Raw genomic sequence first — 43,939 nt, 5'->3', positions numbered from 1 at the left:
TCAGTAGTGAAACGAAACAGCGCCGATGATAGTGTAGCATTTGCTATGTGAAAGTAGGACATTACCAGGCTCCAAATTGAGAAAGCCCGACTAGCAATAGTCGGGCTTTTTTACGTCTGGAATAAAGTGAAAATATGGGTTCGAGGTATAAGGGTAAATGTGAGTCTAAGGCTTAACGATGATCCTTAGCACTTTCTTATTTCACGTGCTGGATTGCCGGCAACCACGGTATTTGATGCAATGCTCTTAGTTACCACTGAACCCGCGCCCACAACAGTGTTATCACCAATGGTAACACCAGCTAACACAATAACTCCCGCGCCAATCCATACGTTATTACCTATGGAGATTGGTGCCGCAAAATTTTCTTTATTGAGGCGCTCTATGGGGTTCACAGCATGCGAAACTGCTAATAGTTGAACGTTCGGGCCAATTAAGCAGTCACTACCAATCTTAATCACTCCTTCATTAATTGGTGCATCTAATACAGTGCAGTTAATGTTTATAAAAGTACGATCACCTATATGTATTTGCGAGCCATAGTCACAATGAAAGCCCGCTTCAATAATTACTCCATCACCACAGTGTGAGCATAATTCTTTTATTCGCTTTAAATTACCTTTACTGGGGCTTTTATTAAATAAGCGGCAAATTTCGTGCACAGCTTTTCGCTGCGCTAGATTCTCTTTACTAATACTATTAAATGACTGCATATCAATTTTGTTTAACTTAAATAATGGTGCCTAGCTTAACCTACTTTAAGCATGATGATAATTTGAATAAAACTGTGCTTTTTTTACGCATTCACTTGCCATTTATAATGTTTCGTTTAAAATCCAATAACTTTCGAAACGAAACTTAATAGCAGTTACTTAATGACCAAACGAAACACCCAGCAACGCCGTCACCTGATCCTCAGCCAAGTAAATGAGCTTGGTGAAGTGGCCGTTGAGACTCTTGCTGAACAGTTTCAAACATCAGAAGTAACCATTCGAAAAGACTTAACCGCGCTTGAAAAAAGTGGCTTGTTGCTGCGCCGTTATGGTGGAGCTATTGCGCTACCAAAAGAGATTGTAAGCGATGAGATTGATTCTAAGCGCAAAGTAGCCATTGCTAAGGCTGCAGCGGCGCTTATAAAAGATCATAACCGCATTATTATTGACAGCGGGCGTACAACAGCAGCGATGATCCCTGAGTTGGCTACCAAGCAGGGGTTAGTTGTTATGACGAACGCGATTAAAGTAGCAACGCGTTTATTAGCACTTGAAAACGAGCCAACCCTTTTGATGACAGGTGGCACGTGGGATCCGCATTCAGAATCGTTTCAAGGGCAAGTAGCCGAAAATGTACTATGCTCATATGATTTTGATCAGCTGTTCATTGGTGCCGATGGCATTGATGTAGCACGAGGAACAACCACGTTTAATGAACTTGTTGGGCTAAGCCAAGTGATGGCTAAAGCGGCGCGTGAAGTTATTGTGCTGGTTGAGTCAGAAAAAATCGGCCGAAAAATACCAAATTTAGAATTACCGTGGCAAACAGTAACCACATTAATAACCGACAGTGGCTTAGCGTATGATAAACGCGCAGCGATTGAGGCATGTGGTGTAAAACTAATTTGCGCAGAGATTATGGATTAGTAACTACGCCGTGAGTTGCTAGAATTAAAAAATTAATGGAGACACTATGTGTGGAATCGTTGGGGCTGTTGCAGAACGTCCAGTAAATAAAATCTTAGTTGAAGGCCTTAAGCGTCTTGAGTACCGTGGTTATGACTCAGCAGGTGTAGCTTTACTTGAGGGTAATACTCTTAATACAGTTAAAGCAGTTGGTAAGGTTGTAAACTTAGAATCAGCACTTGAACAAGCTGGTGTTAGCGGTCACACAGGTATTGCACACACTCGTTGGGCAACTCATGGCGGTGTAACTGAAGCCAATGCTCACCCACATGTTTCAAGCAATCAATTAGCGCTTGTACATAACGGTATCATTGAAAACCACGCAAGTTTGCGTGCAGCACTTAAAGGCGACGGTTACGAGTTTTTATCAGATACCGACACCGAAGTAATGGTGCATTTAATTCATCAGTTACGTCAGCAGCACACCACTTTATTAGCGTCAGTTCAAGCAGCTGTTAAACAGTTTGAAGGTGCATTTGGTACAGTTGTGTTCGATAAAGCGAATGATAACGAAATTATTGTAGCGCGCTCAGGCAGCCCGTTAGTTATTGGTTTAGGCCTTGGTGAAAACTTTATTGCTTCTGATCAACTTGCATTATTACCGGTGACTCGCAGCTTTATCTTCTTAGAAGAAGGTGATGTAGCGCGCATTACTCGCGACACAGTAGAAATTTTTGATGCCGATGGCAACGCGGTTGAGCGTGAAGTTGTTGAATCAAACATTACACAAGATGCATCAGGTAAAGGTGATTACCGTCACTACATGTTAAAAGAAATTTATGAGCAACCTCTTGCAGTACGTAACACCCTTGAAGGACGTTTAAACGATGACCGCGTAGCGATTGATGCTTTTGGCGACAGCGCACAGCAAATATTTAAAGATGTAAAACACGTACAAATTATTGCCTGTGGTACGTCATACCACTCAGGTATGGTTGCTCGTTACTGGCTTGAGCAATTTGCAGGTGTTAGTTGTAACGTAGAAATTGCCTCTGAGTTTCGTTACCGCCAATCGTATGTACACGAAAACAGCCTACTTGTGACTATTTCACAATCGGGTGAAACAGCCGATACGCTAGCAGCACTGCGCTTAGCCAAAGAGCAAGGCTATATGGGGTCAATGACTATTTGTAACGTACCAGGCTCATCGCTTGTACGCGAATCCGACCTTGCCTTTATGACCAAAGCAGGCGCTGAAATTGGTGTAGCCTCTACTAAAGCATTTACTACGCAGCTTGTTGGTTTGTTAATGCTTACTGCGTCTATTGCGCAAGAGAAAGGCTTAGATCAAAGCACGATTGTTAACGCTATTAAATTACTTCCTGCTAAATTAGAAGAAACGCTACTATTGGCTGATGGCATTGCTGACCTTGCAGAAGAGTTTGCTGATAAGCATCACTCACTGTTTTTAGGTCGCGGTTCACAATACCCAATTGCAATGGAAGGCGCGCTTAAGCTTAAAGAGATTTCATACATTCACGCAGAAGCCTATGCAGCAGGTGAGCTTAAACACGGGCCATTAGCACTGATTGATGCCGACATGCCAATTATTGTTGTAGCACCAAACAACGAGCTGCTTGAAAAGCTTAAATCAAACGTAGAAGAAGTACGTGCACGTGGCGGCATCATCTATGTATTCGCTGATAAAGATTCACACTTTGAGTCAGACGACACAATGCGTGTAATCAACGTAAACCACGTAGACGACGTAATTGCTCCTGTTGTATATACAATTCCACTACAGTTGCTGTCGTACTATGTAGCGGTCATTAAAGGCACTGACGTTGACCAACCACGTAACTTAGCAAAATCGGTTACAGTTGAGTAAAATCAACAGGTTATATTTTTTTATTAATGTTAAAAAAGCGCTTAAGGCGCTTTTTTTGTGCCTGAAACTCTGTTAGCTTAAGTAACTTATTATTCTCTAAGGGATTAGTCATGCGTTTATTAACCGTTATTTGTTTTGTTAGCTTTAGTATTTTTAGTTCACAAAGTGCCTTTGCACAAGCTAGCATTAAACAGCAAAGTGCTGATTATTCTCAGTACACACATACATTTAAATCTACTGTTTTAAATGAAGAACGCACTGTTGTTGTACAGTTACCAAAGAGCTATCAAGCTGAGCCAAAGAAGGTATACCCTGTTATATATCGCTTAGATGGAGCGGGTAATATATCGCTTGCTAGTGCTGTTATTGAGCGTTTACAAAATGATAATCGTGCGCCTGAGGTTATTATTGTCGCTATTGAAAACACTAATCGACTTAGAGATATGTATCCTACAGTGAACAAGGAACCACAAGGGCCTGTCGGTGAAGGGGGTGGCGCGGCAAAGTTTTTAGCGTTCTTTGAACAAGAGCTCATTCCTTTAGTAAATAAGAACTATCGCACGCATGACTATAAGGTTATTGCTGGCGCATCTGCTGGTGGTGTATTTGCGCTGTATGCGTTGCAGGCCAAATCTGAGTTATTTCAAGCGCATATTGCGTATAGCCCTGCTGTTTGGTGGAATTATGGCGCAATGGTAAAAAGCACAAAATCATTTATAACTAAAACGAAAGACCTGAATAACTACGTTTACATCAATATCGGCGAAGAAGCCGGCATAATGCGCGAAAGGTATGATGAATTGCTGCAAGGTATGCAATCGCCTAAAGTGCGGGGGTTACGCTTTTTTAATGATGCGTTTGATGGTATCTCACATGGCTTAACCTCTGTTGCTGGCGTATTTAATGCCTATTACAACTTATTTTTACCTAAGCAAATGCCAATCAGTGCTTTAACTGATGATGTAGCTTCTATTGATGCTTATTATCAAACATTATCTCAGCAATGGGGCGAGCAAATATCACCACCGGATCGCGCTGTTAGATCGCTCGGTTATAACTTAACGGGCAGCAAGCAGTTTACCCGCGCTATAGAGGTGTTTAAGTACAATATAAAAAACTACCCAAAATCAGTTGATGCGCTTTCTGCCCTATCTTATGGCTATGAAATGCAAGGTGATACTCGTCAAGCACTTGAACAGATGGAGTCTGCTTTAGCCATTGCAGATGACTCATATCCTTATATAAATTATTTAAGAGAAACAAAAGCTAGGTTGCAGGCAGAGTTTGATAAGCGTAACTAGGGTTTTTAGTTACTGTTAAATATTATTTAAATCACTAATCTCTACTTAATAGCTGCTAAATACGCTAAAATTACAGGCTACTTTTTTAGCAATAAGCCCGTAATAAATATGACCTTAGCCGCAAGCCCTAGTACTTTTAACGATCTTGGCCTTATTCCAGAGCTAATTGCTCGTTTAACTGATTTACAATATAGCCAGCCTACGCCAATTCAAGCTAAGGCGATCCCAAGTGTACTTGCTGGTAGCGATTTAATTGCGGGGGCAAATACCGGCTCAGGTAAAACAGCAACGTTTGCCTTGCCTATGCTACAAACGCTATTTTTAGCGCAAGGTGCTAAAAAAACTGCTAGCAAAGATAACTTTGTTTCAGGGCTTATTTTGGTACCTACCCGTGAGCTTGCAACGCAAGTAGCTGATAATGTTAAATCGTATTCTGCACACTTTAATGGCGCCATTAAAACGGTGGCGGTATTTGGTGGTGTGTCGGTTAATACCCAGATGCAGGCACTACGTGGTGGTGCCGATATTATCGTGGCAACCCCAGGGCGTTTACTCGATTTAATCTCAAGCAACGCCATTAAGCTTGATAAAGTAAATACCTTAGTGCTTGATGAAGCCGACCGTTTATTAAGCTTAGGCTTTACCGAAGAGTTGGCTAACTTATTAGCGCTTATGCCTGCTAAAAAGCAAACCATGTTGTTTTCAGCTACTTTCCCAGAGCAAGTAACGCTTTTAATGCAAGAGCTGTTAAATAATCCGGTTGAAATACAAGTTCAGAGTAAAGACGAAAGCACCTTAGTACAGCGCGTATTTACAGTTAATAAAGGCGAAAAAACCACGGTTTTAGCGCATTTAATTAAGCAGCACAAATGGCGCCAAGCGCTGATATTTGTCAACGCTAAAAAAGATTGTGAGCACTTAGCCAGCAAGCTTGAAAAGCGCGGCGTGAATGCACAAGTATTCCATGGTGATAAAGGCCAAAGTGAGCGTACTCGCGTAATCGAAAAATTTAAAGCGGGCGAAATAGAAGTACTTATTGCCACCGATATAGCAGCCCGTGGTTTAGATATTGCCAAACTGCCTGTTGTTATTAACTTTAACTTACCGCGCAGCCCCGCTGATTACATGCACCGTATTGGCCGCAGCGGCCGTGCCGGTGAAGTTGGTCTAGCGTTATCGTTAATTGATTATGAAGACTTCCATCACTTTAGAATTATCGAAAAGAAAAATAAACTACGCTTAGAGCGCGAAGAGGTAGCAGGCTTTGCAGTAAACCAAGCGAATCTTGATGCAGCTGATGCGCTTAAAAACGATAAACCCATGGCCAAGCCCGAAGGCACCGGCAAGAAAAAGAAAAAAAATAAAGCTAACCCAGAAAATGATGTGTGGAGTGGCTGGCGAGGCCGTTCTAAGTAATACAAGGGCTCGATTGGGTATTGGGAACCAGTCAATAAGCTCGAAAGGGATTCTCGATACTTTTGTAATTAAATAAATGATATTAAAGCGCTTCAATATCGCTTTTCCACTTTACCAGTGCTGCTATGAATTCAGGGCCAATACCACAACAGCCACCAATAATTGTTGCGCCAAGGTTGTGCCATTGTTTAGCAAAGTCTACATACTCAGCGGGTGATAAGTCGCGGTAACCTTGCGAGCCTTCATTGGCTTTATAGTCGCTGGCGATTGGTGTAAAGCCATTAGCAAACGCGCCTAAAATAACGCTTTTATTTTGCTGTTTTAGTACAGTATTTGTGTCGCGCAGCGCTTGTTCAATAACCTCGGGAATTCTTTTGCAATTACAGCAGCTTGCTGTGCAAGGGCTGCACCTTGTGCTTGGTAAAGCGTTTCACCTAAATGAAAGGGGACACACGCATAGCTATTTACTGTAATAATTTCAGCGCCTGCATCTATAAAACCTGGTGAGCCTGCGTTACAAAATGCGGAGCTTCTATTAGAGCTTGTGCACTCCACCGTGGCTATGTAAACGGCGCGCCCATGCGTTTAAGTTCACGACCCATGCCGCCATCTAATATTATTAATTTGCTTATAATAGACTTCTATGCATCTAAATGATTAAAGCTATTCAAACATACTTTTTTAAAATTCATAATGAAACTTCATCAGGTTGAGTATGAAAAAAGTTCAATATGTTAAAGCTGTTTTTAAAAGGCACAAAAAAAGCGACTACCCAGTAAGGTGTCGCTTTTCTTTTTACAAGTAAGCTATTACTTGTAAAACGCTTCTACAGTGCCTTTTACTTTCATAAGTAAAGGTTGGCCGCGGCGGTCTAGCGCTTTAGGTGCGGCAATTTTAATCCAGCCTTCGCTAATGCAGTATTCTTCTACATCAAAGCGCTCTTTACCGTTTAACTTTACGCCAATTTCGTGTTCAAACACTTCTTCTACGTAATGCTTGCTGCGTGGATTAATAGAAAGCTGATCAGGTAATGCTGGTTTTGTTGAATCGGTCATGATTTTAATCTTTATTAAAAAGTGATGCGCTATTGTAGGCAATCCACTCAATACGCTCAAGGTTTAACTACACAATACAAAGCCAAGTATTAACAGTGCTATCCAAATTGTTTCAGCAACAATCATTATTTATTGGTTTTAAGCCCACCTCGGTGAGTTTGCCTAAGTTTGTTTTCATACCAATAGCGGCTATGGCGGCAATTAAAAAGAATCGAGAAAGCTCGTTAGCGGTTTCGAGCACGATAGCTGGTAGGTTAAAGGTGCTGTTAATAAGCATTAAAATAACAAAGCCAATTAAAAATCCGGGTACTTTTGGCAACTCGCCATGGTTACCTTTATTTGAGCGGTTAACCGCTGCGCTTTTTTTGTGTCTTAATTTTGTAATGATTTAGTCATTTTTTTTTAATTAAAAATACGCTTAGAGGTCACATCTGTTTTTTATAGTGCTGCGGTTACTAATTTGAGGCTAAGGCTTCAAGCAAAAATAACCACTACATAATGGGAATTACGGATGAAAATTAAAAAAGTTGCTGCGGCAATCGCACTAACCTGTGCGTTTAGTGCCGTTAGTCATGCCAATGTTTTACCGCAAAGTCAAAAAGACAGCAGCTGGTACAGTGCTGCACAAACAAAACTAACAACTAAAACAACGCAAGCACAAGCGGTTAAAAGCACCAAAGCTAAAAATGTAATATTATTTGTTGGTGATGGCATGGGTATTTCTACCTTAACAGCAGCGCGCATTTTACAAGGTCAACGAAACAACCAGCTGGGCGAAGAAGGCTATTTAAGCTTTGAAAAATTCCCGTACTCAGCACAAGTTAAAACCTACAACGTTGACGCACAAACACCAGATTCAGCAGGCACCATGACTGCGATGATCTCAGGGGTTAAAACCGATGTAGGTGTTATTGGTGTTGATGAAGAAATTGAGCGCGGTGAGTGCTCAACGGTGGCTGGTAATGAGTTACTTACAGCCACTGAGCTTGCTGAAATTAAAGGTCTAGCAACAGGAATTATCTCTACTGCCCGCATTACCCATGCAACGCCTGCGGCAACCTATGCTAAATCGGCTGATCGCAACTGGGAAGATATCTCAGACATGCCTGAGGCAGCAGTGAATGCTGGCTGTGAAGATATTGCCTCACAGCTGGTTAATTTTGAAAAAAACCTAGAAGCACGCTTTGTCGGAACCGATGTTGATGGCTTAGATTTTGTTATGGGTGGCGGCCGTCGTCACTTTTTACCAAAAGAGGCCGCGGCAAATTCTACTGATGCTATGAGCGCCGTAGAAGGCGATCGTACCGATGAGCGTAACCTAGTTACTGAGTGGCAAACACAATATCCAAATGGCACTTATGTAATGGATCAAGCTGGGTTTGATGCTATTGCCGATGACGCCACTAAAGTATTTGGCTTATTTAACGAATCGCACATGCAATACGAAGCTGACCGTGCAAACGATATAGCTGGTGAGCCGTCGCTTACCGATATGACCACCAAAGCGATTGATGTACTGGGTAAAAACGAAAAAGGCTTTTTCTTAACCGTAGAGTCGGGCCGTATTGACCATGCTCACCATGCGGGTAACGCATACAATGCACTTAATGACACCATTGAATTTGCAAAAGCAGTACAAGCTGCCGTTGATAACACCAATCCAGAAGAAACCCTTATTTTAGTTACAGCTGACCACAGCCATGTATTTACTATTGCAGGGTACCCTAAACGTGGTAACCCAATTTTAGGTAAAGTGGTTGCTGTAGGGCAAACTACACCAACGCTAGCTGCTGATAACATGCCATACACCACAGTAGGTTATGCAAACGGCCTCGGTTTTAGAAACTTAATCGATGAAACGGATGCGGACGCAAGCTATGAAACAGCTGCGGTTGCAGGACGTGTTGAGCTAAATGGTGTTGATACAACAACGCCAGGTTTTCACCAAGAAACCACGGTACCACTGAGCTCTGAAACACACGCAGGTGAAGATATTTCACTGCATGCAACCGGACCGGGTGCTCACCTAGCTCAAGGTGTTATTGAGCAAAACGTTGTATTTCATTTAATAAATCAAGCTCTTGAACTAACTCAGCAATAATGGCGGCTCACATGAATAAATTAACAGTACTTTCTTTAGCAGTAATGGTCGCATTAACGGGGTGTTCGAGTGATGACGACAAAAACAGCAATAATATTTTAGCGGTCGATCTCCCAATTGCAGTGGGATCTGCGCAATGTATCAATGGCGGCGTAGAAACACAAAGCGGTGTTGATACCAATACAAACGGGCAATTAGAGAGCAACGAAGTAACGCAGACTAACTTAGTCTGTAACGACCCAGCCACCTCATTAACGAGTGAGCAGCTGGCGTCTCTTAGCAATAACGTATGGTTTAGTGATGCACAAACTGAGCTCGCCGGCGCGCAAGATGCTGCAAGTAAAGTGGTAACTGAATCGGGTAAAGCTAAAAATGTGATCTTGTTTGTTGGCGATGGAATGGGTATTTCTACTGTGACAGCTGCTCGTATTTTAGCGGGGCAATTACAGGGTGAAATGGGTGAAGATCACCAATTAAGCTTTGAAACCATGCCGTACTCTGGGTTTGTAAAAACCTATAATGTGGATGCACAAACGCCAGATTCTGCCGGTACAATGACGGCAATGGCCTCAGGTGTAAAAACCGATGTGGGTGTAATTGGTATAGACGAAGCGGTTAAACGTGGTAGTTGTACATCAGGCAAAGGACATGAGCTTGTTACGTCATTAGAGCTGGCTGAGATTGCCGGTAAGTCTACGGGTATTGTTTCTACTGCGCGTATTACCCATGCAACACCTGCGGCAACCTACGCTAAATCGGCAGACCGTAACTGGGAAGATATTTCAGATATGCCTGCTTCTGAGTCAGCTAATTGTGAAGATATTGCCTCACAGCTGGTTAACTTTGAAAAGAACCTAGAAGCACGTTTTAGTGGTGTTGATGTAGACGGAATTGAAGTGGTTATGGGTGGCGGGCGTCGTCACTTTTTACCAAAAGATGCCGCGTTTAACTCAGCTGATGCTGTTAGTGCTGTAGAGGGCGATCGTACAGATAATCGCGACTTAACCGCCGAGTGGAAAACGCAATATCCAAATGGTGCTTATGTGATGGATCAAGCGGGTTTTGCTGCTATTGATGCAACCACAACTGAGCGTGTATTTGGTTTATTTAATGAATCTCACATGCAGTACGAAGCCGACCGTGGCAATGATATTGCAGGCGAGCCTTCATTATCACAAATGACCGAAAAAGCGATTGATGTGCTTGATAATAACGAGCAAGGGTTTTTCTTAACGGTTGAGTCGGGACGTATTGACCACGCGCATCATGCGGGTAATGCATACAACGCACTTAACGATACTGTAGAGCTGGCTAAAGCAGTAAAAGTAGCGATGGAAAACACCAACCCAGAAGAGACGCTAATTGTAGTAACAGCCGATCACAGTCACGTATTTACCATTGCGGGTTACCCTAAACGCGGTAACCCAATTTTAGGTAAAGTGGTTGGTGTAGGGCAAACAGAGCCCAGCCTTGCTGCCGACGATATGCCTTATACTACAGTTGGTTACACTAATGGTTTGGGTTACAGAGACCTAGGTGCAGAAACCGATGCTGATGCATCTTACTTAGCAGCACCCGTTACAGGGCGTGTTGATTTAAGTAATGTTGATACTACAACGCCAGGTTTTCACCAAGAGGCACTTGTGCCACTATCATCAGAAACTCACGCAGGCGAAGATGTAGGTGTGTATGCAATGGGCCCTGGGGCGCATTTAGTAACAGGTACTAATGAGCAAAGCTTTTTATTCCATGTTATGGACTTTGCCGCTGACTTTGTAAAAGCCGCGGATGAAAAAGTAGCGCAATAAACCTTGCGATATAAAACAACCCGCACACTGTGTGGGTTTTTTTATGTCATTAAACTGCCATTATTTTTGGTTATGATAAAGGCAATTAAGCTAAAAGCGATTAACTAAAGAGATAGCCCAATGAAAAAAGTATTTTTAATAATGAGCGCATTATTTAGCGCAAGCAGCTTTGCTGAGCAGTGCGATATAAATCCACAGGTATTAAAAGCCACTTACACTATTATTAATAAGGCTCCACAAACGCTTAAAAATAATAAGGCAAACAGCCAAACTCTCATCCTTTGGCGAAATGAGCAACAAGTGGCGCACCAAAGCCAAGTTATTACAGAGCTTTGGCAGTATACTAGCAACAATCAAATACGACCTATTCGTTATTTTAATGCGCAGCAGCGCGGTATTGAATATCAGCCATCAGAGGTGCAAGGAGTGCAAAACTGGAGTGCAAAAGTACAGCTGGTAGATAATCATCTCATTAAAAAAATGACATTAGTAAGCACCGAAGGCGAAGGCTGCAACGAAATAAAAAATTACAGCTTAGAAGAAAATAACTCTCAGTATAACTTGGCATTTTTTACCCATTCAAAACTGGTAAAAACATTTAGTATTAGTAACCTAGCGAATAAAGCAAGCACGTCGCTTAGCTTAGACGCGGTGCAAAATGACACACCAGCTATTAAGGCTCAGTTTGCAAAATGGGATAACTTTCAAACCACCGACTATGCCGACATTGGCGATAACGAAAGCGACCCATTTTTAGCAAAAATGATTAACCTAGGTTTTATAGAGCACGGCGCCACCGGTTTTTATAATCCTCAAGGTGAGGCTATTCAAGGTGGGCATCACCATTAGGTCGTTTTTTAGGCTTAGCAGAGTCTTCTGTTAAGCCATTTTCATAATCGTTGGCATCACAGGTATTTAAATTTTGCTGTGCTTGCTTATCTTGCTGTAATACCTGTTTTAAATCTTCCATACGTTGGCGTACTGCAACGCCGTAGCTGGCATCATCTCCCCAAAGCTCAGAAAGTTGTAACACAGATGCACGGTCATGATCCCTAAATAATTTACCAGCACGCTCAGCGTCTTCTTTGCTATTGCCAAGTAGCTGCAGTGATTCTATGGCTAAGTTAATGGCTGAGTCGACGGTTTCGCGGTTAAATGCATCCACTTTTAGATTCAGTAATTGATACGCATGGCGACGATCGATTGCGCGCGCCACTATTTTTAATTGGGGGTAGTTTTTATGTGCCAGCTTAATAATTTCAATGGTTTTATCTGGGTTATCAATCGCAACAACCAGCATTTGTGCTGTATGCGCGCCCGCGGCTTCAAGCAGTTCTTGGCGAGCAGCATCACCGTAAAATACAGTGTTACCAAAGCGGCGCAGCAGTTCTATTTGGCTTGGGCTGTGATCAAGTACGGTAATTTCGTAGCCTTGTGCATGTAATAAACGTCCCATAATTTGCCCAAAGCGGCCATAGCCCGCAATAATTACGTGTTTAGCGGTATTTATTTGTTCTGGTTTATCAAACTCAGGCTTAGTGCTACTACTGCGTTTTTGTATTTGTTCATACAGCATCAGTAATAAAGGGGCTATCAACATAGATACCGCAACCACTAAGGTCACTAGACTGGTTTGTTCTGGGGTTAAAATACTTAATGTGGTGCTCACGCTTAAAAGTACAAAAGCAAATTCACCACCTTGTGCTAGTGCCAATGTAAACAATAGTTTTTGCTTTGAGCTAATTTTAAATGTGACAGCAAGGGCAAACAAAATGAAGGCTTTAATGACAATTAATAAGGCAACTAAAGCAACCACGGTACTAAATTGATTAAATAATAGCTCAAAATTAATTGAAGCCCCCACAGTGATAAAAAATAGTCCCAGTAATAATCCTTTAAAGGGCTCTATGTCGGCTTCTAATTCGTGTCTAAATTCACTTTCGGCCAATACTACACCGGCTAAAAAAGTACCTAAAGCAGGTGATAGGCCAATACTGTGCATTACAAGCGAAATAGCCACGACTAAAAACAATGCAAAAATAGTGAATATTTCACGCATGTGAGTTTGGGCTATGTATCTAAACAGTGGTGCCGACACATATTTACCACCAGCAATGATAGCGGCAATAACGCCAACAGAGACGCCTACTTGTTGCCAAACAGGCCAGCCTGCAATGATTGAATCGCTAATTTGTTTTGAACTACTTGGTGCAGCAAAGGCCAGTAAGGGGAGTAGCGCTAAAATAGGAATAATGGCGATATCTTGAAATAATAAGACCGAAAATGCGTTTTGTCCGGCCTCTTGTTTTAACCAGCCTTTTTCTTCGAGGCTCTGCAATACAATTGCGGTAGAGGAAAGTGCCAGCATTAAACCAATGGCCAATGCGGTTTGCCAATGCATGCTAAAAAACCAATAACAAAAGGCAAAAATAACCGCCGCAGTTAGCACCACTTGTAAGCCACCAAGCCCTAAAATAGAGTGCCGAAGCTTCCATAGTCGTGAGGGTTGTAGTTCAAGTCCGACTAAAAATAGCATCATCACTACGCCAAATTCGGCAAAGTGCATTATATCGGTTTGATCCCCTACGACTCCCAATGCATAGGGACCAATTAGTATGCCAGCAATTAAATAACCTAGTACTGATCCTAAGCCAAGTCGTTTGGCAATAGGAACAGCTACAATGGCGGCGGCTAAATAAATTAAAGCAATTTCTAACACGCATTTATCCTAATAATTTCAAGACATTTATCATGGCTTAGGTGTTAGTAAAATACAATAACGGATGTAATGAACTGCCATTTATTTCGCTTTATTAGTGTATTAGCGGTCTAATTTTACAGTGCCTGAAATATTATCAATACTGACATCACCCGAGCCTGCTTCTGTAATAGTTAGCGCTTTAGCGTAATTAACGCGAATATCGCCAGAGCCATCATCAATCGTCACGCTTGAGCCAATATGTTCAATCAACATATCTTCTGAGTTATCGTCTACGGTGACTGCGCCATTAATATGTTTAATAGTTATGCCGCCCGAGCCATCTTCAACATTTAATACGCCTGTTACGTTAGTAACTTGCATTTCGCCCGAGCCATCTTCAATAGCGACATTACCACTGACATTATCAATATCAATGCTGCCTGAGCCGTCATTTAATACTAAGTCGCCGACCACATTTTTTACGTAAATACTGCCCGAGCCATCATCAATATTTAGGTTTTTAGCACTATTGATAGATAAGCTGCCAGAACCATCTTTTACATCAATATTGCTTTGCATCTCGTTAATAACAATATCGCCTGAGCCGTCGTTAATATCTAAATTTAGGGTGTTAGGTACGGTAACAACTAAATTGATACTTGGTGATTGCCCGCTGTAAAAGCTAATCCCATTATTACTTTTATTTTGTGCAACAAGTTTTGCTTGTGTACCGCTTTTCTCAAGGGTGAGTTCGTATTCATCGTCAATGTCGGCGGTGTAAATGATGGCATCAACGCTAATATTGGTTGCAGTATTAGAGCCCTGAATATCGAGCGAACCGGCACCACTTAATATCGTTAAGTACTCAAGGTTATTGCTTGGTAGTGAAAGCTGCTGGGTTTGTTTAACTGATGCGACACTGGGCGATATGTGAAATACACAACCGCTGAGTAATAAAATGCCACTAATTAATGAAACGGGCTTAGTGAAGTTCAATAGAGTTGATGCGCTCATGTTTAGTCCTTTGATATTGATTATTTTAGTTAATATACAAAGTATAAGGCAAAATTGAGGCCGAAATGTAAGTTGTTGTTTTATATGAGGTGGCAGCAGTAATTAAAAAGTTAAAATGCCAAAATATGGTTAAAAATACTAAATGTTAATAAAAAGGATGCACACTGCATCCTTTTGTAATTACTCTATTATTAATGGGCGTTTTACTTAAAAATTGTAAGTAATGTTACCGTATAAAAAGCGCCCATCTAAACTGTAGGGTGTGTAAGGCGTGTACGGAAATATTTGGCCAAAGTTAGAGTAGCCAATATTATCTACCGTTGCTTGAGGGTACTGATCGAACAAGTTATTTGCACCCACTGCAAATTTCCACGCTTCGTTAGGACGATAAGCGACTTCTAAATCGGCAATCCATTTAGCATCTAAATATTCATCACCCTCGCTGGTGGTTGAAATATCTGCCACTTCCCCATAGCGAGTTGCACGCAAGGTTGTTTGCCATTGGTTAAAGCTCCAAACAGCCGATAGGTTTAGTTTGTTATCGGGTGTGCCTTGCTCAAAACGGCCTACTTCACGACGGGCAAATACCACGTAGTCATCGCCTAAAGAATTTAGCTCGCTCGGGTTTGCATCTACATGAGTCACTTCGGTATCGTTAATGTTTGCCGCCGCATTTAAGCGCACATCACCCAATGTATTTAAATCAAGTGTGTACGTTGCCACAATATCAACACCTTGCGTGCGCGAATTGATGGCGTTGGTAAAGTAACGAACACTTTCGGTATTTAGCTCGCCAGCATTCGCTAGAATTTGCTGTACAGCGTTACCGCTTAAGTTTTCAGAGAGTACAATCCGGTCATCAATATCAATGCGGTACGCATCAACTGTTAAGCTAAAGCCACCTTGAGTGTAAACAAATCCAGCGGTAACGTTAACTGAGTCTTCTGCATCGAGCTGTTTTGCACCTAACGCTTGAGCTGCAGGAGCAGAGCTTGGGAATAGACCAACTTCAAAAGGCTGGTTATTTTCGAGAATAGTCGATATTTGACGGTACGAGCTTTGTGCAAGTGACGGCGCACGAAAGCCAGTACTTGCCGCACCACGTAACGATAGGTTGTCGTTAATACTGTAACGCGTGGCTAATTTTGAAGTAAATGTGTTACCAAAATCGCTGTAATCTTCATAACGACTGGCTAAAACAACATTCCATTTATCAGTTAAGTAAGTATCAAATTCAGCAAATACAGCAACATTATGACGACTTTCATTGGTTGTGCTTTGCGGCCCAAACCCAGGAAGCACTTGCGCACCGCCAGCAGCAATTGGGTTGCCGTTGTTATCAAGCGCAGTAATATAAGAGGCTTCCTCGCCTTGCTCTATTTTATAGCTTTCACGGCGGTATTCAGCACCAATAGTGAAAAATACATCATCGGGTAGACCAAAATCAACGCTGGTATTGGCATCAAAATTAACTAAAAATTGATCGTAAACCATGGCGCCGTTATCAAACTCAGTTTGGCTATTAGTACCTAAAGAAGTATTTAGGCTATTTACAACGCCTAAACCAAAGTCATTTCGGCCGTAGTTGGTGCTTACATCCCAAGTCCAGTCGCCACTATCGCCTTGTAAACCAAGTGCCAGCGAGTAATCTTTTACGTCGGTAGCAATTTGTGGCAAAAAGCCATTAGGGTATAGCTCTAAAACATTGCGGCTGTCTTTTGCACGACGGTAAAATCCGCCCGAGTTACCTTCACGCTCTGAATAGCTACCAAATGAGTAAACATTAAAGCCATTCTCTAAATCGTATCCCATATTGTAAAACAAAGCGTAGTCTTCCAGCGCTGCTTTACCAAAACGGTGATTGTAGCGATCAATTGTAAATTCGCGTGGGTCTAGGCTGCCATCATCTAGGCGGCTGTATTGTTCGCGCGGATCAAAACCAGAGCGTTGAGTTGAGTCGTTATCACGGTATTCAACTGATACATTTACAAAACCATTGTCTGTTAATGAAAAACCTGAGTTTGCGCTAATTGTGCGGGTACTACCGTCGTTAACATGACGATCGTCGCCTAAATTAAATGCAAGGTTGCCGTTATCATCCGCATAAGTGCTATTTAGTTGCGGTACACCGGCCATTTGGCTGTCGTATTGGCCATAAGTTACGCTAACACTGCCGCCTTCGGTGGCATCTTTTAAAACAATATTGATTACTCCCGCAATGGCGTCAGAACCATATTGTGCTGCAGCCCCATCGCGCAGAACTTCAACACGCTTAATTGCAGAGGTTGGGATCATGTTTAAATCAACCGCGGTAGAGCCGCGACCAACCGTGCCCCCTAAGTTTAATAACGCACCAGAGTGGCGACGCTTACCGTTAATAAGGACTAAAGTGTGATCGGGTGCAAGGCCTCTTAAAACCGCTGGGCGAGCATGATCGGTGCCATCAGAGAGTGTGGCACTTGGGTAGTTAAAGCTTGGTACTTGGTTAGCGAGCACTTGGCTAATTTCAAGTTGCCCCGTACTTGCCATATCATCACTGCTAATAATATCTACAGGCACAGTACTTTGCGCAATACTACGCAAACTGCGGCGCGTGCCTGTTACTGAAATTACTTCGATATTTTCTTCGACTTGGTTAGTTTGCTCAGCCGCATTCGCAGCTGAAAAAGAGGCGCCAAGTGCGGTGGTAATAGCCAAGCTAAGTGCTAATTTTTTATTAGCTGATAAATGCTGAAAAGTCATTGAGCGTGCCTTGAAGATTTTGAAAAGGACGCATCATATATAAGCGGCTAGTGCATCGCAAAGATCTAAATTGACTAAGCTATTCAACTATTTTCATAAAAATAAGTGATCGGAATAATAGATTGAAACAGGAACAGACAAGGAGGCTAAAATATAGGATTATGCTTATTTAGGCAGCGAAAATGACTAACTTGGTTTAAAGCTTTGTTAAAGGGGTTTAATTATAAAGAAGCTACAGGCCAAACGATTAATGTGGCCTGTAGGGAATTAAAATTTATTCAGGTGCTACTTCAAGGGTGGTAAATAATACATAGCGGCTGGCGTCTACATCTTTTTCGTTTACTGTCACTTTTTGAGAGGTTTCGATTAGGTATAGGCCTGGCTCTTTCCACGTTGTGCTAAACATGCCGTTTTTGTCGGTCGTTACTTTTATTTCGCCACGTTCGTTACGATAGCGTGTATCACCTTTTAAAATGCTGACTTCAATGCCTTCGCCAACCGGCTTTCCATCGCTTATTAGCTGAAAGCGCGCTTGCTCGCCAACAAATAAATCGTTTGGATGCGTTGGGCCGCTAAGCTCTAAGCCTTGACCTAATTGTGCTGGTTTAGAGGTACCATTATGACTAACAAAGGTATCAACAGTAGAGATGGTTTTAATTGTAGTGATGTCGCTGGCGTCTTTAGGTAGATTGGCATCTGCTTTTTTGGCGAATACACGGCTTCGCTCACCTGCTGCATTTTTGTAGAATGTCATGTACATAGGTTTTTGCGTCATCGCAATATGATAGGTGCCTTGTTGCTGAAGTTTTACTGCAGCAGAGCTTTTGCGTTGTAGGTAATAGGCACGAATGGTATCGGTAACTTGCTCGCCATTTGGGGCAAGTGCCATAAGCAGAGTATCGTCGTATTCAGCGCCTTTTGTGCTTGGACGAAATGCTTTATCAGGTGCAAAAATTTCGTTAGAAATACTCGCATCAATCATTACATAATGGGCTTTATCCCCTGATAGCGAGGTATGCGAAGGTAGTAACCAGCGGCCATGTGCACTTGCAGCTGTTGATACCAGCGTCGATAAACTCAGTACGCCAATGAGTGCTGTTTTTAATAAATTAACGTTCATTATTTTTCCTTTAAATTTGAATGATAAGTAGGGACTACCTAGCGGATACAGTGACAAAGCTGGTTGAAAATTCGTTTTTGCCATCAATGGTTATTTTTCCTGATTGGGTTAAATCAAGCTCAATACGGCTGTAATCACGCCCGCCTTCTTCACGAACAACTTCAATATTTAACAGGTATTTTCCTGCGATAACTGATTTGCCATTAAGATCGTTTCCGTCCCAATTAATGGTATAAGTGCCTGCGCGTTTGGTTGCGCTACTAACCCCATCGAAGTTTGCATCACTTTTACCGGCTTTGCGCCACCATTGGCGTAGGTCTTTAAACCATTCCGCTTTTTGTACCCAAAGCGCTAAAGTTGTGACATGTTTACGCTCTGGTGTTTCGAGCCAAACAGCAACATAAGGTCGATGATAGGGCTGCACATCTAACTCAGGTAAAGTTAATTCGATTTCTAATTGGGGGGATTGCGCTGCCACCGAAGTGTGAAAACACACGGCAATTAACAGCAATACGGTGCTAATTAAAGATTTAAACTTGAACATTAAAACACTCCTTTAATTTGTGGAACCCAGCATAAATAAATAACCAATGGTGTTGCGATTCCTAATACGGTTATCCATATTCCTGCTAAGCGTTTTTTTCTGTTTTGAAATAAAATAATCATGCCGGTGATGGCAAATAGAATCATCAGTACTGCAGATATATCAATAACCCAGCTCCATACTTCTCCTGAATGACGACCTTTGTGTAAATCGCCAATAACACTTAAAAACCCCCCGGTTTGATAATCGAGTAACAATTCGCCACTAATAAAATCAAACTCTGCATAGGCATAGCCTGCTGGTAATGGGTAGTCGAGCATAACCAGTGAATCTTGCTTTTCCCATTCAATGCTTTTCACTTTATTCAGCCCATAGTGTTTGGCTAAGTAAGCTTCTATTTGTGGATAAATAGCAGGCAGGCTATTCAATTGTGTATTTGCTTGAGTAAGCAGAACTTGGGGGATTTGGACCGTAATTTGGCCATTGTTTTTATCGTTTTTTAACCAGTCAACATGGTTTAGCACTATACCGCTTACACAAAATAGAATAAGTAAAAAAAACAAAGCGGTGGAAATATAGATATGTAGAGTGCGACTTGTACTATATAAAGTGCGTTTATTAACAAAGGGCATAAAAGGTACAAACTTATTTAACTTACACGGATGATAATGATTTTCATTAGCTGTTACAAATTTATTTACCAAACTTTACACTTTATTTTTTAGGAGGAGTTGAGTGCTTAGAGATTAAGTAAGTTAAAATCAGCACTTCAACAACAGCCACTAGAGCAATAATCCAAGCTGGAGGGCTGTTGTATAATAAAAATATAAAGCCTATTAGCATACCTATACCCGCAGCATACTTTGCCTTTACAGGAACCACTTGATGGGCGCGCCAATGTTGTAATGTTGTGCCAAAGCGAGGGTGGTTTAATAGCCAAGATTCAAGCGCCGCGGATGAGCGAGCAAAACAGGCTAAGGCTAAAATTAAAAACGGCGTAGTTGGCATAACCGGTAGGGCAACACCAACAATGCCGAGTAATACACACAGTAGTCCCAGCAATTTAAAGCCGAAATTTTTATAATAAATAAAAGCGTTTTTTATACTCACTTTAGCTCTTTTTTAATTAATTAAACGGTAAAAGTGTAAGCTAATTAAAAGGTAAAATGAAGAGAAAATGGCTTAGTTGCATGTTATCAACTAAGCCATTTAGGGTTAGCAAAGGAAAAGAATTTCCTGATTGCACTACCTATTAAAAGTAATAACCTAAATTAATATTAAAACGGCGCCCGGTATCGCCATCACCAATAACGGTACCGCCAAAAAAGGGTTGATTACGGGCTTGTACGAAATCAACATAACTAAAGAATCCGCCAGCAGTAATGCTCATACCGGTTACATTCATCCAAGTATTGGCGCTATTATCTGACTTGTTGTCGATGATCCCATAGTCGTTATAAAACTGCAGATTGGGAACTGGGCCCCATTCTAGTGCGTAGTCATAGGCAATATTAAAGTTGGTCATTGTGGCTTGGCTCGATACACTGTCATAATAGTCAAAAGCACCCACCGCAAAGCGGTTATTACCATCGTCTAAGTCATATTCACCGTGTTGCAATTGAATATTCCAGTTATTAATGTTGCTGTTTAAGTGAACAGCCCACGCACTGTAATTACCCGCGCGGTCTTCACCGTCGTGAAGTCCGCCATTGAGTAACGATACCCCGATGTCAGTGGTGATATTTTTACTATGCTCAAGCTGATAAGTAGCGCGACCAGCAAAGGTGTTGTATTCACCAAGTTGCTTTTCAGGCTCGGCATAGGTGCCTTCATCGGCAGGGCGACTACCAACAATATCATAAGAGTAACAATGATTTTTGTCTGATGCTGAGCCATCAACTCCACCCAGTTCATCGTTTTTAAAAAAGCCGAGATCAAGTGTCCAGTTGTGTTTAAGCTTATGCTTGGCGACTACCCCTAAATCAAAGTCACCACCGCGATCTTCATTGCCTTCATCGTAAGAGCTTATACCGTAGTTAGCGCGAATAGCATCTCCTACTTTTATCCAGATTATTGCTTTTCTTGCTGTGCAGTGTCTGTTGAAGTAGCTTGCAACTGTTTACTAACTTGTTCTACTTGCTGAGACTTTTTTTCAGCGAGTTTGCTTTCAAGTTTATCTACTTGTTGCTTTAACTGCGTTAATTAGCTTTGGAGAGGTTGAAGGTTTGATGCATAAGAATTGCTAGCAACACCACTTAAAATTAATGCGAGTGTTAGTTTTGAGAGTTTAGTCATAATAGCCGTTTTGATTGTGATTAAAAAATAAAGGCGCAACGATGCGCCTCTTAGTGTGGAAATAGGAGAAAATGGCAGACTAATTTAGTTTATTGTTTTTATACTGCGTTTTATTCTTTAGTAGAAGTTTGAAACAGTGCGCCTACTTCTAAAAGAGGAGAGGCATCTAGCTTATCTGCATCCATCATTGCGGCAATACGTTGCATTGATGAAAGTAGTAGGCTCTGTTCCCATTCAGCAAGCGCTGAAAATTTTTCGATAAAGTGTTCTTGCAAGGGCTGAGGGGCTTTTTCGAGTAATTCTTTACCTTGTTCAGTAAGGTATAAGCTGACCCGGCGTTTATCCATTTGACTACGAACGCGTGTTACCAAATTCTTGCTTTCTATTCGGTCAAGAATATTTGTGACCGTTGCCGGGCTTAAATTTACATTTTGCGCAATACGACTCGCGGTAATGCCGTCAGTTTGAGACACTTCTTGCATAATAAGCAGTTGTGGTCCTGTTAAACCCGCTGTTTTATTAAGTTGTTTTGAATGTAAGTCAATCGCACGGATCACCTTGCGTAAAGAAACTAGTAACTCGTCATATTTTTGCATTTGTTTGTCTCATGAAAGGCGAATCAGTTGCCGTAATCACGAAATGTTACACATCAAATAAATTGAATTCAAATGATATATATCATTTAACGCCGCTATTATTGGTTTTTATTAATTTGATCAGTAATTAAAATGGCATTTATTATCTTTATTTTATTAAAAGTTAATAATACTCTGCCTTGCTAAGGCTGCGCACCTTACGTAAGTTAAAAGCGATACGCAAGCCACAGGTTTAAACTTTAGTCGTAATTGAGCCGTTGATGTGGCATAAAAATATAGTAACTAACTCAATTTAAATAACTATTCTATGTAGCTTATGCTTTAAGCATGCATTATTGTTTGTGTACAGTAACCTGAACTCAGGTTAAGTACTAAAAAATTAGTCTCAGTGTTAAAGGAGATAAAATGCAATTATCACCCTCAGTATGTATTGAGCGTACATATAGCGGTTTGGAATTTATTAGTATTAATAGTCGCCAATGTAAGGCGAAGATATTTTTACAAGGTGGGCAAATAACTGAGTTTACACCCAAAGGTAAATTACCACTATTGTGGGTGTCTGGGGATGAAACCTTTAGCGAAGGGAAGGGCATTCGTGGCGGTATTCCTATTTGCTGGCCTTGGTTTGGTCAACATGAAAATAAAGACTTTCCAGCACATGGTTTTGCGCGCACGCACGTATGGCAAGCCGATGAAGTGCATGAAACCGAGAACGAGATTACTGTTAGTCTTAAATTACCAATGAAGCAGATAGATTCTACCTTTTGGCCTCATCAATCTTCTTTAAGGGTTGAGTTTATTTTATCTGAGCAGTTAGAGGTGCGTTTAACCACCTGTAATTTAGGTAACACCCCATTTAGTTATACACAGGCGCTGCATACTTACTTTCCAACTGATGATATTAATAATACTTGCGTAACAGGGCTGCAAGGGGCGCAATACATAGAATTTGGCCAAGGGCCTTATCGGCAAAGTGATGTGGTTGGTTTTACCCGTGAAACCGATATGGTTTATACCCAAGCCGGGGCTGTGCAAACAATTGAAACTCCTCAAGGGACGATCAGCGTTAGCAGAGAAAACTCGCGCTCGTGCGTGTTATGGAATCCATGGATTGAAAAATCAAAGCGACTATCAAATTTTGCCGATGATGATTATAAAAGCATGTTATGCCTAGAGGCTGCGAATGTACTTGAAGATGCGGTTACGCTTGAGCCAAAACAAAGTCATACCCTAGTAACAACAATAAAGTGGCTTGGCTAAGCCTACCATACGCGAAATGGAGCAAAGTGTGTTTACTAATCAACAAATAACCGACCTACCGCAACATAAAAGCATAGTGTTTGAGCCGCTTGCGGACAAAGCATTGTTGCATGCACAATTGAATTGGTTGTTATTTTTCATTCCTTTTTGCTTAGTACTAGCGGCTGTATGCTATTTTAATACAGACTTTGCTGCTATGGCGCAAGGTTACTTATTGGTTGCTGTTCCGCTATTAATTTTACTGTGTATGTTATACAGCGTGTTCAGCATAAAATTACAGGGCAGCGCGTTGCGTACCCACGATATTGCTTTTAAAAAAGGCATTATTTGGCAGCAGGTGACAATTTTACCGTTAGCGCGTGTGCAGCATATTGAAATACACCGTGGGCCCATAGAGCGAAAACTTGGTTTAGCCAGTTTAAGACTTTATAGCGCCGGCGGTATGAGTGCCGATTTACAAATTAGTGGTCTGACCCACGAAAAATGCAAAAATATTCGTCAGTTTGTACAAAGCTATCGCCACGATGAAACCGCAAGGGAGGTAGCTGCCAGTGAGTGTTGATGCTGCGCAAATAACGTCACCTTCACTTAACTGGCAAAAAGTGTCGCCCTGGGCGCTGGCTTATTTTGTGATGCATTTTAGTGTGCGCTTCATAAAAGACGGCTTATTTAATTTACTGCCCGTGTTGGTGGTATTTGTTACCCAAGTAGAAAATAAACTATTTTGGGGGCAAGTTGGGCTCGCGGTTGCTTTAACTTCATTGCTTGCCTATTGTTTTTTGTATTACCGTAGTTTTCGTTTTTGTATTACTGACGAGCATGAAATTTTACTTAATAAAGGCGTATTTAAAAAAGAGCGACTTACCTTAAAATTTTCTCGAGTGCAAAACGTAAATATAGCGGAGCCATTTTACTTCATCCCCATAGGGTTAGTTAATTGTATTTTTGATGCGGCAGGCAGTGTTGCTCAAGAAGCTGTTTTGCCAGGGGTAACTAAAGATTACGCGCAACAAATGCGTAAACGAGTGTTTGACTATAAAGCGCAGCAACAACCATCAGCTGAGGTGGCTGATACAGCGCAATCTCATATTGAAGAGCAGAGCGAAAATAGTTTAGTTATCACCAATAAAGAAATTGCTAAATTTGGTTTAATGTCGAATATGGCCATTTTAGCACTTGCGGCAATTGCCCCTTTTATGAATGTGGCCATCGACTTTTTAGAGCAGCAGTTCATAACAAAAATAGAGGGTTTTTATCAGCAAGAGCTGGGCATGATGGCTAATGCAGCTGTGTTTGCGGTTATTACTTTAATTATTATGTTGGTATTTATTGCGGTGTTTTTATCGGTGACTATGTCGCTCATTCGTTTTTATAACTATCAGCTTTACTTTAAAAATAATAAATTCAAACGTATTGCAGGGCTGTTAGAGCGTCATCAACTATCAATTAGTTTAGACAAAGTACAGTCAATCGTTATTAAGCAAAACCTAGTTGCTAGGCTATTAAAACGCTTTACTGTGGAGTGTTTGCAAGCCAGTAGCGGCGGTGCTGCAAGCATGGCGAAAAAGAATAAACAAACCTTAGTGCTGCCTGTGCTCACGCAGGAGCAAGTTGATAATGTGTGTCAGTGGATTTATCCGTGGTTTGACAGTAAAAAGCTGGCATTCAATGCGGTAGAAAGGGCGTTGTTATATAAAAACACGGTGTTTTATGCTTTGCTACCGAGCGTTGCTTCTGGTTTTTTTATTAGCTTTATGCAACTTAATACATTAATTGCATTAGCATTATTCTTGGTACTAGCCGCGTTAGTGTTTTTATCTTATAAACGTTATGGATATTACCTTCATCAACAAGATGGGCGTTTTTATTTGGTGGTACGCAAAGGTATGATTGGCGTGCATTACCGGGTATTTGAGCTCTACAAAGCACAAAGCGCTCGCAGTGTGAGCACCTTTTTTATGCGTCGTTCTGGCTTAAAAAGCCTGTATATACAACTTGCTGCAGGCGGTGCGTATGTCCCATATTTAAAACAGCAAGATGCTGACTTCATTATAGATTTTACACTTATGCAGGCTGAGTCAGACCCTCGCAGTTGGATGTAACTTCCTTTGTTCAAAACTCAGATTAAATAATAAAGCGGGTGTTAAAACACATTTGCACATGCTTTATTACACTTTTTTACTGCCCGTTTTTTCCATTTGATAATACTCTAAGCATTATCAAATGTACTATTTAAGGGATTATTGTGAAAAAGTCACTCATTGCATCAGTCTTATTATTGGCTGCACCTAGCTTTGCTGCTAATTGGCAAACCATTCATACCGAGCATTTTAATGTTCACTTTAGTAGTGAGCATACTGATTTTGCTAAATCGACTGCGGTAGAACTTGAGATTGTTCGCACTAAAGTGCTTGAGCAACAAAACCGGGCGCTTGATAAAATCGTCGATGTGGTGGTGTTTGACCCTCTAAATGCAGCAAATGGCTTTGCCTTACCAACCTCTAATAATCCTGTTATGGCGCTTTTTACTACGCCACCGCAGTCGGATACCGTGATATCAAATTCATCGGGTTGGCAGCAATTGTTGGTGCTGCACGAATACATTCATTTAGTCCATTTAGCGCAACCAACTCGTAACGACTGGCAGCAAAAGATTCGCGGTGTATGGGATATATACGATTTAACCTATGGTAATACACCGCGCTGGGTAGCTGAAGGGTACGCTACTTTAATCGAATCAAAAATGACAGGCCGAGGGCGACTCTTTGATAACTATTCTGAGGCAATACTCAGGGAGTTTGCTCAGCAAGGAGCGCTTCCGACCTATGGGCAACTAAATAGTGATGAAGGCTTTATGGCGGGCTCCATGGCGTATTTAATGGGAAGTCGTTTTTTATACTGGCTAGAGCAAAATTACTCAGAGCAGCTGGTCGATAATGTATGGGTTCGTATGCGGGCGGTTAAGTCTCGAGATTTTGACGATGCATTTTCTGGTGTATTCGGGCAAAGCGCTGCCAAGCTATATCGTCGATTTATTGCTGAGTTCACTTACAAAGCAATGCAACAAGAGCAAACCGAGTCACCACTTAATAGCAAGCTTTGGTTAAAGCTTGATTTATACGCTAGCACCCCCGCTCTTTCTGGTGATGGCAGCAAAATTGCCATAGTGGAGCGTGATAAAAAAAGTAATACCAAGCTCATAATTTATAGCACTGAAGACAACACTAAAGCGCAACAGCAATTTACTAAAGCACAAAAGCAATTACTTGAAGATGATGCTAAGGATATTCCTGATACTGCGCCAAGTGTATTTAAGCGCGAACAAAAACAAGTACTAAATCAAATTAATCGCGCAGGTATTGCTAACCCGCAATGGGTAAATAACAACACTCTTTATTTTAATGCCTACAGTAGTGAAGAATCGGGTATTTATAACAAAGTGTCTGACATTTTTAGCTATAACACCGACACTGGCAACATAGAGCAACTTACAGAGCTGGCCGGTATTCGCCGTTTTAGTGTTACCCGTGATGGTGAAACACTTTACGGTGAGCAAATAAGAGCTGGGTATTCTGAATTAGTTAAAGTCGATCTTAATACACAAGCAATCACGCCACTTTTTACCAAGAGCTTAAAAACAACGTATGATTACCCGACTCTAAACCCCGATGAAACAAAACTAGCTTACTTATCAGCATCATTAAACGAAAACTGGCAATTGTATATACAAGATGTAAGCGGTGATGCCAGGCAGTCAATCCCAATGCCTAACGGGTATCAGTATTTAAGTCAGCCGAGTTTTAGTCAAAATGGGGAGTCTATCTATTTTGTTGCTGGCCTAAATAATAAGACTGATATTTATAATTATCATATAAAAAATAACACCCTCACCCGCTTAACTAACGGGCAAGAAGCGCTCGCATACCCGATTGAGGCTGAAGATGGCTCACTACTTTATTTCTCCATTAATGCCGATGGCCCTGATGTAAAAACGCTAACAACAAAAAACCGTACAGTCGTAACAGATCTCGCTGTAAACAGTGAAGCTCCATTGTTGATGGTAAATAAGCATACCTTGCCACCGGCAAAAATATATACCGATGAGATAGCAGAACAAAGCGATTACTCAGTACTTGAGCAGCAAGCGACGTTTGCCTTGGGATCACAGTATTATTCAGCGTCAACCAGTTTGCTAAGTGTAGGTATAAAAAGTAGCGACCTATTAAAACAACTTGATTTACAAGCGGGTTATAACATTGATTTGCATAACGGTGCATTAAATGGCGGCTTTATACAAGCAAAATACAATGCGCTGAATACAAAGTTTAAGCTTGCGCTATTTGATTATAATTTGGATACATCACGTCAATATCAACCTAGCTTAAACGCTGATATTGATGCCCGAGGTGGTTTTGCTGCAATAAGCCACCCATTGAAGTTTGGCCAGCTTCAGTTAACCCCAGAGCTTGCTTATAACTATACAGATTATAAAAATAGCCATAAAAATTGGACACGGTTGAGTATTAGTCAGCAATGGCAACATGACCGCCAAGCATTTGCCATAGGGCAGAGTATTTATGCCAGCATTTATGATGGGCAGAATCACAGTAGTCATTGGCAAGGTTATGACTTGGCAGCAAAAATATTTGGTAAAGCATTTAATATTCCCATGTTTGTGAGCTTTGAACAAAAACAGCGAGACGATAGTGATTTAGCTTTAGGTGGGTTTAGCTCTAACCTGATTAATCAGCAACAAAGTAGCGAGTTTGTGCTTGCTGCTGAACTGCCATATCACAGTGCAACTGCAGAGCGTTACCAAGGTTATGGTGGTGGCATCAGCTTTAAAGAAGGCATGCCTTGGCTTTATTACAAGCAACATCAATTAGACAACAGCGTTTATGCACAAAGTTATGGCTTAAAATATCAAGGTGATTTTAGCTTCGGAATGGGGCCTGCGGGCGTAAACGATTTAACCTTTAATGCTGGACTGTCGCGTGTTGAAGGCGACAGCTTTGAAGATGAAATGCGCGCGTGGTTAAGCTTTTACTATTCATTGTAAAAGCCTATATAGCTAAGTTACTTACTTGCCTTTAAGGACAGTAACTTAGCTTGATATACATCTAACTTTTGCTTGTCTTTTTCGAGCTCTATCGCTTTTTCAAGTAATTTTTGTGTTTGTTGATTTTTTCCTTGTTGATAGCGAATTTTAGCAAGCTCTAAATAAAGCTCTGCAATATAAGGCGCTTTTGTTATGGCTTGTTCAATATGCTCCGTAGCGGTATTAATTCGTCCTGTTTCTAGGTCATTTTTTGCAATAACTAAAAGTTCATAAGGATCTTTTTCTACTTCAGCAAGCTGGCTTTCTAATTGTTCAACAAGGTGCTGTTCACCAATTTGTTTGGCTAAAACTTGATAGTTACTAAGTAAATTTATATTTATCAGCTTATTATCTAAAGCTGTTTGGTAAATAAGTTGTGCACTTTTTAAGTCACCAGCTCGTCGATGTAAAATTCCAGCCATATTAAATAGCTCAGGATCATAAGGGGTGTATTTATTTGCTTGTAGAATAAGAGAATACGCTTGATCAAACTGCTGTTCTAAAAGCGCATCAGCAGCTAAGTTACTATAAAATTTAGAGATTAAATCATTATAATTAGCACTATCGGAATACACACTGCCTCGAGTTGGAAAGTAGTCTATTAAGGTGCCAGGACGAAAAAAAGTGATTATATTTTCTTCTTTTTCAGGTAGCTCGTTATCCGGGGCATAAACTTTAGTTCTAAAATGATTGGCTACATAAACCAAGTTATCTTCCTGTGCGTAAACTGGCTCGCTCGTCATTTCTTGGAAGCTAGTTTTAAGCCCTAAAGTTTGTGCATAGCTTTGGGTAAGAACAGCTAGGCTAATGCAATTACCTTGTGCAAGATTGATAGATTGAGATGATGTAAGAGTATCACCATGATACTTAAAATTAGAGAGCTGATTTTCAAGGTAATTATAAATAATACGGTCAGTTCGAATATTAGATGTTTGTTGTTTTTTTACGAAGGCTAGAAAGCGTGCTTTTTCGGCCTCGGGTAGTTCAAATATTGCGTCTTCAGAAGGTGTAGTTTGTTGTACAAATAATGTGTGATTAATTAACGAACTTAATTGTAAGCGCTGAGTTTGCGTATTGATTTTGCTGCTGCACCCCATAACAAGTAAAAAAGTTACGCTTATTATTAATTTAAAAATATTCATTAAATCACTCCCTTGTTGATTTCACTTTACAAGGGAGTGATTACTTTATCAAGCGTTAGCGCTTTTTCGCTGCATTACACGATTTCTTTGTGAATGCTTTTTACGTTTGCGGCGGGTAAGCCATAAATAAAAGCCTGTACCAGCGAGCCATACAGGGCTAAGACCAACAATACACCATAGTATTTTACTGATAAGCCCAGCAAAATAACCAAAGTGTAGTTTTCTAAAACTGTCTATTACTTGCCAACCAGCACCAGCCTCTCGAATATCCCAGTTAGCCATGTGTTCACCTGTTTGCTTATTGTAAGTTATGGTATTGGCGTATTCACTGGTAAGTGGATTACTGGTATTTACTTCGCCATAAAGAGTAATATTTTCATCGGGCTCTCGTGGAAAAACTAAAAAAGTTGTATTAAAAGTGGGTATTTGCAGCTTGCTATCATTAAGAATCCGCTCAAAAGAGATGTCGTCACTATATAATTTATTTGTAATAGTGTAGTGCTCTTCTTCTGCGTGTTCTATTACTTCGTGATACCACACTGCACCATTAAAATAACCACCGGTAATCGCTAAAACGATAAGGATAGGTGAGCCTAATACTCCAGTCATTTTATGAATGTCGCTAAGTACTATTTGTAAAGTTGCGCGCCAGCGTACGCTAAATAGTCGCTGCCAAAATTTACGGTAAATAATTAAGCCTGTAATGCCCAGAGTTAATAAAAATAAAGCAAAAAAGAACCCTAATACGGTACCTGTTTGCCCAGGTAAGCTTTTTAAGTCGTTAAGTAAAAAGGTGTAATGGAGTTCTAAAAACCAGTCGGTAAAATAATGAGTTGTGCTTACTGGTTCTGATAAAACCTCTCCGGTGTATTGGTCTAAATGCAACTTATACCAATCGTCAGTGCCACGCTTAACCAAATAAAGCCGGTCGGCGGTGGTGTTATTAAAAAGCTCCCAGCTTCCTACTACATACTCAGGAAAGGCTGCTTCGGCTTTATCTATTAATGAGTCCATAGGTAAGCGAGCAGTTTGCTGCTGTACCACAAAGTGTTTGTCAGGCATCAGTAAGCCATCAATTTCACTTTTAAACACTAAAACACTGCCGGTAATGCTAATAACAATTAACGGAATAATGGCAATTAGCGCCAACCAACTATGAACTTTAAACAGTGTTTTTCTCATTACTTAAGCTTGCATGTTAATTTTTAGATATGCGCATGATAACAGTTATCATTTGTGTTGCAATTATAAAATGGTGAGACTGTGAAGTTATAGCAACGGTTTTTGTATATTCAAGTTGCCACAGGAGGAAACTAAAGTAGGTGTGAAGCTTGTATAAAACCTAGCCAGCTCTACAATGCGCGCACAAAAATAAAGCCTTTAAAAACAAATGTTTAAAAAATGTTTTATTTCTTCCTTTTTATTAACAACAATGTAACGAGCGAGGTTTGCTTTGGCGTATTATTTGCCTATTTTGTCAGTGTTTATTTTGGTTTTTAGTTTTTTACCGTTACTTAATAAAATTATTAAAAACCGCAGTGTATCGGGTGTATCACTGCTAATGATGACATTTGGTTTAGCGCAAAGTGTGTACTTTATTAGCTACAATCTTTATTTTGCTCGTTTTTATATTGCCTTGCCGTTTTTTGCGACAGGTTTATTAAGTGGTTTAATTTTATACTTTTTTGCACGTTATAATGCCGCTAAACGTCAGAAGCTGCAGTTACTTGGCATGCTTAGCTTTTCGTTATTACCTTTTTTGTTGCTGTTAAACCCTAACCTAGATACTGCCACTGTGCTAAATGGCTTAACTTATGTGGGCTTAATTATGAGTTCAGTACGGGTTATGCCACAAACCTATAAAACACTGCGAACAGGGAATATTAGTAACCTTAGTGCGCGCTATTTTAGTTTGCAATTTATAGCAGGTATCTGTGGTTTGTTTGCAGAGCTAGCCATGCCAGTGCAAAGTACTTCGCATATATTAATGTTTATTATGATATTGCTAACTAATGCGCTGCAATTTGCGTGTATGCAGTATTATCGCGTACGTCCTGTGTTGGCATAAAATTATAGTGACCGTTAATTTCATTTGTGGCACTTTGAGTGACCAATAAATAAAAAGTGCCCACTATGAAATTAACTATCCATCAAATCGATGCGTTCAGCAGTGAACTGTTTAAAGGTAATTATGCTGCCGTGATCCTACTAGAGTCTTGGCTTAGTGATGATCTTATGCTGAATATCGCTTCGGAAAACAACGTGTCTGAAACCGCTTTTACTTGTCAGTCGGCAGATGGAAGCTTTGCGATACGTTGGTTTTCGCCGTTAATGGAAATTGATTTTTGCGGCCATGCTACATTGGCTGCGGCCTATGTGCTTTGTGAGCAACATAATATAACGCAGGTGCGCTTCAGCACAGAGGCGGTGGGCGAACTGATTGTTAATAAAAATAACGATGGCAGCTTTGCCATGACCTTTCCTAAACAAGCCCCTGAAGAGGTTCAGCTCATCCCTGATGCTTTATTAGCTGGCCTGTCTATACAACCTGTTAAAGTGCTGCAAAACCGCCAAGCTTATTTTGCTATTTATGATAATGAGCAGCAGGTTGTAGATCTGAAAACAACCAATGAACAACTAAAAAAATTAGCCCCATTAGATGTGGTTGCAACAGCACCGAGTGTTGAGTATGACTTTATTTCTCGTTATTTTTGGCCTGCCAGTGGTGGTGATGAAGACTTTGTGACCGGCTCAATTCATACCGGGCTTGCCCCTTATTGGGCAGAACAATTTGGCAAAAACTCTTTAATTGCATATCAGGCCTCACAACGAGGCGGGAAGCTTTACTGTGAAGTGGGTGATACAACAGTAACTTTAACGGGTCATGCCGTAAGGTACCTAAAAGGTACTATTTACCTTTGAGTTAATGTAAAAAAGGCCACGTAAAACGTGGCCTTGGTTTACTCAGTGTTATTTACGCTTCTAGCGCTTTGCTAATTAAGCGATCGATATACTTTTTATGTGCTTTGGTTGCGGTGTCTGCACCCCATGCAACATCTTGATCGGCTATTTGAGTTAGCTGATATAGCGCAGCTGTTTTTGCTAAGTTATCGTATTTACTTGCTTTTTTTAAGCCTGCAATTGCAATAAGCTGATTTACGTATTCAATCTGTAAATTATGACTGATCGAATTAGCATTTTTACTATCAACAAAAATACTTGCAGTTAAATCCCCCATAAATTGCGTAAGGCTGTATTCATTACCATATAAAGCGGTATCTGAAATACGCAGTAACACAGCAGGATGCAGTAGTTGCGCTAATACACCTTTTTGCATGCCTAAAATCATTTTATGCGGTTTAGGGTCTTCGTTTTTACCGTAATGATTAAACCCACGACGCTGCTGCTGCATAAAGTTATACAATGGCTGCATGCTTTGCAGTACATTTGGAGCAAACACATACTCAGCTAAAATAGCCATTGCTTGGGTTTGACGCTCAAGTGGTACCGGTGTAAAAGGCTTTGCTGCATTTTCATCGCCCACGACGGCACGCTCTACATAAACCCCTCCAATTTGACGAGATACCACGCCTGCTTGTGCACGATACTGGCCAAATAGGCTGTTAGCTGAAGTAACAAGCTGTTGGTAAGACTCACCTTTTACTGTAGCTTTGTCTTTAAGTTCTGAAAAGAGTGTATTGATCAGTGCCATTCTATCTGCGCCGTAAGCTGCAGGGTTAGACGACAAGTCACCTATCATCACGCGAGGGTCTATATGGCGGCCAGGGGCACGCATGTCGTCGGCATCGTTACCAAAGGAAAGCGCATGTTCGCTTGAGCGAGCGAGTATTTTATCAAGGCGAGCTTGCTCTGCAGCTTCATCTTTAAGCGCTGCGCTGTAGCCGTAATTTATTGCCCAATCATCGTATGGACCTGGTTTAGTTTGGAAAATATCGCCTTGAGTCACACCCGTTGGCGCTATATTTGCTGGCGCATAATCCATTACCGAGCCGGTAATTATGCCTTGGGTTTTACTTTTGTCGTGAACTTCTTTCTCATCCCACAAAATAGAAGACTTCATGTTGTGATTAAGACCTAGAGTATGCCCTACTTCATGTAAAACCAGCTGAGTTAAGCCTTGGCGTAACATTTGGGTATCTTCAATATCAGCGCCATTTGCTAAGCCCTTGGCCATTATTAGGCTTTGCTGTAATTCATGACCTAAAGAGCAATTGAGTTCTGAATAGTTGGTTGGCTGTGTATGGCTCATCGTGCCTTGAGTATAAAGCGTATCGTATATCCAGCGGTTTTTCATAAATACAAACTCAAGCATAATGTCTGAGCCTAAAATTTCACCGGTTAACGGGTTCGCTAATGCTGGTCCATACCCACCAAACGGTGGTTTGGGTGATGAAGTCCAGCGTAGTACGTTATAGTTAATATCGCCGGCATCCCAATCGGCATCGTCAGGTTGTATTTTTACTTCGAGCGCATTTTTAAAGCCTGCTTTTTCAAACGAGGTGTTCCAAGCAAGTACGGCATCACGCACGGTGTCACGCCATTCAACCGGTGTAGTGTTTTCTATCCACCAGGTAATCGGCTTTACTGGCTCTGAAAGTGCTGCGTTTGGATCTTTCTTTTGCAAATCCCAGCGTTTAATGACGTCTTGGTATGGCGCCCAGTCGGTTGACGTCATTTTATCAAACTGATTGGTGAAATAACCAATACGTGCATCATCAAAGCGAGGTTGGTAATTGTTTTCTGGTAAAGCCACAAATGAATGTTGTACTTTTACCGACACACTTCGGGGGTCGCTTACAGCACCTGAACCTCGAACGGTTGGGCTGCTATTGGTAAAAACATAATCGACAACCACATCTAGGTTGTTAGGGTATGGGCGCTGTTTGATGATGCGTGATTTTTTATCGTCTAATTTACCTACTTTAAAACGCTTTTTAGCATTTTTATCGTTCGGGTTAGGTGTAGGAGACACTTTATGTAGCGCTTCACTTAAAAAAAGCTTATTTACATTAAAGGCTATTTTACCTTTTTCTTGCTTTTCTATTTTTATACTTGCAAGCACGGCTTCGCTGATATTAGCTTCACTGGCTTTGACAAGTGCGCTATTTTCGTTAAATAAGTAGCGAGGGGTTTTACTAATAATATCAATACGATCAAAGTATTTTCTAAATTCAATCAGCTTTGTTTCACGATACGACCCACGAAAATGACCCGCATCAGTTACACCATCAATGGTATGCGCAAAGTACACAAAGGGCGTATCGAGCTGTGACTCGTTAATTACCATTAAGTGATCGCCGGTTTTTTCATCTTGGTAAAGATTAAAAATACCCGCAAATTCGGTTTGCCCTTTAATCATTTCAGTTAATGTTTGTGGTTTCTTTTCTTCTTTTTTTTCTGCTGCAACAGCATAGCTGCCACTAAGCGCTATACTCAGCGCCAAGGTAAGTGTGGTTAATTTCATCGTTTAGTCTTTTTTAGTTGTTAATGTAATTTTACTGTACGGTGTGTCATGCTTTTTCGCACAGTATGATTAATAAATACTAACCTAAAGTGATTAGCTTTATGATTTATAATGGTAAAATATTGTAACAATACATTTACAAAGCGGCTTAACAGTGCTTTTGACTTACCTTTTATTTGCTGAAGAAGACCTTGTTTATACCTTTTTGTAACAGTTGCTTACAAATGTCACGTTAATGTTTCATTAAGCTTTGGTATCATAGTGCTAATAGTAATTTGGGAGAAATAAACAGATGCAAGGTAATGTACTTAGATGGGCTTTTCCATTTGTAGCACTGGCATTAGGTGTTGCTGGTTTTGTTGCAATTAATGCGATTGCAAAAGAGTCAGACAAAAAAGAAGTCATAGACACTCGACCAACGGTGCAGGTTGAAGCCGTTTCCGCTAACAACCATCAAGTTATCATTAATAGTTATGGTGAAGTGCAGCCGCTTGAAAATACCCAGCTTTCAGCGCAAGTGTCAGGTGAAGTCGTCAGCTGGCATCCGAGCTTTGTAGCAGGTGGGGTTGTGGGCCGCGGTGAAACCCTATTTACAATTGAAAAAGACAACTATGAGGCCGCAGTATTGCAAGCTGAAGCTGAACTTGCCCGCGCTCAAGCGGTGTTAATTGAAGAGCAAGCGCAAGCCAAAGTAGCAGAAGACGAAGCAAAACGTTTCCCAAATAAAGCACGTACAGATTTATTTTTACGCAAACCACAAGTGCTGAGTGCGCAAGCATCAGTTAAGTCGGCGCAAGCAGCATTAAAAAGAGCCCAACGCGATTTAGATAATTGTGAAATCACTGCACCATACGATGCGTTAGTAGTGAGTCGTAACGTAGGTGTTGGCCAGTTTGTCAGTATGGGCGCTCAAGTTGCCGAGCTGAATAATATTGAAACCGCTGAAGTGATTATTCCGATCGCTGGCTTTGACAGTGTGTTTTTACCTGAGCGTGTTAAAGGGGTAACGGCAACGGTTATTAAAACAGGATTAAATGGGTTTGCTCGTCAAGCAGTAATAGACCGCGATTTAGGGATTGTTGATAACGCGACTCGCATGAGCAGTTTAGTGGTAAGAATTGAAGATCCTTATGGGCTTACTAATCAGCAGCCTGCAATTAAATTTGGCACTTATGTACAAGTAAACTTTGCCGGCACTATGCTCAATAATATTTATCGTTTACCGCAAGAGTTAGTAAATAACCAAACAGTGTGGATAGTTAATGATGAGCAACAGTTAGAGCCGCGTAAAGTAAAAGTGATTCGTGAAGAGGGTGAATATTTTTATATTAGCGATGGCTTACAAGTCAACGATAAGCTCGTTACTACCTTACCGGAATACCCTCAAAAAGGCATGACAGTAAAAATAGCCGGTTTAACAGAGACTAAAAATACAGATGCAGCAGAAAATGCATCCACTGAAAAACTTTAAGGTAGGGTGAGTTATGAATAACACAGAACAGCCCAATACAATTAAACAAACAGGGTTAATTGCTTATTTTGCTAACAACTCTGTTGCTGCCAATTTAATGATGTTTTTTATTATTGTAATGGGGCTTATAAGCTACTTTACCATTCAGCGACAAATGTTCCCTAATATAGAAGTTAACTATATTACTGTAAATGCAAACTACCCAGGGGCATCGCCACAAGAAATTGAAGAAAGTATCTTAATAAAAATTGAAGAATCGCTAAAAGATATAACTGAGATAAAAAAAGGGGTATATCGCGCTTTTCGTAATGGGGGTTCTGCCAGCCTTGAAATTAATACTGACGCAGAGCTTACCGACGTTCTCGATAAGGTAAAACTGCGAGTAGATGGTATCGCGACTTTCCCTGCAGGAATGGAGCCGGTTACCATTAGTCAAATAGAGTTTCGCCAAGATGTAATTGGTATGACGCTCGTTGCCGACCTACCGCTAAATGAGCTTAAGCCAATCGCAAATCAGGTTGAAGATGAACTCTTGCAGTTATCGAATGTCTCTTTGGTGGTAAACGATGTGCCACTGGATGAAATTGCCATAGAAATAGAGCCCGACACACTGCGCCAATATAATTTAACCTTATCGGATGTAGCGAACGCGGTACGTCGTTATTCGGCTAACTTTTCAGCCGGACAATTAAAAACTGATGCGGGTGTTATTTCGGTTCGAGTAGAAAATCAGTTTTATTCTGGTGAAGAGTTTAGGCAAATCCCGGTAAAAATTGGCGCCAATGGTGCCAAAGTGTTGCTACAAGATATTGCGATTATTAAAGATCAGTTTGTTGAAGGTGAGCGCTACTTTAAATTTAATGGCGAAAACGCAGTTTATTTATCGGTTAAAGCCACCGAAGATCAAAACATTATTCCGGTGGCCGATTCTGTTAAAGCCTACATGGACCAAAAAAATAAAGAGCTGCCATTGGGTGTGCGTTTAGAGCCATTAATGGACATGACATACTACCTTAATGCGCGCTTAGATATGATGAAAGCTAACTTGTTTCAAGGGGCTATTTTAGTTGCCATTATGCTTTCATTATTTTTACGTTTTAAGCTGGCACTGTGGGTAATGATTGGTTTACCAGTGTGCTTTTTAGGTGCGATGATGCTGATGCCGTTATTTGGTATCACAATTAATATTGTGTCTTTATTTGCCTTTATTATGGTGCTGGGGATTGTGGTGGACGATGCCATTGTCATAGGTGAAAGTGCCTACACCGAAATAGAAAAAAAAGGCGGCGGTGTTGTTAATGTGGTTAATGGCGCTAAACGAGTGGCAACCCCTGCCACCTTTGGTGTACTAACAACCATTGCGGTATTTGCGCCGTTTACGCTTTCAAGCGGCCCTGAAAGTTCCTTTTTTATAGGTATTTCAGTGGTGGTGATTTTATGTTTAATATTTAGCTTGATTGAATCTAAGCTGATATTACCGGCACACATTGCGCATACTCACTTTTCACCTATTAACCCTGACGGTTGGCGAGCACGCTTTAATAAGCGCTTTTTTGGCTTTGTGAATGGGCCGTATAGGCAGTTTATTGTTAATTGTATAAAGTGGCGTTGGACGGTGCTGTTTAGTTTTATTGCGCTACTAATTTTCACCTTTGCGTTAATATCGTCAAACCAGGTGAGAATGATCCCATCGCCTAAAGTGCCGCATGACTTCCCGCAAATTAATGTTGAAATGAATGATAATGTATCAGACATCCAAACCATTAATGCTATTCGTCAAATCGAAGCCATGGTGCTTGAAATAGATAAGCAAACCGAGCGCGAAGAAGGGCAAAAGATGATTCGCGATGTATTGGTATTTAACCAAGGTCGTACAGAGGCGCAGTTATTAGCGCCATTGGTTGATGAAGATTTACGCCCTTATAATGCCTTTGAGCTTTCGCGCCGCTGGCGTGAAGCGATGCCTAATATCGCGGGTGTTAAATCACTAACTATTCAGGATGACGTTGGCGGTGGAGGTGGCGGCGGTAACGGTGAGTTTGGTTACTTACTGTATGGCTCTGATATCGATACATTGAATGAAGCAGGGCGTCGCTTTATTGGGTTATTGCAGCAGCAAGAAGGCTTATTTGATATAAGCTCTACCATTGACCCTGCTAGCAAAGAAATACAAATGAGCTTAAAACCAGTCGCCTTTGACTTAGGGTTAGATTTGGCCTCAATTGCAAATCAAGTAGGCGCGAGCTTTTATGGTGGCGAGGCGCAACGTGTTATTCGCCGCGGTGAAGAAGTACGGGTGATGGTACGTTACCCTAAGCTTACTCGCGAAGCGTTTTCATCGCTTAAACACGCGGTTATCACTACGCCACAAGGCAAAGATGTATTGCTAGGTGATGTAGTTGAGCTAACCGAAACCCCTGGTATTAGTTATATTCGTCGTGAAGGCGGTTATCGCACTGTTTATGTGTATGGCAATATTGATGAGGAAGTGATTGAGCCAGGCGAAGTGGTTAAGCAAGTAAAAGAAAATCTACTACCACAACTGTTGGACGAATACCCAAGTGTTAAGTCAGAACTAGGTGGCGCAATTGAAGAACAACAGGCGCAAGCTAATGAGCAATTGTTATTTTTTGCTGGCGGTATGATTTTAGTTTATATATTACTTGCCGTGCCGTTAAAAAGTTACTCACAACCTCTCATTGTAATGTCGGTTATTCCATTTAGTTTAACGGGGGCAATATGGGGTCATTTTTGGTTTGGTTTAGATATTAGTTTAATGTCGGGTTTTGGTTTAATTGCTGCTGCAGGGGTGGTTATTAACGACTCTTTGGTGATGACTGATTTTATTAATCAGGCGCGTCGAGCTGGTATCAGTATAAAAGATGCGGTTATTGAAGCAGGCTGTGCACGCTTTAGACCCATATTACTTACCTCAATTACGACCTTTGCAGGGGTATTGCCGATTATGTTTGAAACCAGTTTACAAGCCAAATTTGTAACACCTATGGCGGTAGCTCTGGGCTTTGCGGTTATGTTTGCAACACTGATCACCCTTATTTTGGTGCCGTGTTTGTATATTATTTTAACCGACATAGGCGCGCTATTTAAGCGCCCGTTCGCAAGTAAAAAAGCGAGCGTAAGTTAACATCACCCAGATCATGTAGCTGAAAAAAGCCAACCTTTTATAAAGCGGTTGGCTTTTTTATTTTTATGATAAACTGACCGCCATTGTTATTTTTTAAACGGTTTTTTTGTGTCTTCTTCTGATTATTCTTTAAGCTTATTGCCTAATTTTCCTATTGCTAAAAAGCAAGCTCATGCGCTGACTACTCACGCAAAAACACGCAGTGATGATTATTATTGGATGCGCGATGATGAACGAAAAAGTGCCGAAATACTCGCGCATTTAGCACAAGAAAACGCTTATTGTGATGAGCAATTAGCCCCTATTAAGCCATTACAAAGTGCATTATTTGAGGAACTCAAAGGCCGTATTGTAAAAGATGATAACACTGTACCGGTAAAAGATGGCCAGTATTGGTATCACTCAGAGGTTCGCGGAGATGATGAATATGCGCGTCATTATCGCAGCAGCAGTATGGCAATGGCTGATAAAGAGCTACTACTTGATGTTAATGAACTTGCCAATGGCTATGAGTTTTATGAGTTAGGGGAAGTGGCGCTGAGCCCCAATGAGCAATTAATGGCTTACTCTGAAGATACCGACGGCAGACGTATATACACAGTACGGTTTAAAGATTTAAGTAGCAATACAATGCTCGACGATGTACTTGAGATTACCGAGGGGCAAGTGGTTTGGGCGAACGACAATAAAACCGTATTTTATGTAAAAAAGGATTTAAAAACCTTATTGGGTTATCAAGTTTTTAGACATGAACTAGGGACTGAGCAACACCAAGATGTGCTGGTATACGAAGAGCAAGACAGCAGCTTTTTTATGGGGTTGGGTAAAAGTCGTGATGAAAGCTTGATTATTATTGATTTGGCGAGCACAGAAACTAACGACATGTGGGTGCTTGATGCCAATCAACCGCAAGGTGAGTTTACCGCTTTAATGCCGCGCGAAGAGGGGCATGAATTTGATATCGATAAGCTTGGTGATACTTTTTATATAGTGACTAACTGGCAGGCCAAAAACTTTAGATTAATGACCGCAACAAGCGACACTATTGCTGATAAAAACCAGTGGCAAACACATACCCCTCATCGTGAAACTGTATTATTAGAAGGCGTTGAACTATTTAACGACTTTTTAGTGCTTAGCGAGCGCGAACAAGGCCAAGCACGCTTTGTTGTGGTTAATAAAAACGCCGAGCGAATGAACCTTGAGTTTGATGATCCTTGTTACTACGCCGCTATTGCGGTGAACCCAGAGCCAAGTGTAACCCATGCACGCATTTACTATTCAAGCTTAACAACGCCAGGCTCGCTTTATAATGTTGATTTAACCACCGGTGAAAAAACCTTACTTAAACAACAAAAAGTACTTGGTGATTTTAACGCAAATGACTACCAGTCAGAGCGACTCATGATAAGCGCTCGAGATGGAGTAAAAGTGCCGATGTCGTTGGTATATCGTAAAGATAGCTTTAACAAAGATGGCTCAAATCCGTTGTTTCAATATGGTTATGGCGCGTATGGGATCACCATTGATCCTAGCTTTTCGAGTACGTCACTTAGCTTACTCGACCGTGGCTTTGTTTATGCGATTGCGCATGTGCGTGGTAGCGAAATGCTAGGGCGTTCATGGTACGAACATGGTAAAAAACAGCATAAACAAAATAGCTTTAATGACTTTATAGATGTAACCAAAGCGCTCACTGAGCAAGGATACGGCAACAAAAGTAAAGTATTTGCCTCGGGTGGCAGTGCTGGGGGGTTATTAATGGGAGCTGTGGTAAATCAAGCGCCTGAGCTTTACTGTGGAGTGGGCTGCCATGTGCCATTTTTAGATGTGCTCACCACCATGTTAGATGAAAGCATTCCGCTTACAACAAATGAGTATGATGAATGGGGTAACCCAAATGACCCCCATTTTTACGACATTATTGAAGCGTATTCACCGTACGACAATATTAGTGCGCAACACTACCCCAATATATTGGTGACAACCGGTTTGCACGACTCACAAGTACAGTATTGGGAACCAATGAAATGGGTGGCTAAAATGCGTGAATATAAAACCGATGATAATATTTTAGTGTTTAAAACCGACATGGATGCAGGGCATGGTGGGGCATCGGGTCGCTTTAAGAGTTTAGAAGAAAAAGCCCTAGAAATGGCCTTTTTTATCGCTTTGTCATAGCCCGTAAATGATTGTTACAAAAAAGCCTCAGTAATAACTGAGGCTTTTTATTTTTTAAAATCACTTAATCTAGGTAGGCTTTTAACATCCACACTAGTTTTTCTTGCTCTTTAATGTAGTCACTCATTAGTGACGCGGTACCTTCATCATCCGCTTCAGCGGCTTGTGCAAGAATATCGCGCTGCATTTTAATTAAGCTGCTGTATCCGGCAAGTAAGTTCTCTACTGCGGTTACGCCATCGCTGATCCCTTTTGCTTCTTTAATTTCACTTACTTCTAAGTAATCTGAAAACGCATGTAGCGGTGCACCATCAAGCGTTAAAATACGTTCTGCGATTTCATCTACTTTTAATAGTAGTAAGTTATAAATTTCTTCAAACTTTAAATGTAATTCAAAAAAGTTTCGGCCTTTAATATTCCAGTGAAAACCGCGCGCATTCATATATTGAATTTGATAGCTGCTTAAAAGCGTATTCAGTGACTTAATAATATCTTCACTTTTTGTACTGTTTAAACCAATTGCATTTACTTGCGACATACCTTGCTCCTTAAAGAACCGTTTTATGAATTTGTTTACACCTTGTTCAATACAGTCATTATTACCTAAGATGGTGTATTAATAAAATTGTTTATACATATTGGTGTCATAGCTAAAAGCTATCACCGTAGCTCGACTTTTTAAATAAGTTAGCTAGCGCTGTTTAATAGATATGGGTTGTGTTTATAAAAATACTACCTTGAGCAGTAAAATTAGTGCTTTATTAAGTATAAAACATGATCTAAAACAAGCTTTTGACAGGCGCAGCGCACACTTATTTTATTTATTGATTTAGGTCAAAAAATGCGCATAAGTAAAGCGCATAATCACTATAACCCAACTTGATAGAGAGCACTTTATTGAGTTAAGGGGCTACTTGATTATATGCGGAGAGAAATAATGGAAGCTAAAACACGTAAAGAGAATAAAGCTGAACTCATCGTTATCGGTATTGCTTTGGTCGCGTTTGTTATTGGATTAGTTGCGCACTTAGCGGGTGCGAGTTTTGCAAACTCTGATACCTTTGGTTATATCGCTGCACCTATGCCGCTGGTGTTGGGTATTATATTTTTGATCAGCTATAAAGTGGCCGCTGCAGCCGAGGACTAAATGTCCTCGTTCAAGCGTTCAAGAATATAATTAACGACTTGGCGAGAGTAAATCATACTGGTATGGCTTAAATGAAACACCTTGTGTTCAGCCATACCTTTAAGTTTGGTTTCATCCAGCAGTACGGTGCCATCAGAGCGGCTGCCTTTTACAATGAGTGGCATTAAGCCAATCGGTAAGTCGCCGGCAATGCTATATAGCTTGGCTTTAAAAGGCCAATCACCATTTTTAGAAAGTAAAAACTCAACACTATTTTTTAATAATAGCTCGAACCCTTTTTGCTGCATTTTTTCAGCAATATGGCTGCCAGTATGTGGCGTACCTAAGGTGATTACCTTTTCAACATGATGACTTGGCGCTGAGTTTGCCTCTAAATAGGCGCGAGCAACTAAGCCCCCCATAGAGTGACACACTAAAGCAGAAGGCTCATTGCTAATAAACTCATCTATTTGCGTAAAAATAGCATCTCGATTAGGGTCTCGAGTATTGTAGGTTAAGTTTAAAACTTTAACCCCCGACTCTTCCAAGCGTGAGCACAATGGGCGCATAACCAAGCCAGACATATACAAGCCATGTAAAACAATAACGCGTTTAACTTTCATACGCCCCCAAATACCAATTTTATTAAAAACATGATCATTCTAGCGTATTAAATAATCCGCTACCTGCGTTAAAAATTATTTATATAGAGCAACTATATGTCATCATTTTCGCCTTGTTATCGACTTATTTCTTTGTCGCTATAATGGATAACTAATTTAATGCAATTGGTATAACCTATTCTAATTACATTAATTGCTGAGGTTTTAT

At 40.9% G+C, this 43,939-nt stretch carries 34 protein-coding genes and 2 pseudogenes (1 of these 36 running past the window's edge); 17 read left to right on the top strand and 19 right to left on the bottom strand.

Annotated elements, in window-relative coordinates:
- Window positions 1-185: 185 nt before the first annotated feature.
- Window positions 186-713 (bottom strand): sugar O-acetyltransferase, encoded by a 528-nt coding sequence (locus MTN97_RS12980; RefSeq protein ID WP_248474564.1) that lies wholly within the window; start codon window positions 711-713, stop codon window positions 186-188.
- Between the two features lie 162 nt (window positions 714-875).
- On the opposite strand from MTN97_RS12980, the gene MTN97_RS12975 reads away from it, so the two are divergent.
- The 4 genes from MTN97_RS12975 (at window position 876) to MTN97_RS12960 (ending at window position 6,224) form a co-directional block, all read left to right on the top strand.
- Complete coding sequence (locus tag MTN97_RS12975; RefSeq protein WP_248474563.1) at window positions 876-1,640, top strand: DeoR/GlpR family DNA-binding transcription regulator; 765 nt, start codon at window positions 876-878, stop codon at window positions 1,638-1,640.
- 46 nt (window positions 1,641-1,686) lie between these two features.
- Window positions 1,687-3,507 (top strand): glutamine--fructose-6-phosphate transaminase (isomerizing), encoded by a 1,821-nt coding sequence (glmS, locus tag MTN97_RS12970; RefSeq protein ID WP_036956987.1) that lies wholly within the window; start codon window positions 1,687-1,689, stop codon window positions 3,505-3,507.
- Window positions 3,508-3,617: 110 nt separating this feature from the next.
- On the top strand, window positions 3,618-4,808 hold the full coding sequence (locus MTN97_RS12965; protein WP_248474562.1) for an alpha/beta hydrolase-fold protein: 1,191 nt from the start codon (window positions 3,618-3,620) through the stop codon (window positions 4,806-4,808).
- A 108-nt stretch (window positions 4,809-4,916) separates the two neighbouring features.
- On the top strand, window positions 4,917-6,224 hold the full coding sequence (locus tag MTN97_RS12960) for a DEAD/DEAH box helicase (protein WP_248474561.1): 1,308 nt from the start codon (window positions 4,917-4,919) through the stop codon (window positions 6,222-6,224).
- Window positions 6,225-6,306: 82 nt separating this feature from the next.
- Here MTN97_RS12960 and MTN97_RS12955 read toward each other — a convergent pair.
- The 3 genes and pseudogenes from MTN97_RS12955 to MTN97_RS12945 all read right to left on the bottom strand — a co-directional run bounded on the left by MTN97_RS12955 (window position 6,307) and on the right by MTN97_RS12945 (window position 7,598).
- Window positions 6,307-6,856, bottom strand: a pseudogene (locus MTN97_RS12955) (homocysteine S-methyltransferase family protein).
- A 177-nt stretch (window positions 6,857-7,033) separates the two neighbouring features.
- Complete coding sequence (locus MTN97_RS12950) at window positions 7,034-7,279, bottom strand: DUF3297 family protein (RefSeq protein WP_036980685.1); 246 nt, start codon at window positions 7,277-7,279, stop codon at window positions 7,034-7,036.
- 112 nt (window positions 7,280-7,391) lie between these two features.
- On the bottom strand, window positions 7,392-7,598 hold the full coding sequence (locus tag MTN97_RS12945) for a putative sulfate exporter family transporter (RefSeq protein ID WP_248474560.1): 207 nt from the start codon (window positions 7,596-7,598) through the stop codon (window positions 7,392-7,394).
- 192 nt (window positions 7,599-7,790) lie between these two features.
- On the opposite strand from MTN97_RS12945, the gene MTN97_RS12940 reads away from it, so the two are divergent.
- From MTN97_RS12940 to MTN97_RS12930, 3 genes are all read left to right on the top strand, one after another.
- Complete coding sequence (locus tag MTN97_RS12940) at window positions 7,791-9,380, top strand: alkaline phosphatase (RefSeq protein WP_248474559.1); 1,590 nt, start codon at window positions 7,791-7,793, stop codon at window positions 9,378-9,380.
- A gap of 11 nt (window positions 9,381-9,391) precedes the next feature.
- Window positions 9,392-11,188 (top strand): alkaline phosphatase, encoded by a 1,797-nt coding sequence (locus MTN97_RS12935; protein WP_248474558.1) that lies wholly within the window; start codon window positions 9,392-9,394, stop codon window positions 11,186-11,188.
- A 120-nt stretch (window positions 11,189-11,308) separates the two neighbouring features.
- Window positions 11,309-12,037 (top strand): hypothetical protein, encoded by a 729-nt coding sequence (locus MTN97_RS12930; protein ID WP_248474557.1) that lies wholly within the window; start codon window positions 11,309-11,311, stop codon window positions 12,035-12,037.
- On the opposite strand, the gene MTN97_RS12925 is transcribed toward MTN97_RS12930, so the two are convergent.
- From MTN97_RS12925 to MTN97_RS12885, 9 genes and pseudogenes are all read right to left on the bottom strand, one after another.
- Window positions 12,012-13,907 carry a monovalent cation:proton antiporter-2 (CPA2) family protein gene (locus MTN97_RS12925; protein ID WP_248474556.1) on the bottom strand — a complete coding sequence of 632 codons (1,896 nt, stop codon included), beginning with the start codon at window positions 13,905-13,907 and terminating at the stop codon, window positions 12,012-12,014. The genes MTN97_RS12930 and MTN97_RS12925 overlap by 26 nt on opposite strands.
- Before the next feature lie 102 nt (window positions 13,908-14,009).
- The gene (locus tag MTN97_RS12920; protein ID WP_248474555.1) at window positions 14,010-14,903 is read right to left on the bottom strand and encodes a DUF4097 domain-containing protein; all 894 of its coding nucleotides are present in this window, start codon (window positions 14,901-14,903) and stop codon (window positions 14,010-14,012) included.
- 207 nt (window positions 14,904-15,110) lie between these two features.
- The gene (locus MTN97_RS12915; RefSeq protein ID WP_069438886.1) at window positions 15,111-17,645 is read right to left on the bottom strand and encodes a TonB-dependent siderophore receptor; all 2,535 of its coding nucleotides are present in this window, start codon (window positions 17,643-17,645) and stop codon (window positions 15,111-15,113) included.
- 274 nt (window positions 17,646-17,919) lie between these two features.
- Window positions 17,920-18,765, bottom strand: a complete 846-nt coding sequence (locus tag MTN97_RS12910) for a DUF4198 domain-containing protein (protein WP_036980675.1) — start codon at window positions 18,763-18,765, stop codon at window positions 17,920-17,922.
- Window positions 18,766-18,799: 34 nt separating this feature from the next.
- Window positions 18,800-19,309: a DUF2271 domain-containing protein gene (locus tag MTN97_RS12905; RefSeq protein WP_013466240.1), complete on the bottom strand. Its 510-nt coding sequence runs from the start codon at window positions 19,307-19,309 to the stop codon at window positions 18,800-18,802.
- Window positions 19,309-19,941: a PepSY-associated TM helix domain-containing protein gene (locus MTN97_RS12900; protein ID WP_036983344.1), complete on the bottom strand. Its 633-nt coding sequence runs from the start codon at window positions 19,939-19,941 to the stop codon at window positions 19,309-19,311. Before MTN97_RS12900 ends, MTN97_RS12905 begins: the two co-directional genes overlap by 1 nt.
- 82 nt (window positions 19,942-20,023) lie before the next feature.
- Window positions 20,024-20,419 carry a YbaN family protein gene (locus MTN97_RS12895; protein ID WP_069438888.1) on the bottom strand — a complete coding sequence of 132 codons (396 nt, stop codon included), beginning with the start codon at window positions 20,417-20,419 and terminating at the stop codon, window positions 20,024-20,026.
- Between the two features lie 142 nt (window positions 20,420-20,561).
- Window positions 20,562-21,604: pseudogene (locus MTN97_RS12890) on the bottom strand (hypothetical protein).
- A 110-nt stretch (window positions 21,605-21,714) separates the two neighbouring features.
- Window positions 21,715-22,200, bottom strand: coding sequence for a MarR family winged helix-turn-helix transcriptional regulator (locus MTN97_RS12885; protein ID WP_008466785.1), 486 nt, complete (start codon window positions 22,198-22,200; stop codon window positions 21,715-21,717).
- Window positions 22,201-22,605: 405 nt separating this feature from the next.
- Here MTN97_RS12885 and MTN97_RS12880 point away from each other — a divergent pair, with 405 nt between their 5' ends.
- The 4 genes from MTN97_RS12880 to MTN97_RS12865 all read left to right on the top strand — a co-directional run bounded on the left by MTN97_RS12880 (window position 22,606) and on the right by MTN97_RS12865 (window position 28,519).
- Complete coding sequence (locus MTN97_RS12880; protein ID WP_036980670.1) at window positions 22,606-23,460, top strand: D-hexose-6-phosphate mutarotase; 855 nt, start codon at window positions 22,606-22,608, stop codon at window positions 23,458-23,460.
- 16 nt (window positions 23,461-23,476) lie between these two features.
- The gene (locus tag MTN97_RS12875) at window positions 23,477-24,022 is read left to right on the top strand and encodes a PH domain-containing protein (RefSeq protein WP_069438889.1); all 546 of its coding nucleotides are present in this window, start codon (window positions 23,477-23,479) and stop codon (window positions 24,020-24,022) included.
- Window positions 24,012-25,562: a PH domain-containing protein gene (locus MTN97_RS12870; RefSeq protein ID WP_248474554.1), complete on the top strand. Its 1,551-nt coding sequence runs from the start codon at window positions 24,012-24,014 to the stop codon at window positions 25,560-25,562. The genes MTN97_RS12875 and MTN97_RS12870 overlap by 11 nt, the downstream gene beginning before the upstream one ends.
- Before the next feature lie 143 nt (window positions 25,563-25,705).
- Entirely contained in the window at window positions 25,706-28,519 is a 2,814-nt protein-coding gene (locus tag MTN97_RS12865) for a hypothetical protein (protein ID WP_248474553.1), read from the top strand.
- 17 nt (window positions 28,520-28,536) lie between these two features.
- Here the strand turns inward: MTN97_RS12865 and MTN97_RS12860 are convergent, their stop codons facing one another.
- Both MTN97_RS12860 and MTN97_RS12855 read right to left on the bottom strand, forming a co-directional pair.
- Window positions 28,537-29,700 (bottom strand): lipopolysaccharide assembly protein LapB, encoded by a 1,164-nt coding sequence (locus MTN97_RS12860; RefSeq protein WP_075170745.1) that lies wholly within the window; start codon window positions 29,698-29,700, stop codon window positions 28,537-28,539.
- Between the two features lie 48 nt (window positions 29,701-29,748).
- Window positions 29,749-30,882 carry a PepSY-associated TM helix domain-containing protein gene (locus MTN97_RS12855; protein ID WP_248474552.1) on the bottom strand — a complete coding sequence of 378 codons (1,134 nt, stop codon included), beginning with the start codon at window positions 30,880-30,882 and terminating at the stop codon, window positions 29,749-29,751.
- Between the two features lie 271 nt (window positions 30,883-31,153).
- Here MTN97_RS12855 and MTN97_RS12850 point away from each other — a divergent pair, with 271 nt between their 5' ends.
- Together MTN97_RS12850 and MTN97_RS12845 are read left to right on the top strand one after the other, a co-directional pair.
- Entirely contained in the window at window positions 31,154-31,768 is a 615-nt protein-coding gene (locus tag MTN97_RS12850) for a PQ-loop domain-containing transporter (RefSeq protein WP_010392228.1), read from the top strand.
- Between the two features lie 65 nt (window positions 31,769-31,833).
- The gene (locus MTN97_RS12845) at window positions 31,834-32,622 is read left to right on the top strand and encodes a PhzF family phenazine biosynthesis protein (RefSeq protein ID WP_008112850.1); all 789 of its coding nucleotides are present in this window, start codon (window positions 31,834-31,836) and stop codon (window positions 32,620-32,622) included.
- 52 nt (window positions 32,623-32,674) lie between these two features.
- Here the strand turns inward: MTN97_RS12845 and MTN97_RS12840 are convergent, their stop codons facing one another.
- Window positions 32,675-35,185 carry a zinc-dependent metalloprotease gene (locus tag MTN97_RS12840; RefSeq protein WP_248474551.1) on the bottom strand — a complete coding sequence of 837 codons (2,511 nt, stop codon included), beginning with the start codon at window positions 35,183-35,185 and terminating at the stop codon, window positions 32,675-32,677.
- 292 nt (window positions 35,186-35,477) lie between these two features.
- On the opposite strand from MTN97_RS12840, the gene MTN97_RS12835 reads away from it, so the two are divergent.
- From MTN97_RS12835 to MTN97_RS12825, 3 genes are all read left to right on the top strand, one after another.
- On the top strand, window positions 35,478-36,656 hold the full coding sequence (locus MTN97_RS12835) for an efflux RND transporter periplasmic adaptor subunit (protein ID WP_248474550.1): 1,179 nt from the start codon (window positions 35,478-35,480) through the stop codon (window positions 36,654-36,656).
- A gap of 13 nt (window positions 36,657-36,669) precedes the next feature.
- Entirely contained in the window at window positions 36,670-39,801 is a 3,132-nt protein-coding gene (locus MTN97_RS12830) for an efflux RND transporter permease subunit (protein ID WP_248474549.1), read from the top strand.
- 108 nt (window positions 39,802-39,909) lie between these two features.
- Window positions 39,910-41,982, top strand: coding sequence for a S9 family peptidase (locus MTN97_RS12825; protein WP_248474548.1), 2,073 nt, complete (start codon window positions 39,910-39,912; stop codon window positions 41,980-41,982).
- 64 nt (window positions 41,983-42,046) lie between these two features.
- Here the strand turns inward: MTN97_RS12825 and MTN97_RS12820 are convergent, their stop codons facing one another.
- Window positions 42,047-42,520 (bottom strand): Dps family protein, encoded by a 474-nt coding sequence (locus MTN97_RS12820; protein WP_008112861.1) that lies wholly within the window; start codon window positions 42,518-42,520, stop codon window positions 42,047-42,049.
- 399 nt (window positions 42,521-42,919) lie between these two features.
- Between MTN97_RS12820 and MTN97_RS12815 the strand changes: the two genes are divergently transcribed.
- Window positions 42,920-43,129, top strand: a complete 210-nt coding sequence (locus tag MTN97_RS12815) for a hypothetical protein (RefSeq protein WP_036980649.1) — start codon at window positions 42,920-42,922, stop codon at window positions 43,127-43,129.
- On the opposite strand, the gene MTN97_RS12810 is transcribed toward MTN97_RS12815, so the two are convergent.
- Window positions 43,126-43,731: a lipase/acyltransferase domain-containing protein gene (locus MTN97_RS12810; protein ID WP_010392243.1), complete on the bottom strand. Its 606-nt coding sequence runs from the start codon at window positions 43,729-43,731 to the stop codon at window positions 43,126-43,128. The genes MTN97_RS12815 and MTN97_RS12810 overlap by 4 nt on opposite strands.
- A 184-nt stretch (window positions 43,732-43,915) precedes the next feature.
- On the bottom strand, window positions 43,916-43,939 hold the 3' portion of the coding sequence (locus MTN97_RS12805; RefSeq protein WP_041709750.1) for a YaeQ family protein. Its footprint extends 513 nt past the window's final position; the window shows 24 of its 537 coding nt (coding positions 514-537); the start codon falls outside the window, past its right edge — the gene reads right to left on this strand; it ends in the stop codon at window positions 43,916-43,918.

The organism is Pseudoalteromonas sp. 2CM36K (assembly GCF_023161865.1).
GTDB lineage: Bacteria > Pseudomonadota > Gammaproteobacteria > Enterobacterales > Alteromonadaceae > Pseudoalteromonas > Pseudoalteromonas tetraodonis.
This window is presented reverse-complemented; position numbering and strand designations above follow the sequence as displayed.

Excerpts from the sequence above, each read along its gene's own strand:
- MTN97_RS12960 (WP_248474561.1), top strand. The coding sequence starts at position 4,917 with ATGACCTTAGCCGCAAGCCCTAGTACTTTTAACGATCTTGGCCTTATT.
- MTN97_RS12905 (WP_013466240.1), bottom strand. The coding sequence starts at position 19,309 with ATGTTCAAGTTTAAATCTTTAATTAGCACCGTATTGCTGTTAATTGCC.
- MTN97_RS12950 (WP_036980685.1), bottom strand. The coding sequence starts at position 7,279 with ATGACCGATTCAACAAAACCAGCATTACCTGATCAGCTTTCTATTAAT.
- MTN97_RS12830 (WP_248474549.1), top strand. The coding sequence starts at position 36,670 with ATGAATAACACAGAACAGCCCAATACAATTAAACAAACAGGGTTAATT.
- MTN97_RS12840 (WP_248474551.1), bottom strand. The coding sequence starts at position 35,185 with ATGAAATTAACCACACTTACCTTGGCGCTGAGTATAGCGCTTAGTGGC.
- glmS (WP_036956987.1), top strand. The coding sequence starts at position 1,687 with ATGTGTGGAATCGTTGGGGCTGTTGCAGAACGTCCAGTAAATAAAATC.
- MTN97_RS12835 (WP_248474550.1), top strand. The coding sequence starts at position 35,478 with ATGCAAGGTAATGTACTTAGATGGGCTTTTCCATTTGTAGCACTGGCA.
- MTN97_RS12935 (WP_248474558.1), top strand. The coding sequence starts at position 9,392 with ATGAATAAATTAACAGTACTTTCTTTAGCAGTAATGGTCGCATTAACG.
- MTN97_RS12875 (WP_069438889.1), top strand. The coding sequence starts at position 23,477 with ATGGAGCAAAGTGTGTTTACTAATCAACAAATAACCGACCTACCGCAA.
- MTN97_RS12915 (WP_069438886.1), bottom strand. The coding sequence starts at position 17,645 with ATGACTTTTCAGCATTTATCAGCTAATAAAAAATTAGCACTTAGCTTG.
- MTN97_RS12920 (WP_248474555.1), bottom strand. The coding sequence starts at position 14,903 with ATGAGCGCATCAACTCTATTGAACTTCACTAAGCCCGTTTCATTAATT.
- MTN97_RS12975 (WP_248474563.1), top strand. The coding sequence starts at position 876 with ATGACCAAACGAAACACCCAGCAACGCCGTCACCTGATCCTCAGCCAA.
- MTN97_RS12845 (WP_008112850.1), top strand. The coding sequence starts at position 31,834 with ATGAAATTAACTATCCATCAAATCGATGCGTTCAGCAGTGAACTGTTT.
- MTN97_RS12980 (WP_248474564.1), bottom strand. The coding sequence starts at position 713 with ATGCAGTCATTTAATAGTATTAGTAAAGAGAATCTAGCGCAGCGAAAA.
- MTN97_RS12810 (WP_010392243.1), bottom strand. The coding sequence starts at position 43,731 with ATGAAAGTTAAACGCGTTATTGTTTTACATGGCTTGTATATGTCTGGC.
- MTN97_RS12910 (WP_036980675.1), bottom strand. The coding sequence starts at position 18,765 with ATGAACGTTAATTTATTAAAAACAGCACTCATTGGCGTACTGAGTTTA.
- MTN97_RS12855 (WP_248474552.1), bottom strand. The coding sequence starts at position 30,882 with ATGAGAAAAACACTGTTTAAAGTTCATAGTTGGTTGGCGCTAATTGCC.
- MTN97_RS12965 (WP_248474562.1), top strand. The coding sequence starts at position 3,618 with ATGCGTTTATTAACCGTTATTTGTTTTGTTAGCTTTAGTATTTTTAGT.
- MTN97_RS12885 (WP_008466785.1), bottom strand. The coding sequence starts at position 22,200 with ATGCAAAAATATGACGAGTTACTAGTTTCTTTACGCAAGGTGATCCGT.
- MTN97_RS12815 (WP_036980649.1), top strand. The coding sequence starts at position 42,920 with ATGGAAGCTAAAACACGTAAAGAGAATAAAGCTGAACTCATCGTTATC.
- MTN97_RS12860 (WP_075170745.1), bottom strand. The coding sequence starts at position 29,700 with ATGAATATTTTTAAATTAATAATAAGCGTAACTTTTTTACTTGTTATG.
- MTN97_RS12900 (WP_036983344.1), bottom strand. The coding sequence starts at position 19,941 with ATGCCCTTTGTTAATAAACGCACTTTATATAGTACAAGTCGCACTCTA.
- MTN97_RS12940 (WP_248474559.1), top strand. The coding sequence starts at position 7,791 with ATGAAAATTAAAAAAGTTGCTGCGGCAATCGCACTAACCTGTGCGTTT.
- MTN97_RS12820 (WP_008112861.1), bottom strand. The coding sequence starts at position 42,520 with ATGTCGCAAGTAAATGCAATTGGTTTAAACAGTACAAAAAGTGAAGAT.
- MTN97_RS12880 (WP_036980670.1), top strand. The coding sequence starts at position 22,606 with ATGCAATTATCACCCTCAGTATGTATTGAGCGTACATATAGCGGTTTG.
- MTN97_RS12930 (WP_248474557.1), top strand. The coding sequence starts at position 11,309 with ATGAAAAAAGTATTTTTAATAATGAGCGCATTATTTAGCGCAAGCAGC.